The sequence below is a fragment of the Streptomyces sp. NPDC031379 genome, assembly GCF_055569615.1.
Genome location: NZ_JBVIIT010000011.1, coordinates 1 through 57,671, shown reverse-complemented (window position 1 = coordinate 57,671; position 57,671 = coordinate 1). Strand labels below are relative to the sequence as shown.

The following is a 57,671-nucleotide window of genomic DNA, read 5'->3' as shown; positions in this document are numbered from 1 at the left end:
GGCCAGCGCGGCCCGCACCAGCGCGCGGGCCGACCCCGGCGCGAGAGGACTTCCGGGCAGCGTCGCCCGGCCCCGCACCTCACGGTCCGGGGCCTGGGTCTCCCGCTGCGTCGGTATGGCCGCCATGTCCATGCGGCCAGCGTGACAGAAAGGGGGCGCGCATAAGCGTGCAGTCACCGAACCGGCCAGTGATGGACGAGAACTGTGCTACGGGAGTGCTCCCAGTCGGACACTTTCGGGCGGGGCCGGGCCGAAGCCGGCCAAAGGGGTGCGGGGAACCGCGCGGGCGGCCATCGACGCCCCGCGGTCCCCGGCGCCCCGCGTCAGGGAGCTAGGCCTCCCGCGTACCGGAGTACATCTCCTCGATGAGGTCCTTGTACTCGCGCTCCACCACCGGCCGCTTCAGCTTCAGGCTCGGCGTGATCTCTCCGTGCTCCACGTCGAGGTCACGCGGCAGCAGCCGGAACTTCTTGATCGTCTGCCAGCGCTGGAGCCCGGCGTTGAGCTGCCGGACGTACCCGTCGACCAGCTCCACCGTCTGCGGCGCCGCGACGATCTCGGCGTACGACTTGCCGGCCAGGCCGTTCTCCTTCGCCCAGTCCTGGATCGCGAGTTCGTCCAGGGCGATGAGGGCGGTGCAGTAGTTCCGGTCGGCGCCGTGCACGAGGATGTTGGAGACGTACGGGCACACCGCCTTGAACTGTCCCTCGACCTCGGCGGGGGCGACGTACTTGCCGCCGGAGGTCTTGATGAGGTCCTTCTTGCGGTCGGTGATGCGCAGATACCCGTCGGGCGACAGCTCCCCGATGTCGCCGGTGTGGAACCAGCCGTCGGACTCCAGCACCTCGGCGGTCTTCTCGGGCAGCCGGTGGTAGCCCTCCATGATGCCGGGGCCGCGCAGCAGGATCTCGCCGTCGTCGGCGATGCGGACCTCGGTGCCGGGCAGCGGCTTGCCGACCGTGCCGGTGCGGTAGGCCTCGCCGGGGTTGACGAAGGAGGCCGCGGAGGATTCGGTGAGGCCGTAGCCCTCCAGGACGTGGATGCCGGCGCCCGCGAAGAAGTAGCCGATCTCCGGGGAGAGCGCGGAGGCGCCCGAGACGCAGGCACGCAGCCGGCCGCCGAAGGCCTCGCGGAGCTTGGCGTAGACGAGGGTGTCGGCGACCTTGTGCTTGGCGGCCAGTCCGAAGGGCGCCGAGGCGGTGCCGGTGCGCCGGAAGTTGTCCTGGGTGACCTTGGCGTACTCGCGGGCGACCTCGGCGGCCCACTGGAAGATCTTGTACTTCGCGGCGCCGCCCTCACGGGCCTTGGCCGCGACGCCGTTGTAGACCTTCTCGAAGATCCGCGGCACGGCCGCCATGTACGTCGGCTGCACCACCGGAAGGTTCTCGATGATCTTGTCGACGCGTCCGTCGACGGCGGTGACGTGCCCGACCTCGATCTGGCCGGAGGTGAGCACCTTGCCGAAGACGTGGGCGAGCGGCAGCCACAGGTACTGCACGTCCTCGACGGTGACCAGGCCGGTCGCCGCGATCGCCCTCGCCATGTACGCCCAGTTGTCGTGCGGCAGGCGCACGCCCTTGGGCCGGCCGGTGGTGCCGGAGGTGTAGATGAGGGTGGCGAGCTGGTCCCTGGTGATCGCGCCGACCCGCTCCTTGATCAGCTGCGGGTGCTTCTCCAGGTAGGCGGCGCCGCGCTGCTCCAGCTCGGCGAGGGTGGTCACCCACTCGTCCGTCTCGACGCCGGCCGGGTCGATGACGACGACCTTGGTCAGGTCGGGCAGCTCGGCGCGCTTCTCCAGGGCCTTGGCGACCTGGGCCGCGTCCTCGGCGATCAGCACCCGGCTCTCGGAGTCGGAGAGGATGAAGGCCGACTCGTCGGCGTTGGTCTGCGGGTAGATGGTGGTCGTGGCGCCGCCGGCACACATGATGCCGAGGTCGGCAAGGATCCACTCGACGCGGGTCGAGGCGGCGAGCGCCACCCGCTGCTCCGGCTGGACGCCCAGCTCGATGAGCCCGGCCGCGATCGCGTACACCCGGTCGGCCGCCTGCGCCCAGCTGAGCGACTTCCATTCGTCGGGGGCCTGGCCCCCCGTGGGGGTACCGCCCGCGCCTTCGGCGGCGGGGGAGGGCGGCACCGGGTAGCGGTAGGCCTCGGCGTCCGGTGTCGCCGCCACGCGCTCCAGGAAGAGGGCCGCCACGGACGGCGGACGGTTCTCGATCAAGGTCTGTGTGTCGCTCACGACATCCTCCGGGGCCCGCGACAGTGCGGCTGACTCGGTGCGGCTGGGTTAACTCACGGTGGGGATTCAGCTGTTGTTTAACTCGCGAGTAACTATCGAGCAGGGTTCAGAGTAAGGGGCGACCGGCCGCTGCGTAAGGGGCTGCGGCCTGTCACTTTCCACGCAGAGCGACGCTACGCACGCGTAGGGCCCGCCGCACTTTCGCACGACGGGCCCCGGTCTGCCCGATTTGCGGGCGTCACCCTTTGTTACCAGCGGTTACTTCTTGCCCTTGCCCGATCCCGCGCTGTCATCGCTGGACAGGACGGCGATGAAGGCCTCCTGCGGAACCTCCACGGAACCCACCATCTTCATCCGCTTCTTGCCTTCCTTCTGCTTCTCCAGCAGCTTGCGCTTACGCGAGATGTCACCGCCGTAGCACTTGGCGAGGACGTCCTTGCGAATGGCGCGGATGGTCTCACGGGCGATGACCCGCGAACCGATGGCGGCCTGGATGGGCACCTCGAAGGCCTGCCGCGGGATGAGTTCGCGCAGCTTGGCGACGAGCCGCACGCCGTAGGCGTAGGCCGCGTCCTTGTGGGTGATCGCCGAGAAGGCGTCCACCTTGTCGCCGTGCAGCAGGATGTCGACCTTGACCAGGCTCGACGTCTGCTCGCCGGTGGGCTCGTAGTCGAGGGAGGCGTAGCCGCGGGTCTTGGACTTCAGCTGGTCGAAGAAGTCGAAGACGATCTCCGCGAGCGGGAGGGTGTAGCGGATCTCGACCCGGTCCTCGGAGAGGTAGTCCATGCCGAGCAGGGTGCCGCGCCTGGTCTGGCACAGCTCCATGATCGAGCCGATGAACTCGGTCGGCGCCAGGATGGTGGCGCGCACGACCGGCTCGTACACCTCGTTGATCTTGCCCTCGGGGAACTCGCTGGGGTTGGTGACCGTGTGCTCGGTCCCGTCCTCCATGACCACGCGGTAGACCACGTTCGGCGCCGTGGCGATCAGGTCGAGGCCGAACTCGCGCTCCAGCCGCTCCCGGATCACGTCCAGGTGCAGCAGACCGAGGAAGCCTACGCGGAAACCGAAGCCGAGGGCGGCGGAGGTCTCCGGCTCGTAGACCAGGGCGGCGTCGTTGAGCTGGAGCTTGTCGAGGGCCTCGCGCAGCTCCGGGTAGTCGGAGCCGTCCAGCGGATACAGACCCGAGAAGACCATCGGCTTCGGGTCCTTGTAGCCGCCGAGCGCCTCGGTCGCGCCCTTGCTCTGACTGGTGACGGTGTCACCGACCTTGGACTGGCGGACGTCCTTCACACCGGTGATCAGGTAGCCCACCTCGCCGACGCCGAGGCCGTCGGCCGCGAGCATCTCGGGCGAGTTGACGCCGATCTCCAGCAGCTCGTGGGTGGCGCCGGTCGACATCATCTTGATGCGCTCGCGCTTGTTGAGCTGGCCGTCGATGACACGGACGTACGTCACCACACCGCGGTAGGAGTCGTAGACCGAGTCGAAGATCATCGCGCGGGCGGGCGCGTCGGCGACCCCGACCGGCGCCGGGATCTCCTTGACGACCTTGTTCAGCAGCGCGTCCACGCCGAGACCGGTCTTGGCGGAGACCTTGAGCACGTCCTCCGGGTCGCAGCCGACCAGGTTCGCCAGCTCCTCGGCGAACTTCTCCGGCTGCGCGGCCGGCAGGTCGATCTTGTTCAGCACCGGGATGATCGTGAGGTCGTTCTCCATCGCCAGGTACAGGTTGGCGAGGGTCTGCGCCTCGATGCCCTGAGCGGCGTCGACGAGGAGGATGGTCCCCTCGCAGGCGGCCAGCGACCGCGAGACCTCGTAGGTGAAGTCGACGTGCCCCGGGGTGTCGATCATGTTGAGGATGTGGGTCGTGCCCTGGTCGGGGCCCTCGGACGGGGCCCAGGGCAGACGCACCGCCTGGGACTTGATCGTGATGCCGCGCTCGCGCTCGATGTCCATCCGGTCGAGGTACTGAGCACGCATCTGCCGCTGCTCGACCACACCGGTCAGCTGGAGCATCCGGTCGGCGAGCGTGGACTTGCCGTGGTCGATGTGCGCGATGATGCAGAAGTTGCGGATCAGCGCCGGGTCGGTACGGCTCGGCTCGGGCACATGGTTAGGGGTCGCGGGCACGCAGGGTCCTGTCTCTTGAGGCGCCTTATGCCTCGGGTCGGATCGATACGTAGTCTCCATGGTCCCACGGCCGGGGACCGGAAGCCGTTTTGGGCCGTCCGGAGGGCCACTGGTACTGTAGATGGCTGTGCCTCATGCCCTCTCAGCACGAGGCGCGACAGAAAATTTTTGGATCACCGGTACGGGACCCGAGCGGCCCCGCGCCTGAACCTGAAAAGGCTCCTTCGTGGCGAACATCAAGTCCCAGATCAAGCGGATCAAGACCAACGAGAAGGCTCGGCTGCGCAACAAGGCCGTCAAGTCCTCCCTGAAGACCGCGATCCGCAAGGCCCGTGAGGCCGCTGCCGCGGGTGACGTCGAGAAGGCCACCGAGCTGCAGCGCGCTGCCGCGCGTGCGCTCGACAAGGCCGTCTCGAAGGGCGTCATCCACAAGAACCAGGCCGCCAACAAGAAGTCGGCGCTTGCTTCCAAGGTCACGTCCCTCAAGGGCTGAGAATCCCTTTTGATCTGACCGCCGGAAGGACCCAGAGCGGGCCCTCTCTCATCCGCTCCCGACCGGCACCCCGTGATCCGCGCGCGGCCTGCGTTCGCCACGCGGGCGCGGATCCAACAGCTTGATCCGAAGGCCCCGGTGCCCTCCCTTCCCCAGGGCGGGTGACGGGGCCTTCGGCATGCACCGGACCACATGCACCGGACCAAGGCCCCGGAAGTCGTCCCCCTCGTCGAGGTCCGCGACGGCCTCGGGTCCGCGACGGCCTCGTCGAGGTCCGCGACGGCCGCCGGGCGACCGGATCAGCCGCGGCCTCTGGACCGCGCGGCCCGGGCGATCGTCACGACCGCCTTCTCCAGGGCGTACCCGGGGTCGTCACCGCCGCCCTTCACGCCCGCGTCGGCCTCGGCGACCGCGCGCATCGCCATCGCCACGCCGTCGGGCGTCCAGCCCCGCATCTGCTGCCGCACCCGGTCGATCTTCCACGGCGGCATGCCCAGCTCCCGCGCCAGATCGGCCGGGCGCCCCCCGCGCGCGGAGGACAGCTTCCCGATCGCCCGCACACCCTGCGCGAGCGCACTGGTGATCATCACCGGTGCCACCCCCGTCGCCAGCGACCACCTGAGCGCCTCCAGGGCCTCCGCCGTACGCCCCTCCACCGCCCGGTCGGCGACCGTGAAGCTGGAGGCCTCGGCCCGGCCGGTGTAGTACCGCCCGACGACCGCCTCGTCGACCGTCCCCTCCACGTCGGCGACCAGCTGCGAGGCCGCCGAGGCCAGCTCCCGCAGGTCACTGCCGATCGCGTCGCAGAGCGCCTGGCACGCCTCGGGCGTGGCCGACCGCCCGAGCGAGCGGAACTCCCCCCGCACGAAGGCCAGCCGGTCCGCCGGCTTGGTCATCTTCGGGCAGGCCACCTCCCGCGCCCCCGCCTTGCGCGCGGCGTCCAGCAGCCCCTTGCCCTTGGCGCCGCCGGCATGCAGCAGCACGAGCGTGATCTCCTCGGCGGGCGCTCCGAGGTACGCCTTCACGTCCTTGACCGTGTCGGCGGACAGGTCCTGCGCGTTGCGTACGACCACCACCTTGCGCTCGGCGAAGAGCGAGGGACTGGTCAGCTCGGCGAGCGTGCCGGGCTGCAACTGGTCCGCGGTGAGGTCCCGTACGTCCGTGTCGGCGTCGGCGGCCTTGGCGGCGGCCACCACCTCCCGCACGGCACGGTCGAGCAGGAGGTCCTCCTGGCCCACGGCAAGGGTCACCGGGGCGAGAGGGTCGTCATTCGCAGTCTTCCTGGCCATCGCGTACAGCATCCCACGCGGTACCGACAACGAAGCGGCCCGCGCACCCCGGCCGGTCCCCGACCGTGCCCGGAGTGCATCTCAGGGTCAGGGCTCCTCGCGCCAGCCGTCCCACTCCCCCGCGAACGCGTCCAGCTGCGCCGGGTCCAGCCGCTCCTTCTCGTCGCGCAGGACCACCAGCCACTGGGCGTCCTCGGCGTCGTCCTCACCGGCCAGCGCGTCCCGCACGAGCCGGGGCTCCTCGTCGGTCCCGAAGCGCTCCCCGAGCACCTCGGCCGCCTCCTCGGCGGCCTCGCGGTCGGGCAGCACCAGCACATGTCTCACATCGCTCACGAGCCCATTCTCCGGCACCGGCCGGAGGCCGGGCGGCGAGGTCGGCCGGCGGGGTCGGCCGGCGGGGGACCCGACGCCGAGCCCTCGGCCGACACCGCGAACCGGTACTCCCCCGCCGGCACCGTCGTCAGGAACGACCCGTGGGGGTCCGTACCGTGCGCCGGAACTGAGCGAATCAGTAAGTATCGTTCCGATTTCGCACAGTCGGCACCTGGTCCAGCTCGATCCCGAACCGCTCCCCGTACACCGCCAGCACCTCCTCGTCCGTCTCCAACTCCCGCTTCTCGCGCGCGCCGTCGGGGGCCGTCGTCGTCAGCGTGCGCCCGCCGAGCGTGATCCTCCCTCCGTCCTCGGTGATCCGCGAGCAGACCAGCGAGCGGGTGAAGTGCGACGACGGAGAGGTGCTGTGCCACCAGGCCCCGGAGGCGAAGTCCCCGAGCGCCCGGGGCCGCGTCTCCAGCCGGTACTGCGGTCTGCCGTCCCGCAGGACGTCCAGGTCCCCGGCGCCCGCCCCGTCGCCCCCGCCCCTCACTCCCGCCGCGTCGGGCCCGGCCTCCACCAGGCGGAACCTGCCACCCGGGTCGTCCTGCTCCCCGCGCTCCGCGAACACCAGCGGATAGTGGCTGTGCGCCCCGAACCCGACATCGGCGAGCCAGGTGTCCCCCTCCGCCGTCCGCACCCGCAGCGCGAGATGGTCGTAGGGGATCCCGGGCCGCCCCCCGTCGTCGTACACGCGAGCCGCGAGCAGTTCCACCTCGTAGCCGAGAGCGGCGAGCAACGCGGCGAACGCGCCGTTGAGTTCGTAGCAGAAGCCGCCCCTCCGGCTCCCCGTCACCTTGTCCAGCAGCCGCTTCTCCTCCAGCACGATCTCCTCGCCGAGGTGGACGGAGAGGTTCTCGAAGGGAACGGTCCGCAGATGGCGCAGGTGCAGCTCGCGCAGGGCCTCGCTGGTGGGCCGGTGCGGGCGCGCCGCCCCGAGCCGGGAGAGATAGGCATCGACCAGTGCTGTATTCATGGCTCCAGTCTGAGCGAGCGACCGCCCGGGACGCCGCGAGGGGGCTCGCCCTGCACGGCGGCGGCTCGCGCACCCTCGCTCACTCTCTCGTCACCCGCACCTCCCCGCCCGCCCCTCCGGTGCCCCCGACCGCGAGCGCTCCGTCCCGGTCGGTGCGCAGCACCACCGCGCCACCGGCCCGCAGCGCGGCCACGGTCGACGGTGCCGGGTGACCGTACGGGTTGCCGGCGCCGGCGCTGACGAGGGCCACCCGGGGAGCGGTGAGCCGTATCAGCTCCGGGTCCTGGTAGGCCGAGCCGTGGTGGGCCACTTTCAGGACGTCCACACCGGCCAGCCCGGACGCCGCCGGAGATCTCAGCAACGCCTGCTGAGCCGGTGGTTCGAGGTCGCCGAGCAGCAGCATCCGCAATCCGCCCGTGCGGACCAGCAGCGCGACACTGGCGTCGTTCGGCCCGTCCGGCTCCGGCAGGGCGCCCGGCCATGGCGGGGGTGCCTGGGCGCCCGGGAGCGGCCGCCCGCTCGGCGGGGGCCACAGGACCCGCCAGGCCAGCGGTCCGGTGCGCCGCTCCTCCCCCGCGACGGCCCGCCTGAGCGGGATGTGCCGTTCGGCCGCCTCCTTTCTGACGAACGCGGCCTGTTCGGCGGGTTCCTCGAAGCCCGTCGTCTCGATCTCGGCCACCGAGCGGCCCCGCAGAACACCGGGCAGGCCCGCCACATGGTCGGCGTGGAAGTGGGTGAGGACGAGGAGGGGGATACGCGTGACACCCAGCCGCCGCAGGCAGTGGTCGACCGGCGCCGGATCGGGCCCGGCGTCCACGACCACCGCGGCTCCCTCCCCGGCCGCCAGCACGGTCGCGTCGCCCTGCCCGACGTCGCACATCGCGAACCGCCAGCCCGGTGGCGGCCATCCCGTGATCACCCGGGTCAGGGGCGCCGGCCGGACGACCACCAGCAGGAGCAGCGCCCCGAGCAGTCCGCACCACCACCGGTGCCGCAGCAGCCTCCGTCCGGCCAGGACGACGGCCACCGTGAGCACCGCGAGCGACAGCGCTCCCGCCCAGTTCCCCGGCCAGTCCACCCCCGCGCCGGGCAGCGCCGCCCCGGTCCGGGCGACCCCGGCGATCCACCCCGCCGGCCAACTCGCGCACCAGGCCAGCGCCTCGGCCACCGGCATCGCCAGCGGGGCCGTCGCGAGCGCCGCGAACCCCAGTACCGTGGCCGGCGCCACCGCCGCCTCGGCCAGCAGGTTGCACGGCACCGCCACCAGGCTCACCCGGGCCGACAGCACCGCCACCACCGGCGCGCACACGGCCTGCGCCGCGGCGGCCGCTCCCAGTGCCTCGGCGAGCCGCGGGGGCACCCGGCGCCGCCGCAGCGCCTCGCTCCAGCCGGGTGCGAGGACGAGGAGGGCGCCGGTGGCCAGCACGGACAGCAGGAAGCCGTAACCGCGGGCCAGCCACGGGTCGTACAGCACCAGCAGCAGTACGGCCGTGGCCAGGGCGGGGACCAGGGATCTGCGGCGCCCGGTGGCCAGGGCGAGCAGGGCGACCGCACCGCAGGCGGCGGCCCGCAGCACGCTGGGGTCGGGTCGGCACACCACCACGAATCCCAGCGTCAGCGCGGCCGCGGACAGCGCGGTCGCCCGCAGCGAGAGCCCGAGGCGTGGGGCGAGGCCGCGACGCTCGGCCCGCTGGGCCAGGCCGGGTGGCCCGATGAGCAGGGCGAGCAGGACGGTGAGGTTGCTGCCGGAGACGGCGAGCGTGTGCGCCAGGTCCGTCTCCTTGAATGCCTCGTCAAGCTCGGGCGTGATCCGGGAGGTGTCCCCGACGACCAGTCCCGGAAGCAGCGCCCGCGCGTCCCCCCGCAGAGCGTCCGTCGCCTCTCGCAGCCCTGCTCTGAGCCGCCCCGCCAGCCGTTGAGCGCCGCTCGGCCCCGACACGATCCGCGGCCCCGGCCGGCCGCGCACCCGCAGCACCGCCACGGTACGGTCACCGCCGGTCAGAGCCGGCGCCAGCCGCCCGCCCACCAGCATCCGCGTTGACGGCAGCAGCCCGAGCCAGGCACCGCGCCCGCCCGGCGCCCCACGGGCGGCACCCGCCGGGACTTCCTCCAAGTCCCCGCTCGGCGTCCCATGCCCGCCCGGCGCTCCACGGACGCCCGTGACCGGCGGCTCCACGGCACTCCCGTTCCGCACGGCACTCCCCTTCGGCGCCGGCACGTCCGCGTCGACGACCAGCAACACGGGGGTGCGCGTCCGCACACTCGTACCGTCGCTCTTCTCGACCCGCCGTACCTCCGCTCTGGCCAGCACCGCCACGGGCGCCGTGTGATCCCCGCGCACCCGTGGCCGGCTCAGCCAGGGGTCGCCGCTCAGCTCGACCTCGGCGGTCACGGTCGCGAACCGCCGGGCCAGTTCGGGCACCGGACCGCGCCGCACGTCCGCGCCGTGCAGCCCGGCGGAGGCGGCGGCCGCGGCGACGCAGAGCAGTACCGCGGCGACCGACGCGCGAGCCCATGCGAACCGGCCGTGGCCGATCTCCGGCCCCGCGGTCCGCGAGCGGCGTCCGCCCCCTCGCGGAACCGGCCCCACCCGCTCGGCCTGCCTCGCCCGTCCGCCCCGCGCCGCCCGTACAGCCCCTCCCGACCGCCCCGCCGCCAGCAGGAAGACCCCACTGATCGAGCAGACGACCGCGATCCCGGCGGTCCAGCGCGCCGGGGCGTCCAGCGTCAGGGCCGCCGTAGCCCAGGCCGCGAGGGCGGGCGGCACCAGGCGCAGGTCCATGGGGCCGGGCCGGTCGGCCTGCCCGACCCCGCGCTCACGCGGCCCCGAGTCGGGGGCGACATCGTCGAGCACACGGCTCATGGCCGTACCAGGTCACGAAGATCGGTGAAACGGCGGTCGCCGATGCCGTTCACCTCGCGCAGCTCGTCCACCGAGCGGAACCCGCCCTGCCGGGTGCGGTAGTCGATGATGTGCTGGGCCAGTACCGGGCCGACTCCGGGCAGGGTGTCGAGCTGTTCAGCGGTGGCCGTGTTGAGGGAGACCGGGGCCGTGGGGCCCGGGCCGGCCGGTCCGGAGACCGCACCGCCCACCGGGCCGGGCGCAGCCGGCGCCCCCGCGGACGCGCCGACGACGACCTGTTCGCCGTCGACCAGGAAGCGGGCCCGGTTGAGGCCCTCGGTGCGCACGCCCGGACGGACGCCGCCCGCCGCCCGCAGCGCGTCCGCCACCCGGGAACCGGCCGGCAGCCGCAGGATGCCCGGTTTCCGGACCTTGCCGCCGATGTCCACGACGATCTCCCCGCTCGGAGCCGCCGAGCCGCCCACGGCTGCGACGCGCGTCGCGTCTTCGTGCCGCTGGGTGGAGGACGCCTCGGCACGCACCACTCGAGGGGCGCTCACGGACTGGGTGCGGCCCGTCCAGAAGTGCTGTACGGCGAACACGGCGGCGGCCACGAGCACCACGGCGAGCGCCACGACTCCCCGCCGCTGCAGCCCGCACCGCGCCTGCAACCACACCGGCAGCCGCTCGCGCAGTGCCAGCCCGGCCCGCTCCCGCCAGTCCGGCGCAACGGGCGCATTCGGTTCCGGCCAGGCCGCGTGCCCGGCCGGTTCGGGCTCCGGCGTCAGCACCGGTCCTGCCGCAGCCGGAGCTGTGGTCGCGACCGCGGTCCGCGCCGGACTCGGACCGGGCGCCGTACCCGCAACCGTCGCCGCCGCTGCCGTGCGCGCGGGCGTGTCCCCGCCCGGCGCCCCGTCCCCGTCCCCGTCCGGCGGTCCGTTCCCCGACTCCCGTCGGCGTACGGCGCGTTCACCGAAGAGAAGTTCCGCCCGGCGGCGCAGTTCCTCTGCCGGTGCGGGCGGGCGATGACGGGCGCGGCGGTGCTCGGTGTCCCGGCGGTGGTCCGTGCGGCCGTGGTCCGTGCCGTGTCGTTGGTCCGTGCCGTGTCGTTGGTCCGTGCCGTGTCGTTGGTCCGTGCCCCGGCGGTGGTCCGGGCCGCGGCGGTGGTCCGGGCCGCGGCGGTGGTCCGGGCCGCGGCGATTGCGGATGCGGCCGTCGGAGGCGGGACCGCGGCCGGGGCCGCTGGTCGCAGTGGCTGTGCGTGAACGTGATCGAAGTGCCATGCGACGAGGATGGAGCATCCCGCCGAATCACGATGATCTTGGTCAATTCCCGGGGAAAACAGCCCGGTTGTGGAAAACTCCGCCACTCGCACGAGTGAAACCGGACGAAAGAATCCGGGCGAAGGAATCCGGCTGTCGTCAGCGGGGCGAGACGACCGCTCCCAGCAGCCCGGGCCCCGTGTGCGCCCCGATCACCGCTCCGACCTCGCTGACATGAAGGTCGGCCAGGCCCGGCACCCGTACCCGCAGCCGGTCGGCGAGGGCGGCGGCTCGGTCGGGCGCGGCGAGGTGGTGGACGGCGATGTCGACCTCCGCGCCGCCCGCCCGCTCGGCGGCGATCTCCTCCAGCCGGGCGATCGCCCTGGACGCCGTACGGACCTTCTCGAGCAGTTCGATGCGGCCGCCGTCCAGCTGGAGCAGGGGCTTGACGGCGAGTGCGGAGCCGAGGAGAGCCTGCGCGGCCCCGATGCGGCCGCCGCGGCGCAGATAGTCGAGGGTGTCGACGTAGAAATAGGCGGATGTGCCCGCCGCGCGCTTCTCGGCGGCCGTGACGGCCTCGTCCGCCGTACCGCCGGCCTCCGCCGCCTCGGCCGCGGCGAGCGCGCAGAAGCCGAGGGCCATCGCGACCATCCCGGTGTCCACCACCCGCACGGGCACCGGTGCCTCGCGCGCCGCGAGGACCGCCGCGTCGTAGGTGCCGGACAGCTCGGCGGACAGGTGCAGGGAGACGATGCCGGTCGCGCCGGACTCGGCGACCCTGCGGTAGGTCTTCGCGAAGTCCTCGGGGCTGGGGCGGGAGGTGGTGACGGACCGCCGCTTCTGGAGCGCCTGGGCCAGGGAACGCGTCGAGATCTCGGTGCCCTCTTCGAGCGCCTGGTCGCCGAGGACCACGGTCAGGGGCACCGCTGTGATGCCGTGACGCTCCATCGTCCGCGGCGGCAGGTAGGCCGTTGAATCGGTGACGATCGCGACATGGCGGGACATGAGCTGGAGGTTACCTGCCGTAGTGCTCGCGTGGCAGCCCGGCCCCTGTCGTGCGGTGCCGGAGGGGCCCTGCGTCAGGTGGTGCTCTCGGGGCGGGGCTTCTTCTGCCAGGGATACGCGGGGCGCGGCGGCGGTGAGGGGATCGCCTGGGGAGCCGGTTCCTCGGCGGCGCGGGAACCGGGTTTCTGCTGCCGCGTCTTGCGCACTGTGGGGTCGTCGGCGGCGGGAGGAGCGTCGGCGGCCGGCCACTGCGGGGGCGTCTGGGTGCGCTCGGTCCGGGTCCAGTGGCGCAGGGCGTCCGCCTCGATGTCGATCTGGGCACTGAGCGAACCCAGGTCGTCGTCGGCGAAGCGGCGCGCCCGGTCGCGGGCGGCCCAGCGCAGCGAGTCGGCCGAGTCGGTGATGCGCTCGGTGCGGCTGCGCAGCTCGGGCAGGCGCGCGGTGAGCGCGGCCCGGTCCGGCTCGGACTCCAGACGCTTGAGGTCCGCGTCCAGCTCGTGGCCGTGTGCGCTGAGCCGCTCGAAGAGGGCGAGGGACTCCTTGAGGGACTCGTCCTCGGCCACGCCCGCGTGCAGCGCGTCCTGCGTGGCGCGCATGGAGGTACGCAGCGTGAGCCGCAGTTGGGCGATCTCGCCGGCCGGGCCGATCTGGGCGAAGGACTTCGCGCGCAGGGTGTGGTCCTCGACCGTGCGGCGGGCCTGGGCGATCGTCCGGTCCACCCCGCGCTTGGCGGCGCCGACCGCCTTGACCGTGGCGTAGGCGCCCAGGCCGATGAAGAACAGGAAGAGCAGGGCGAACACGGCGATCACTGCTTCCACGACGCTCCTCCTCCGATCGGCACGGCACGAGCCGCTGTGCTCTCCACGGTAAACGCAACGGGCAGGCCCGAAGTTCCGGACGAACCCCGAACCTGCCCGTAGGGGACTACCCCGACGCCGGTTGCACCCGGCGGGCGATGGTCACGCCGGGACGATGTTCACCAGCTTCGGCGCCCGCACGATCACCTTGCGGATGCCCGCGCCGTCCAGCGCCGCGACGACCTTCTCGTCGGTCAGCGCCACCTTCTCCAGCTCCTCCTCGGAGATGGTCGGCGGCACCTCCAGGCGGGCCTTGACCTTGCCCTTGATCTGCACGACGCAGGTCACGGTCTCGTCCACCACGTACCGCGGGTCGGCGACCGGGAGGTCCTGGTGGACGACCGAGTCGGTGTGGCCCAGCTTGCGCCACAGCTCCTCGGCGATGTGCGGGGCCAGCGGCGCGATCATCAGCACCAGGGGCTCGGCGACGGACCGCGGCACCGCGCCGCCGGCCTTGGTCAGGTGGTTGTTCAGCTCGGTGACCTTGGCGATGGCGGTGTTGAAGCGCAGGCCCTCCAGGTCCTGGCGGACCCCGTCGATGGCCTTGTGCAGGGCGCGCAGGGTCTCCTCGTCGGACGCGGCGTCGGTGACGGTGACCTCGCCGGTGTTCTCGTCGACGATGTTGCGCCACAGCCGCTGCAGCAGCCGGAACTGGCCGACCACCGCGCGCGTGTCCCACGGCCGGGAGACGTCCAGCGGGCCCATGGCCATCTCGTACAGGCGCAGCGTGTCGGCACCGTACTCGGCTGCGATCTCGTCCGGGGTGACCGCGTTCTTCAGGGACTTGCCCATCTTGCCCAGCAGGCGGCTGACCTTCTCGCCCTGGTGGTAGTAGGCGCCGTCGCGCTCCTCCACCTCGGCGGCCGGCACCGCGATACCGCGGCTGTCGCGGTAGACGTAGGCCTGGATCATGCCCTGGTTGAACAGCTTGTGGAACGGCTCCGGGGAGGAGACGTGACCCAGGTCGTACAGGACCTTGGACCAGAAGCGCGCGTACAGCAGGTGCAGGACGGCGTGCTCGGCGCCGCCGACGTACAGGTCGACACCGCCGTGCGGCTGGCCCTCGCGCGGACCCATCCAGTACTGCTCGATCTCGGGGTCGACCAGCTTCCGCTCGTTGTGCGGGTCCAGGTAGCGGAACTCGTACCAGCAGGAACCGGCCCAGTTGGGCATGGTGTTGGTCTCGCGGCGGTACTTCTTCGGCCCGTCGCCCAGGTCCAGGGTGACGTTGACCCACTCCTCGTTGCGCGACAGCGGCGTCTCGGGCTGGGTGTCGGCGTCGTCCGGGTCGAAGGTGCGCGGGCTGTAGTCCTCGACCTCCGGCAGCTCCAGCGGCAGCATCGACTCGGGCAGCGCGTGGGCGACACCGTCCTCGTCGTAGACGATCGGGAAGGGCTCGCCCCAGTAGCGCTGGCGGCTGAACAGCCAGTCACGCAGGCGGAAGTTGACGGTGCCCTCGCCGATGCCCTTGGCCTGCAGCCACTCGGTGATGCGGGTCTTGGCGTCGGTGACGCCCAGGCCGTCCAGCGAGATCTCGTCGTTCGAGGAGTTGATGATCTTCGCGTCGTACGACCCGAAGGCGTTCTCCCACGTCGAGGTGTCGGTGCCACGGCCGTCGGTCGGCTCGACGACGCAGTGGATCGGCAGCTCGAAGGCGCGGGCGAACTCGAAGTCGCGCTGGTCGCCCGCGGGGACGGCCATGATCGCGCCGGTGCCGTAGCCCATCAGGACGTAGTCGGCGATGAAGACCGGGACCTGCTCGCCGTTGACCGGGTTGGTCGCGTACGCGCCGATGAAGACGCCGGTCTTGTCCTTGGCCTCGGCCTGCCGCTCGACGTCGGACTTGGAGGCGGCCTGCGCGCGGTAGGCGGAGACGGCCTCGGCCGGGGTCGCGTGGCCGCCGGTCCACACCTCGTGCGTGCCCTCGGGCCACGCCCCGGGGGTGAACTTCTCGACCAGCGGGTGCTCGGGGGCCAGCACCATGTAGGTCGCGCCGAACAGGGTGTCGGGGCGGGTGGTGAAGACCGTGATGCGCTCGCCGTCGATCGGGAAGTCGACGCGGGCGCCCTCGCTGCGGCCGATCCAGTTGCGCTGCTGCAGCTTGATGGCCTCGGGCCAGTCCAGCTCCTCCAGGTCCTCCAGCAGCCGGTCGGCGTAGGCGGTGATGCGCATGTTCCACTGGCGCAGCTTGGCCTTGAAGACGGGGTAGTTGCCGCGCTCGGAGCGACCGTCGGCGGTGACCTCCTCGTTGGCCAGGACGGTACCCAGGCCGGGGCACCAGTTGACCGGCGCGTCGGAGGCGTAGGCCAGGCGGTACTCGCCCAGGACCTCGGCGCGCTCGGTAGCGCTCAGCTCGCCCCACGCGCGCGTGGTGCCCGGGACCGCACGCTCAGCGGACTCGAACTGCGCGATCAGCTCGGCGATCGGGCGGGCTCTCCCCGCCTCCTCGTCGTACCAGGAGTTGAAGATCTGCAGGAAGATCCACTGGGTCCACTTGTAGTAGTCCGGGTCGATCGTGGCGAAGGACCGGCGCTTGTCGTGGCCCAGGCCCAGCCGGCGCAGCTGGGCCTTCATGTTCTCGATGTTGGCCTCGGTGGACACGCGCGGGTGCGTGCCGGTCTGCACGGCGTACTGCTCGGCGGGCAGGCCGAAGGCGTCGAAGCCCAGGGTGTGCAGGACGTTGTGGCCGGTCATGCGCTGGAACCGGGCGTAGACGTCGGTGGCGATGTAGCCCAGCGGGTGGCCGACGTGCAGGCCCGCACCCGAGGGGTACGGGAACATGTCCATGATGAACTTCTTGGGCTTCGCGACCAGCTCGGGGTCGCCGGCCAGGTCGCCCTTGGGGTTCGGCGCCGCGTAGGTGCCGTCGGCGTCCCAGAAGTCCTGCCAGCGTGCCTCGATCTCGGCTGCCATGGCGGCCGTGTAGCGGTGCGGCGCTGCCTCCGCCGACGTTGCGGCGGCGGCAGCGGGGTTCGTCTCGCTCATGATCCTCAAAGCTCCATCGATCGTCTCTGCCTGCGGAAACGAAAAATCCCCTCACACAGGAGGGGACGCCGCGCCGATGCCGACCTCGCGGCTGTGCCGGGAGTCGGTACTGATCAGCGCGGCCCGCTAAGCAGAAGGCGTACGGCACGCATGGCGCTAGGGTACCGCAGGCCTTGAGCAAGCCGCGACGCGCTTCCGTATGAGTGGTGGACATGCCAGGAGGCCCACCCGAACTGAACCAAGGTCAAGAATTACTTCGCGAACCACCCCCTAAGGGGCACCCCGGCAATCAGATTGTGCGTTGATAACAACGCAATAACGCAAACCCTCGTACTGATCGGTATGACGCCACTTAGAGTTCGGCAGCGGGACCGCTTTCCCGGAACTGCTCGGAGTGCCCCCATGAACCCTCGTCGTAGTACCAGCTCGCTCCCCAAACCGGGCCGTTCGGCCTATGGGGTGGCGTCCGCTGTCGTCCTGCTGCTCATACCCGTGGCCGTGCTGGTCGGAGGCAGCCAGTTCCAAGACTTCCTGAACTTCGGCGCGGGCGTGCTGTCCCTGGTCTCGCTCAGCTGCTCGGTGATCTGGGGTCTGTTCGCCCAGGACCGGATCTTCCTGAACACGCGGCAGCGCATCATCGGCCAGGCGGTGCACCGGACGACCGCGGTCGCCTCCATCGCGTTCCTGCTGCTGCACATCACCACGAAGATCGCGCTCGGCCACACACAGCTGATCGCGGCGATCATTCCGTTCTCGCTCGGCCTCACCGGAATCGCCGGCCTGATCGGCCTGGGCTCGCTGGCGGGCCTGCTGATGATCTTCGTGGGCATCACCGGCGCCCTGCGCAGCAATTTCGCCACCCCGGCTCCGGTCGCCGCCCGCTGGCGGGCCATGCACATGCTGGCCTATCCGGCCTGGTGCGCCGCACTGCTCCACGGACTCTACGCGGGTCGCACGGCCAAGCCGATCTTCGTGATCCTCTACAGCCTGTCCCTGCTCGGCGTGATGGGCGCCCTCGCGCTGCGCGCAGCCCCGCGCCCGGTCAAGCGCAAGGTCGCCGACCGTCTGGTGGCACTGTTCGGCAGCTCGGAGCGGCCGGGACTCGATGAGCTGGACGCGAGCCGGTCCCGGGTGGCCGACTCCGGCCTGCCGGGCTACGAGGGCCGCCGGGAGCCGAAACCGTCGCCCGCCGGCCCTCCGGCCTCCTCCGCGCCCCTGTACCAGTCCCCCGCGGCCCCCGCCGGGGAGCCCGCGTCGGGCTTCGCCGCCGCCTACCGCGCGGTGTCCACCCCGGGCCGCTCCCAGCAGCCGTTCGCCGCCGGCCAGACCGCGCGCATGGACCTGCCGCTGGACCTCCGGCCCACGGAGGCCGTCCCCCGCGTGGACGGCCCCTCCAGCACCTCGGGCAGCTGGCCGATCCCGTCCCCGCCGCCGGTCGGCGAGGCCCCGCCGTCCGCGTACGACCCGCTCCAGGACACCGGATACAACATCCCGGCCTACGGCAACCCGGGCACGACCGGATACGGCGGCAGTGACGTGTACGACACCGGTGAGACAAACGGCCTCTACGGCACGTACAACCCGAGTGACACGTTCAACAGCGGTCCCGCCACTGAACCAACCCCTGGCACCTCGTACGACGCGCCCGGTTCGGGCGAACCTTGGAACATGCCTTCCGGAGGCTATAGGTGAACGAGGCCCTGCCCGACGTCCCCGAAGTCCGCGTGGTCGGCCTTCCGCAGCTCACGTCGGGCTTCGACCTTGTGGAACGGCTCGACCTGCCCATGCACCTGAAGGTGCACGGGCCGCTCGACCCGCTGGGCGGCGAACAGCTCGCGCAGCTCGCCGAAGGCATCAACCTCAAGGGCCGGGGCGGCGCGGGCTTCCCGTTCCACAAGAAGCTGCGCTCGGTCGCCGAGTCGGCGATCAAGCGCGGGGTGCGGCCGGTCGTCGTGGTCAACGGCAGCGAGGACGAACCCGCCTGCCGCAAGGACACGGTGCTCATCAACCGTGCCCCGCACCTCATCCTGGACGGCGCGCTGCTGTGTGCCGAGGCGCTCGGCGCGCGCACGCTCGTGATCGGCGTCACCCGGGAGTCCACGCAGCGCTCCATGGAGGCCGCACTCGCCGAACGCGGTCTGAGCAACAGCCGTAGATCGGCGCTACGCGCGTGGGTGCAGCGCAATCCGGTGCGCATGGTCACCGGCGCCGCCGCCTCGCTGATCCGCTCGATCGACGGCGGTCCGGCGATCCCGCCCGGACGCAAGATCAGCGCGTCGCAGACCGGCGTGGGCGGCGCGCCCACGCTGCTGTCGAACGCGGAGACGTTCGCGCAGCTGGCCATCGCCGCCCGCATCGGCCCCGAGCGCTACGGCAACACCGGCCTCTACGACGAGCCGGGCACCGTCATGCTCACGGTCTCCGGCGCGGTCGCCCGCCCGATGGTGCTCGAGGTCCCGACGGGCGTGCCGCTGCGCTACGTGCTGCAGCTGGCCGGTGCCCCGCCGGTGCCGCAGGGCGTGCTGACCGGCGGCTACCACGGCAAGTGGATCGACGCGGCGACCGTCAACGAGGCGATCGTCTCCCGCAACTCGCTGGACGCGGTGGGCGGTTCGCTGGGCGCGGGCGCGATCCTGCCGATCAGTCAGGAGACCTGCCCGCTGGGTGAGTCGCTGCGGGTGGCGCAGTGGCTGGCCGAGGAGAGCGCCGGCCAGTGCGGCCCCTGCTACCTCGGACTGCCCGCGGCCGCGCGCGGCATGGAGGACATCCTCAACGGCGGCGGCCCGGCCGCGCTGGAGGCACTGAAGCAGGTCGCGAAGAACGTCAAACGGCGCGGGGCGTGTTCGCACCCGGACGGCTCGGCGATGTTCCTGGAGTCGACCATCAAGGCGTTCACCGACGACCTGGCCGCCCATGTCCTCGGAAACGGCTGCGGACGGCCCGTGGAGGGTGTTCTGCCGCTCTTCGAGGGGGGCAGGGCCCCCACCGGCATCCCGGGCGGCGCAGAGCCCGAGGAGACCGGCTCCAGCCGGCAGAAGATCTACGTCGACTGGACGCTGTGCCGTGGCCACGGCCTGTGCGCCGACATCCTCCCGGAGGTCTTCGAACTGGGCGCGGACGGCTTCCCGACGGTGGCGCAGGCGCAGGTGCCGCGCTACGCGGAGGCGAAGGCGCTGCGCGCGGTGCGCCGCTGCCCGGCACTCGCCCTGCGCATCGAGGAGGACACGCGCGGGCAGGCGCCCTCGCGCAATCTGCCGGTCCTCTCCCAGGGACGCGGCCGGCGCGCGCTCGGCCGCTGAGCACACGGAAACGGCGGGGACCCGTCCCGGGTTCCCCGCCGTTGTCACTCGGACGGGTCGTTCGGTGCCGGAACACGCCGAAGGCGGACCATCCGTGGGATGATCCGCCTTCGACTTCTGTGGAGCTAAGGAGAATTGAACTCCTGACCTCCTGCATGCCATGCAGGCGCTCTACCAACTGAGCTATAGCCCCTTGTTCTGTTGTTTCGCCCGGTTCCCCTGGCGACGACGTAAACATTACAGGCCCGTGGACCTGGCGCCAAATCGATTTCAGGTTCGCGCCGATACGGCCGCTAATGTCTGCTTTCGTGGCCGTGATCGCGTCGTCAGCAGCCCGCCGCCGGACATCGGTCGCCGTGGGCGTGTGCCTGGTGTCGTTCACGGCCTTCTGGGTCGCGCAGCGGGCCGCGCAGGTGTCGATGATCGACCTGTCGGTCTACCGGGCCGAGGGCGCCACCGTGCGCGCCGGCGGCGACCTCTACGCGCTGCGGGCGACTGCCGCGCACCTGCCCACCACCTATCCGCCGTTCGCGGCCCTGCTGTTCACACCGCTGTCGCTGCTGGACATCGCCCCCCTGCGCGCGCTGGCGACGGCCGGCAACCTCGCGCTGCTGGTGGTGTTCGTGCGGCTGTCGCTGAAACTCGTCGGCCACGCGCGCGCGGAGACCGCCTGGTGGGTCGCGGCGCCGGCCGTGTGGTGCGAACCGGTGTGGACGACCCTGCGCTACGGCCAGGTCAACCTGCTGCTGGCCGTCCTGGTGCTGTGGGACCTGTGCCGCCGCCCCGACCGCTGGGCCGGGGTGGGGCTGGGGCTGGCCGCCGCGATGAAGCTGACGCCCGCGCTGTTCCCGGCGTTCCTGCTCGTCACGGGCGTCGCGGCCCGGCTCGGCGGCAGGGACGCAGGCCCCTGGCTGCGGCACGCGCGGGGGGCGGCCGGCGCGTTCGCCGGGGCGACGCTGCTGGCGGCGGCCGTCCTGCCGTACGACTCATGGCGGTTCTGGACGGACATGGTCTTCCGGACGAGCCGGGTCGGGCACGCCGAGGAGACCGCCAATCAGGCCCTGCGCGGCGTTCTGGCCCGTCTCCTGCACACGCCGGACCCGGGAGCGCTCTGGGCCGCTCTGGGGGCCGTGGTGGCCGCCCTGGGCCTGGCGGCGGCCGTGGCGGCGGAGTTGCGCGGACGGCGGGCCTGGGCGGTGTGCGCCTGCGCGGTCACCGCACTGCTGATCAGCCCGGTGTCCTGGACGCACCACTGGGTGTGGTGCGTGCCACTGGTCCTGCTGCTGTGGGCGCACGGACACAGGGCGGCGGCCCTGGGTTCGCTGCTGGTGTTCTGCTCGTACGTGCCGTGGTGGGTGCCCCACGGCGCCGGACGACCGGAACTGCGCCAGGGAGGCGTGGAGTTGACGTTGTCGGCCCTCTACGGAGGAGCCGGTGCGCTCTTCCTCGTGCTGGCATGGACATCGTTGCCGCGGCCCGGTCCCGAGGTGGTCCCGCGTCAAGCCGTGACGAAGGAATAGAACCTCTTGAGCGTGCAGTGCTCCTCGAGGAGACGGCCGTAGATCGGCTCGCCCTCCAATTCCCGATACGTCTCGATCGGGTCGCCTTTTATGATCAGCGCCCGCGCGCATTCCTCGCACCAGTACTGGTAGTCGGGATTGATCGGCTCCATGTCACGGACGATCGGCGTACCGCTGCCGCACCAGTCGCACTTTCGCCTGTGTGCACCCATCGATCAGCTCCAGCTGTGGCCGCAGGCCGTGCACACGTAGGAGATTCCGCCGTTGTCGCCGAGCACTTGGGCCACGCGCGCGGAACCACAGGAAGGGCAGCTGAGCCGGGTGGTCGTATCCCGCATCAACGCCGCACCGAGGAGGTGGCCGACCTCCTCAAGGATGCTCGCAGGCATCGCTACTCCCTCCCGTCGGGCCGCGCCCCCTTCCGGCCGTTTGATTCTGCCACGGCCGGACCAATACGGTCAGCGACGCCTCAGTACCAGTCCGGCCAAGGCTCCGACCACGGCCGTTGTGGCCAGCGCCCAGGCACACACCGAGAACGCCTGCGCAGAGCTATACGACGACGGGGCCCCGAGTGACTCAAGCCGGTTCAGGAACAGTGTGCCGAAAGACGCCACGCCGAGCAGCTGACCGAGCTGGGTGACGGTCGCCAGCAGACCGCTGGCGTCCGCCGCGTCCTGAGGCCGTACGGTGGCCAGCGCGCCGGTCAGCGTCGGGCTGAAGGCGAGCGCGAGCCCGGCGCCCAGCCCCGCGTAGCCGGCGTACAGGGCCGCTCCCCCGTCGCCGCCGCCGTGGAGGGCGAGCCCCACCACCGCGACGGACACCGCGGTCAGCGCGAACCCGGCCGAAGTGAGCGCCCGCTGCCAGGCCGCGGGCCACTTCCGCCAGGTCAGGCTGACGGTGCCGAAGACGGCCGCGGTCGGCGCGAAGCTCAGTCCGGCCCGCAGCGCGCTGTAGCCCAGGCCGCCCTGGACGTGCAGCGTCAGCGCGAAGAGGAAACCGGCGTTGACCGCCATCACGGCGAGGATGCGCAGGACGGCCAGGCCGATGCCGGGATGGTGCAGCACCCGGGGCGCGATCAGCGGGGCACCGCCGCGCCGGGCCAGCCGGGACTCGTACCCGCAGAACAACGCGAACAGCACCACGGCTCCGGCCAGCGACAGCCAGGCCCACGCCGGCCAGTCCTCCTCCTGCCCGAGCACCAGCGGCACCGTCAGCAGCGACACGGCCGCGCCGAGCAGCAGGAGTCCCGGCAGGTCGAGCGGCCGGGCTCGTTCCTTCCCGGCCGCCCCGCCCAGGGGCAGGACCCGCCTGCCCAGCACCAGCAGAACGGCGCCCACCGGCACGTTGACCAGGAACACCGGCCGCCAGCCGGTGCCGAGGAGATCGGCGCTGACCAGCAGCCCGCCGACGACCTGCCCGGCCGCGGCGCCGACGGCGAGGACCGCCGAGTAGGCGCCGAGCGCCCGGGTCCGTGCCTCGCCGGTGAAGGTGCGCTGGATCAGGCTGAGCACCTGCGGGATCATCAGCGCCGAGCCCGCGCCCTGCACCAGCCGGAACACGATCAGCTCGGTCGACCCCTGCGCCAGACCGCAGGCGAGCGAGGCCGCGGTGAACAGGGCGAGCCCGGCGAGGTGGACCCGGCCGTGGCCGAGCCGGTCACCGAGCCGGGCGCCGGTGATCAGCAGCACGGAGTAGGTGATGGCGTAGCCGGCGATCACCAGCTGCAGGTCGGCGCCGGAGGAGTGCAGCTCGGAACCGATGGTGGGGGCCGCGACGTTCACGATGAAGACGTCCAGGGCCGCCATGAACTGGGCGGCGAGCAGGACCGCGAGCAGCGGCCGGCGCCGGTTGTCAGTGGCGGGTGCTTCACTGTCCGTGATGGCCGGCGCCTCGCCGGATGCCGGCGGGGCGCTGCCGGTGACGGGTGGTCCAGGGCTCCCGGCGGCCGGGGCGTCACTGTCAGTGGCGGATGCTTCACTGGTCGCAGGGTCGGGGAAGGGCTCGGTGCCCGGCCCGGTGCGGGATGTCGTCGTCATGGCGTCGAGCCTGACGACGACTCGGTACCGGTGCCGAGTGCCCGCCGATGCTGGTACTGCCAGCACCTGGCAGGCGCGGGTCCGGGTGCCGACGATGGACACGGGGACGACGGGGGACCGACGATGGTGACGAGGACGACGGGCACACAGCGGCGCAGGCCGGAGCTGGCCGCCTTTCTGCGCAGCCGGCGTGCGCGGGTGACACCGGCCGAGGTGGGGATGCCGCCCGGGCTGCGACGGCGCACTCCCGGGCTGCGCCGGGAGGAGGTCGCCCAGCTCTCGGGCGTGGGCGTGACCTGGTACACATGGCTGGAGCAGGGCCGGCCGATCAACGCCTCGCCGCAGGTGCTGGACGCGGTCGCGCGCACCCTGCGGCTCGACCCCGCGGAGCGGGAGCACCTGTACCGGCTGGCCGAGGTGCCGTTCGAGCCGGACGCGGAGGGCTTGACCCGGCAGGTCGGACCGGAGGTGCAGACGATCGTCGACGCGCTGGACCCCCTGCTGGCGGTGGTCTACAACTCGCGGTACGACGTCCTGGCCACGAACCGGGGCTACCGGGATCTGTTCGTGGTGCCCGAGACCCGCGCGACCGGAGTGCCCAACGTGCTGTGGACCCTGTTCACCCTGCCGGAGGACACCTGCCCGCTGGTGCACCGGGAGCACGAGCTGCCGGTGATGGTGGCGACGCTGCGGTCCTCGTACGGCAGACACGTGGGGGAACCGGCCTGGGAGGAGTACATACGCGCGCTGTGCGCGGCCAGCGCGTACTTCGCCGAACTGTGGGCGAGCGGCGAGGTGACGCCTCCGGGGCCCCGGGTGAAGACCTTCCGGCATGAGGCGGTGGGCGAGATGCGGATGACCTCGCAGTCGCTGTCCGTCGACGGGATGCCCGAGTGCCGGATCGTGGTCTACACACCGGCGGACGACGAGGCACGCCGGAAGATCGCGATGCTGAGGGAGCGCCGACAGCCGTTGTGGCCGCCGAGGGACCGGGAGGCCGACGAGATGATCAGCGCCTGAACGCAGAAGATCCCGCCCCCCTGAAGGAGACGGGATCTTCATCACCGATCTTTGACAACCCAACAGAGTGTCGATCAGTGGAGCTAAGGAGAATTGAACTCCTGACCTCCTGCATGCCATGCAGGCGCTCTACCAACTGAGCTATAGCCCCTGGTGTTCTTCCCGCTCGGCGGGGCGAACAAGAAGAACTTTAGCCTGTGACCTGCCGGAAAGTGAAATCCGGGGTCCCGGGGCCTCGGGACGCTCAGTCGTCGTCGCCGAGGACGGGCTCCGGGAGGGTGCCCGCGTTGTGCTCGAGCAGGCGCCAGCCGCGGGCGCCCTCGCCGAGCACGGACCAGCAGCAGTTGGAGAGGCCGCCGAGACTCTCCCAGTGCCGGGGCTCCAGGCCGAGGAGTCGGCCGATGGTGGTGCGGATGGTGCCGCCGTGGCTGACGACGACGAGAGTGCCGTCCTCCGGCAGCTTCTCGGCGTGCCGCAGCACGACGGGAGCGGCGCGGTCGGCGACCTCGGTCTCCAGCTCGCCGCCGCCGCGGCGGACCGGCTCACCGCGCTTCCAGGCGGCGTACTCCTCGCCGTGGCGGGCGATGATCTCCTCGTGCGTCAGCCCCTGCCACACACCCGCGTAGGTCTCGCGCAGACCCTCCTCGCGGGTGACGTCGAGACGGGTGAGGGCGGACAGCTCGGCGGCCGTGTTCGCGGCACGCTGCAGATCCGAGGAGACGATCGCGTCGGGCCCCAGGGAGGCGAGCAGCCGGGCGGCGCGGCGGGCCTGGCCGACGCCGGTCTCGGTCAGCTCGACGTCCGTGCTGCCCTGGAAGCGGCGCTCCACGTTCCACGAGGTCTGGCCGTGCCGCCACAGGATGATGCGGCGGCCCCGCACCTTGCGGTCGGTCACCTCGCCGGTGGCGCTCATCACCACTCCCCGTCCGACCCCTGGTCGCCCTCGGCGGCCTGCAGCTTGGCGTGCTCCTCGGCCTTGCCGCGGGTGGCCTTGGCGTCGGCGGGCAGCTCCAGCTCGGGGCAGTCCTTCCACAGCCGCTCCAGGGCGTAGAAGACGCGCTCCTCGCTGTGCTGGACGTGGACGACGATGTCGACGTAGTCGAGCAGGATCCAGCGGGACTCGCGGTCGCCCTCGCGGCGTACCGGCTTGGCGCCGCGTTCCTTCAGCAGGCGCTCCTCGATCTCGTCGACGATGGCCCTGACCTGGCGGTCGTTCGGGGCGGACGCCAGCAGGAAGGCGTCGGTGATCGACAGCACGTCGCTGACGTCGTAGGCGATGACGTCGTGGGCGAGCTTGTCGGCCGCCGCCTGGGCGGCGGTGTTGATGAGCTCAAGGGAACGGTCGGTGGCGGTCACTACATGGCTTTCCGTCGGCGGTCAGGTGGACCTCAAGGGTCTCACGGACCGCCGTGGGCACCCCACGTGATTACGGCATCGCGTGAGGTGCCCCGGGCGTCGTCGGCCCCGTCGTCAGGAGGCGGCGGGCTCGTAGTCGGCGCCGAGGACGACCGAGACGTCGGCGCCGGAGGAGACGGTGCCCTTCGTCACGGAGCCGGCGGGCAGGCCGAGGGTCTTGGCGACCTCGGCGGCGTCGGCCTTGTGGGAGGCGTCCGAGTAGATCACCTTGGAGGCGGCCTGGGTGCCGGAGGCGGTGCCTCCCTCCCGGAAGGTGAAGCCGCCGTTGAGGAGCACCACGCGGGCCTTCTCCGAGTCGTCCTTCACGCCCGTGGCGTTCTGGACGGAGACCCGGACCGCGGAGCCGGCGTCGGGGCTCTTGGCGGTGCCGCCCAGGATGTCCTTCACCACGCTGTCGCTGGTCGTGGCGCTCAGCGTGCCGTCGGCCTGCACGGGCAGCATGGCGGTCTTGTAGTCGCCGCTCTTGGCGAGGTCGGCGAGCTTGGCGAGGAAGGTGCCGAGGTCCTTGTCGGTGAGCGACGGGTCGAGGATCTGCGCGAGGGTCTGGACGGTGGTGGTGGCCGAGGACGGTTCGGAGGACATCTTGCGCAGGACGCCCTGCATGACCTGGCCGAAGCGCTCCAGCTGGGCGGTCTGGGACTCGCCGGCGGCACGGTAGGTGGCGTAGGCGACGGCCGTCTTGCCGCTGAGGGTCTGGTCGCTGCCCCGGTGGACGAGGGGCGCGGTGCCCTTCTTCTTGGCGTCCGGATCCGGCACGTCGGTGTTGGTGTCGATGTCGATGTTGCCGACCAGATCGACGAGGTTCTGCAGGTAGGGGGTGTCGAGGCGCCAGGTGCCCTGGATGTCGGTGCCGAGGACGGTGTCCAGCTGGTCGCGGGTGCCGGAGGAGCCGTCGCCGTCGACCGACTTGGCGAGGGTGGTGGTGGAGCCGTCGTCCCCGGACAGCGCGAGGGAGTTGGGCAGCAGCACGGTGGTGCCCCGCTTGGTGGTGGTGTTGTCGACCAGCAGGACCGTCGAGGTGCCGCCCTTGCCGGTGTTGTGCAGGTGGACGACGATCACGTCGCGTTTCTGGGCGGTGACGGGCGTGGCGGTGCCGGTCCCGGCGGCGGAGGAGGAGAGACCGGGCAGCTTTCCGGCGTACCAGAGATAGCCGACGCCGCCGACGGCGACGAGGGCGAGGACGACGAGGAGGGCGATGATCCGGCTGCGGGCCCGGCGGCGGGCCTCCTCGCGGCGCTCGGTGCGGTTCTCGGTGAACTTCAGCCAGTCGATGACGTCCTCGGAGTCGCCGTCCGGCTCCTCGACGAACGCGAACTGCTCGGTGCGGTAGTCCGGTTCGTCCGGTGCGCTGTGCCGCTCGGGCTGCTCCGGGGCGTGCGTGTCCTCCGCCGGGCCGGCCTGCTGCGGGATGTAGGCGGTCTGCTCGGCGACCCGGGGCTGCTGCCCGCTGCTCGCCGCCTGCCCGTAGGGGTCGTAGGAGGCGGTGTCGTGGGCGCCGGTGCCGTAGGGGTCGTACGGGGCCCGGGAGCCGTAGGGGTCGTAGGCGGGCGGCTGTTGGGCGGAGCCGTAGGAGGACGCCGGTGGCTGCTGGCCGGTGGCGTACGGGTCGTAGCCGTAGCCGCCCTGCTGCTGGGCGTAGGGGTCGTAGGACGTGTGCGGGGCCTGCTGGGCCGGGACCTGCTGGTACACGGGCCGGCCGTACTCGTCGTAGCCCACGACTTCGTACGGGCCGGCGCCGTAGCTGCCGTCCCCCGCGTCGTATCGGTCGTTCACCGGTGCCCCTCTCGGCTCACTCGCCGCGGTACAGCTCGCGCTTGTCGATGTAGCGCACGACTCCGTCCGGCACCATGTACCAGATGGGGTCCCCCTTGGCGACTCTCGCACGGCAGTCTGTGGAGGAGATGGCGAGCGCCGGCACCTCGACGAGCGAGACGCCGCCCTCCGGCAGGCCCGGGTCGGTCAGGTGGTGCCCGGGGCGGGTGACGCCGATGAAGTGCGCGAGGGAGAACAGCTCCTTCGAGTCGCGCCAGGTCAGCAGCTGGGCGAGGGCGTCGGCGCCGGTGATGAAGAACAGGTCGGTGTCGGGGTTGAGGGCGCGCAGGTCGCGCAGGGTGTCCACGGTGTAGGTGGGGCCGCCGCGGTCGATGTCGATGCGGCTGACGGAGAACTGGGGGTTCTCGGCGGTCGCGATGACCGTCATCAGGTAGCGGTCCTCGGCCGGGGAGACCTTGCGGTGGGACTTCTGCCACGGCTGGCCGGTGGGCACGAACACCACCTCGTCCAGCTGGAACTGCGCGGCGACCTCGCTGGCCGCCACGAGGTGCCCGTGGTGGATCGGGTCGAACGTTCCGCCCATGACGCCGAGGCGCCGCTTGCCCGTGTGGGCGGGTCCGTTGCCCGGCCCGTACTGCGGGTGTTCCACCATGTCGTCGGCGCTCTCGTGCACCGGACCGGTAGGCATGTCCTGCTCTCCCATGCGTGCAGACCCTACCGGCCCGGCCTCGGACGTCCGGCCGGGGACGGGCTCCCGGCTCAGCGGTCGCGGTTGAAGCGCGTGGTGATCCACAGCAGCAGGAGCAGGATGATCAGGGCACCGCCGCCGGTGACGGCCGGGTTGAGGCTGTTGTGGTTTCCGCCGTGCTCCTCGCCCTCGGCGGCAAGGGTGACCAACTGGGCTGCGGCGCTGTGGAAGCTCATCTTCGGCAGGACCTATCGCGTGTGGGCGGGATAAAGATGTCGGCTCATCGTAAGCGGGCGGCCGCGCGGCGATCACGCCGACTCCGCCGTTGGTGACGGGCGGCCGCCCCGGGGCGCCCGCGGCGGGAACGTCCACCGCCTGCCGGCGGGGAACCTTCGACGCCTGTCAGTCGTCCTTCCGCTTGTAGCCGCGCAGCAGGAACCAGGCGGTCAGCACACAGCCCAGGACCATCACGATGAGGACGATGCGGAGCAGATTCCCCGCCCCGTGCTGCTGGACGGCGCTCGCGGCGGCCTCGGTCAGCCAGGTGGCTGGGGGGTGGTGCTCCATGACGTGGACTCCTTCGGCTGTACTGCCCGTCCACGGTATCTCCGCCTAGGCTGGGCCCCGCCTCGGGGGCACAGGGCACTCACACGCACATGGGGGAAGACATGTCCGACGACGGCGACCAGCGGACCGGGCGCGAGCGCGTGCCCAGCAGGCAGCGCACACGCTTCCCGGGGATCTCCTCGCGGGCGTACGAACACCCGGCCGACCGGTCGGCACTGGTCGCGCTGCGCAAGCTGAGCGGGTTCGACACCGTCTTCAAGGCGCTCAGCGGGCTGCTGCCGGAGCGGAGCCTGAGGCTGCTGTTCCTGTCCGACTCGGTGCGGGTCTCCGAGCGGCAGTTCTCGCATCTGCACGACATGCTGCTGGACGCCTGTTACATCCTGGACCTGGAGAAGGTCCCGCCGATGTACGTCACGCAGGACCCGCAGCCGAACGCGATGTGCATCGGCCTGGACGAGCCGATCATCGTGGTCACGACCGGGCTCGTCGAGCTGCTGGACGAGGAGGAGATGCGGGCGGTCGTCGGGCACGAGGTGGGGCACGCGCTGTCCGGGCACTCCGTGTACCGCACGATCCTGCTGTTCCTGACGAGCCTCGTCCTGAAGGTCGCCTGGATCCCGCTGGGCAACCTGGCGATCATGGCGATCGTCACGGCGCTCAGGGAGTGGTTCCGCAAGTCGGAGCTGTCCGCCGACCGGGCGGGTCTGCTGGTGGGCCAGGACGTCCGGGCCTCGATGCGGGGCCTGATGAAGATCGCGGGCGGCAACCACCTGCACGAGATGAACGTGGACGCGTTCCTGGAGCAGGCCGAGGAGTACGACTCCGGGGGCGACCTGCGCGACTCGGTGCTGAAGATCCTGAACGTGCTGCCCCGCTCGCACCCGTTCACCACCGTGCGGGCCGCGGAGCTGAAGAAGTGGGCCGAGTCCCGGGACTACCAGCGGATCATGGACGGCCACTACCCGCGACGCAGCGAGGACAAGGACACCTCCGTCAGCGACTCCTTCCGGGAGTCCGCGGCCAGCTACGCCAGCGATGTGAAGGGTTCCAAGGACCCGCTGATGAAGCTGGTCACGGACCTCGCGGGCGGTGCGGGCGACCTGGGCGGCCGGGTCCGGCGCGGCTTCGACGGCTTCAGGAGCCCGCCGCCGGCCGGCGAGGGTTCCGCGGACGCTCCGCGCGGGGACCAGGAGTAGCCACCGCGCGCCCGTGCCGTCCGGTACCGCTCACGTCTCCCCCTGGCACCGCGCGGGGCTCGGCACCGCTCACGTCTCAGCTTGACTTCCTCGCCCCCTGAGATGTCTTGGCACCGCTCGTGGCTTGGCACCGCGCTCTCGCCCTGGCGCCGCTCACACCTCCGGCTCGGCTGCGGTGGACAGCGTGCCGCACAGGGCGGGGGTGTTGTCCGTCTCGTAGGGGTTGGTGCCGGCGGGGCCGCCCGCCTTGGCCGTCTGGCCGGCCAGGAGGGGGCGGAGGTAGGCGCTGGAGTCCTCGGCGCAGGACAAAGGGCCCGCCTGGACGTAGGACGTGACGAGCTGGACCTGGTGGGTGCGCAGGTCGTCGCGGTGGAAGCGGAAGGTCACCTGGCGGCGGACCGTGAAGAGGGACACGGGTGCGCCGACGGCGCCGGTGGGACGCAGGGCGTAGACGAAGGTGTGGTCGGCGGTGATCTCCAGGGTGGCCGAGTCGCTCTCGGCGGCCTGCAGGCTGCCCTGTGCGCGGATCCTGTGGTCGGCCAGCTGGGCCCGGGAGGGGTCGAGGCGGACCAGCCAGCCGGTGGTGGCGTGCCGGCCGTCCGCGGCCGGACGGTCGAAGCTCTGGTCGAACTGGTCGAGCTGGTCGGGGTCGAGCAAGGTCCGGGCGGGGCCGGCCTGGCGGCCGGTCAGTACCTCGGGGTCGAGCGAGGAGCGGACGATGTAGTCCTTGACGGTGGTGAGCGCGGCCACCACCTGGCTGCCGGAGAAGTGGGCGGTGCTGTGGGAGGCCGGCAGCGGTACGCCCTCGGCGCCGATCTCGAACTGGGCGGCGCGGCTGTGCGCGTACAGGGTCTCGGCGTCGGCGGCACCGGGCACCTTGCCCTGCGGGGCGAGCGGGATGACCGTCATCCGCAGTGGCTCGGCGGGCCGCCGGCCCTGCGGGGAGCCGGAGGGGTGGCGGACACCCATGTAGATCGCGGTGGCGAAGGCGATGGCGATCAGCACGGTGAGGATCAGCAGTTGCCGGGTGAGTCCGCGGTGCCGGGGCGGGCGACGGCGTACGGCGTGGGCGTGATCGGCCATCCGCTCCTCGGCCGAGTACTCCTGGAGGCGGGCAGCACGGACGAACGACTCGTCGAACACGACGGATCGGTACTCGTCCTCTGCACCGCCGGGGCCGCCCTCGGGTGTCCCCTCCGGTGGGTCTCCAGGCCCGCCCATACTTTCAGAGTAGGTCTCGCGAGCCTCGGGTAAACGCCCTGCTGTACGACAAGTTCTGACAGGTTCTCACGCGGTGCGGGCACCCGCGTTCAGGGGGTGCGCGGGCTGGCCGAGGCGGCCGGCTGGGAGTAGTCGGCGGAGACGGAGGGAGCGGCCGCGCTGCCCTGTTCCAGGCCGGTCGAGGCGGGTGCGGGCACCCGGTCGCGGGTGCCCGAGGAGGCTCCCCGGTAGACCGCGGCGAAGGCCAGGGCGACCATGCCGATGCCCATCACGACGGCGAGCACCCAGGCTACGGGGCGGTGCCAGCGGGCCTGCTTGCCGTAGGCGCCGAAGGGGCCGTGGTGGTCGCCGAGGAGGTAGGCGTCGTCGAGTTCGTCGTCGTCCCGATCTTGACCGAATCCGGTCCCCTCGGGGCTGTAGGCGTCGTCGTAGCGGTCGCCTCGGGCGTGGGCGCGGCGGGCCTCGGCCTCGGAGGCCTCGGCTCTGGCCTGCGCGGCGGCCAGGAGGCGTTCGACGGCGGTCGGCTCATGGACCGTGGCCGCCTGAACGAAGGCCTCGTCGAAGACCACGGAGGCGAACTCTTCGTCCGACACCCCGTGGTCGTGGTCGTCGTCGGGCTCCCAGCCGTCCGGGAACGGCGTGCCCCCCACGTCCTCCGGCACGGAATCCAGAGTAGACCTGGGGGGTCAATTTGGGCAGACGGTATGGAAATTCATCCGCTTGATGCGACGCCTTTCGGCCGCCGCCGTGACGCACCCGGGGGCGACCCGGTGCGCGGCCGAAAGGGTGAACCTCGGCGGCGGGGTGGACGTCAGCGGCGGATGTGGCCGTCGCCGGTGACGATGTACTTCGTGCTGGTCAGCTCCGGCAGGCCCATCGGGCCGCGGGCGTGCAGCTTCTGGGTGGAGATGCCGATCTCCGCGCCGAAGCCGAACTGGCCGCCGTCGGTGAAGCGGGTGGAGGCGTTGACGGCGACGGTGGTGGAGTCGACCAGCTGGGTGAAGCGGCGGGCGGCCTGCTGGGAGGTGGTGACGATCGCCTCGGTGTGCCCGGACGTCCACAGCCGGATGTGCTCGACGGCCCGGTCCAGGGAGTCGACGACGGCGGCGGCGATGTCGTGGGAGAGGTATTCGGTCTCCCAGTCCTCGGGGGTCGCCTCGACCACGGTGGCCTCGGAGTCCTTGGCGTAGGCCATGACCCGCTCGTCGGCGTGGACGGTGACGCCGGCCTCGGCGAGGGCGTCCAGGGCGCGCGGCAGGAACTCGGGAGCGATGTCCTGGTGGACCAGGAGGGTCTCGGCGGCGTTGCAGACGCTGACCCGCTGGGCCTTGGAGTTGATCAGGATCTGGATCGCCATGTCGATGTCGGCCTGGGCGTCGACGTAGACGTGGCAGTTGCCGGTGCCGGTCTCGATGACGGGGACGGTCGACTCGTTCACCACGGTCCGGATGAGGGAGGCGCCGCCGCGCGGGATGAGGACGTCGACGAGGCCGCGGGCGCGCATCAGCTCGCGCACGGACTCGCGGCTCTCGCCGGGCACCAGCTGGACGGCGTCGGCGGGCAGCCCGGCGCCGCCGACGGCGTCGCGGATCACCCGGACGAGGGCGGTGTTGGACTCGTAGGCGGAGGCGGACCCGCGCAGCAGGACGGCGTTGCCGGACTTCAGGCAGAGGGCGGCGGCGTCGACGGTGACGTTGGGGCGGGCCTCGTAGATGATGCCGACGACGCCGAGCGGGACGCGGACCTGGCGCAGGTCGATGCCGTTGGGGAGGGTGGAGCCGCGGACGACCTCGCCGACCGGGTCGGGCAGCTTCGCGACGTCGCGGACGTCGGAGGCGATGGCGCGGACCCGCTCGGGGGTGAGGGTGAGCCGGTCGACGATGGCCTCGCTGGTGCCGTTCTCCCGGGCCTTGGCCACGTCCTTGGCGTTGGCCTCGACGATCTCGGCGGTCCGGACCTCCAGGGCGTCGGCGATGGCGAGCAGCGCGTCGTCCTTGACGGCACGCGGCAGCGGCGCGAGGTCGGCGGCGGCGGCCTTGGACCGGTAGGCGGCCTGGGTGACCGGGGACATCGAGTCGTAGGGCGAGAGCGAGGTCATACCCGCAGGGTAGTGCGCCCGGAGACGGTGCGCGGCAACCGTCCCGGAAGCCGAGACGGCGCGCCCCCGGGAGCACAGGCCCGGGGGCGTGACCGGCGGCCCCGGCCTCACCCGGCGGCCGGACCGGGGCCTTCGGCTCTCACCCGGCGGCCGGGCCAGGGCCTTCCGGCCTCACCTGGTGGTCAGACCAGGGTCTTCTTGTAGAAGAGGTTGGAGCGTCGGTCGCCCCCGGTGCCGGAGGCGAAGCCGAGGAAGAGGCGGGCCTGGCCCGAGTCCGTGCGGTAGACGGCCAGGCCTTCCGGCTCGCGGAAGGAGAGGCTCTCGCCCGCCTTGGTGAGGACGGGTCCCTGCTTGACGGCGCCCGTGTTCAGGTCGACGCAGGTGAGGCGGGCGTTACCGGGCCGGGGGTTGTCGGCGGAGTAGGAGTTGCCCGTCAGGTAGTACATGTAGCGGCCGTAGGAGGTGTACCCCTGCGGGGTGCCCGGGATCGAGGGCTGCTTGACGGACGTCAGCGGATTGCTGAAGTCGCCGGCGGTCGCCTGGCTCATCCGGTAGGCGGCGAGGTGCTTGGCGCCGTTCTTGTGGTGGCGGACGAGCATGATGCCGTGCACGTGGTCGAGGGAGCAGGTGAACTCCGTGGCGCTCGCGACCGGGCGGTACTTCTTGATCGCGGAGGAGGTGTGGGAGAGCGAGCCGCCCCGCACGAACTTGAAGCGGCCGAGCCGGGTGCCGTAACCGTTCTCGTTCGCGTCCACCTCCGTCCACAGCCAGCTGTCACGGCCGCGCGGCTCGACGCCGAAGGACACGCCGTGGCCGAAGCCCTTCAGGTGCATGGCGGAGACGTAGTTGCCCTTGAGGTCCAGCTCGGTGATGCAGAGGTCGCCGGACTTCTCGCCGCTGCCGTTGCGTCGCTGCGCGACGAACAGGCGCTTGTTGACGCTGTCGAAGGCGAAGCCCTGCTGGACGGTGTCGTCGTGCAGGCGCCGGCCGCGGAACAGGTCGTAGGACGGCGCGGTGAGGTCGAAGCGCGGCGAGGCGGCGATGGCGGCGGACGCGGTGCCCGACGCGGCCCCGACGCCGAGCGCGGCGATCCCCAGACCGCCCGCGGCCCGCAGGATTCCCCGGCGTCCGATGGTGTGCTGCTGCTCCATGGTCCCCCTTGTGTGGCGGTGGGTTCGGCTGGACGCATGATCCACATGCGTCCGGCCGAACCTATCGGGGTCAGAAGGGGTGGACGCCGACGGGGGTGGCGGGGGCCGGACCGTACCCCGCGGCTATGCGCTGGTGGTAGGTCTCCCGGTCGATGACCTCCAGGCCGACGATCTCCCAGGCGGGCAGTCCGGAGGTCTGCCGGTGCTCGCCCCACAGGCGCAGCGCCACGGCTGCGGCGTCGTGCAGGTCGCGGGCCTCTTCCCAGTAGCGGATCTCCGCGTGGTCGGTCGCGTATCTGCTGGTCAGCAGGAAGGGGTGGTCGTGGGCGAGCTGCTCCAGGGCTCTGCGCAGTTCCGGGAGCGGGACGTCCTCGCCGGAGACGCTGAGGGTGACATGCCACAGCCGGGGCAGGTCCTTGGGCTCCTCGTAGGTGTCCCCGGCCGCGACGCTCGTCAGAGCACCGCGGGACGCCGCCCCAGGGCGCACTCGTCTCACGACGGCCTCCTTAACGCTCGCACGGCCTCTTGACGGAACGTGTCCCTTCAACATGTCCCCGAGACAAAGTTGAGCAGGCCGCAGGGCTCCGCGTGGTGGTTTTACGGAACGTCCCCCACCGGGGGCGGTCCTTACGCCCCGCTTTACGAGCGGTTCTACGAACGTCACGCGTGCAGGAGCACCAGGTCGTCCCTGTGTACGACCTCGCGTTCGTACGCCGGGCCCAGGTCGCGAGCCAGCTCGCGGGTCGAACGCCCGATCAGCAGGGGGATCTCCTTGGCGTCGAAGTTGACGAGTCCCCGGGCCACCGCGTGGCCCGTCGCGTCCCGTAGCTCGACCGGGTCGCCGGCGCTGAACTCGCCCTCCACGGCGGCGATTCCGGCGGGCAGCAGCGACTTGCGGCCCTTGACGACCGCGTCCACCGCCCCGTCGTCCAGGATCAGCGCGCCCTGCGGGGTGGAGGCGTGCTGGAGCCACAGGAGCCGGTCGGCGGAGCGCTTGCCGGTGGGGTGGAAGTAGGTGCCGGTGTCGCCGCCGGCGAGCGCCTCGGCGGCGTGGACGGCACTGGTCAGCACCACCGGGATACCGGCGGCGGCCGCGATGCGGGCGGCCTCGACCTTGGTGACCATGCCACCGGTGCCGACGCCGGCCTTGCCCGCGCTGCCGATCTCGACACCGGCGAGGTCGCCGGGGCCCTTCACCTCCGCTATCCGGGAGGTGCCGGGCTTGCTGGGGTCGCCGTCGTAGACGCCGTCGATGTCGGAGAGCAGGACCAGCAGGTCGGCGTGGACGAGGTGGGCGACGAGGGCGGCGAGGCGGTCGTTGTCGCCGAAGCGGATCTCGTCGGTGGCGACGGTGTCGTTCTCGTTGACGATCGGGAAGGCGCCCATCGCGAGCAGCTTGTCGAGGGTGCGGGAGGCGTTGCGGTGGTGGGCGCGGCGGCTCATATCGTCGCTGGTCAGCAGCACCTGGCCGACGCGGACGCCGTAGCGGGCGAAGGAGGCGGTGTAGCGGGCGACGAGCAGTCCCTGGCCGACGCTGGCGGCGGCCTGCTGCCGGGCGAGGTCCTTGGGGCGGCGGCGCAGGCCCAGCGGGGCGAGACCGGCGGCGATGGCGCCGGAGGAGACCAGGACGATCTCCCGCTCTCCTCCGCTGCGGATCTTGGCGAGGACGTCGACGAGCGCGTCGACGCGGTCGGCGTCGAGGCCGCCCGCGGCGGTGGTCAGGGAGGAGGACCCCACCTTGACGACGATCCTGCGGGCCTCACTCACGGCCTGCCTTGCCCTTGCCACCTGCGGTCCCTTCACGAACGTCTGCCACGGTGGGCTGTCCGGAACGCAATGTACGCGACGGGGAGCCGTCCGTGCTCGCCGGTCCGGTGCGCGGACGGAGGTGTACCGGCCGGGCGGGGACGCCGGGCGGCCTCACCGGGGCGACGGTCCGGGAAGATGTGCTCACGCTGTCAGGAGTACCGCGAAGGTCACGACGATCGCGAGAACCAGAACGCCTTCGGCGACGCCCCAGGCCGCCTTGGACGAGGTGCCGGAGGTGCCCGGGTCCGGGCCGCGCCGGCGGCCCGCCTCGATGGTCTCGATCACCCGCTGCTTGCGGCCGCCCGCCGGCCATCCCGCGTAGGCGTCCAGTCTGACCCTGCTGCCGTCGCGCAGCACGAGCCGGGGCCCCTCACCCCACTCCCAGGTGAGGCGCTCGATGTCCGGCCAGCCGATGTGCCACGTGCGGAACCTGTTACGGACGAGCAGGCCCTCCTCCACCACGCGCACCGTGGGGGCCAGAGCCAGGCGCCACACCGGCACCAGTCCCATGACCGCCAGCATCAGGAAGGGGTAGATCCGCCAGTGCTCCCGCCCGGCCACCTCCCGGGCCAGCTCCCCGCACAGAGCGGCCCAGACGAGCGCCGCGGAAGCCCAGAACAAGGTCTTCGCACGCCACCTGCCCAGGGGTGCCACGGTGCGTGCCACGCCTTCTCACCATCCTTGTTCGGTGTTTCGTCGTATGCGGGCGGAGACGGGCGGGGGGGGGGGGGGGGGGGGGGGGGGGGGGGGGGGGGGGGGGGGGCCCCCCCCCCCCCCCTGACCCTAGAACCAGCTCGACACGGTGTCCCAGGCCCCTCGGACCTTGGTCGCCACCGTTCGGCCCACGGTGGGCAGCTCCTTGGCCGCCAGTCCGCCGACGCCGGTGAACACTATGCCGTCGAGCGCCAGCCCGCCCAGCTGGTTGAGACAGGCGTGCGTCCCCTCGTTGCCGCAGGCGTCCGCCACCAGCCCGACACGAGCGACGACTCCGACCAGGGCGGCGGCCCCGGCACCCACGGCCAGGCCGGCGCACACGGGTGTGGCGACGCCGGCGCTGCCCGCTTCACAGCCGACGGCCGCGGCCATGAGGATCTCCGACACCTCCATCGCGCCGGTGTTGATGCTGTCGAGTGTGTCGGCGTGGTCGTGTGCCCATCCGGCGATGCCGCCGCTCGAGGCGGTGACCGTATCCCGGCATTCGGAGGCCTCCGCCCCCTTGTCCACGCAGCCCTTGAACTCCCGGGCCAGCTGCAGCTTGTCGGGGTCGATCTTCACGGCCAGGAAGTGGTCCCAGCTGCCGTACGACGGCTTGTAGCCCAGCCCGTTCTTGGAGTCGGTCAGCCACTGGTACGTCTTGTTGTCGACCGTTCCGAGGCCCTTGACCTTCTTGCTGCCCTTCGAAGCGTGGTGCTTGGTCTTGGTCGTCTTGATGGTGCCGTCGTGGTTGTGCTTCGGGCAGGCCGGGTCGTTGCCACCGCAGGCGAGGCCCAGGCCCGAGGGGTCGCTGTACAGGACGGGGTTGTTGTCGGCGTAGCTGTAGGCGGACAGGTTCTGTGGATCGGTCTGGTCGTTCAGTTCGTCCGGGCTGATGAACCGGCCCAGTGACGGGTCGTACATCCGGGCGCCGAGGATGGTCAAGGACGTGCTGTCGTCCTCCGGCTTGCCGAGGAATCCGCGGTCGAGGCCGGCCGGCAGGTCTCCGCTGCCCGGGTTGCGCTCCTTGCCGAACGGTGTGTAGCGGCGCCGGGTGACCGCACCGCCCATGCCGATCAGCAGGGCCGTGGACGCCTGCGCGTCGTTCATCAGCCAGGTCAGCTTGCCGTTCGCCGAGCCGTCGCCCTGGCGCATGGCGACGGTGGTGCCGGCGGCGCTGTACAGACGCGTCGCCTTGACCCCCTCACCGGTGCCGTTGGTCTTGTGCAGTTCCTGGCCGTCGAGGTACAGGACGTTCTCCGCCGGCGAGGTGCGCAGCAGGACGTTGCCGTCGGTGTCGTAGACGTAGGTCGAGACCTCGTCGCCGCCCTGCTTGTGCTGGGTGATGCTGCCGACCCGGTTCTGGGCGTTCCAGGCGATCGACGACGGGACGCCGTTCACCGTGCGGGTGTCCATCTGGCCCGACGCGTTGTAGGTGAAGCTGTCGGACCCTGCCTGGGTCACCGCGTGCGGATGGGCCTTGCCGGCGGTGTACGTGGAGCCGTCGGCGCTGTAACCGGGGTAGGTGTACTTCTTCGTCGTCGAACCGGTGGCCGTCGTGTCCTTGACGGACATCAGGTTGCCGAGGTCGTCGTAGGTGTACGCCTGGTCGTAGGGGTCGAGGCTGCTGCTCAGGTCCGGTGTGGCCGCGCCCGAGCAGCCGTCGGTGGCCTCGGTGGTCCACCCGTGGGTGAGCCGGTTCAGCTCGTCGTACGTGTAGCACTCGCTCTGCTTGGCCACGGCGTCCGTGATACCGGTGATCTGGCCGCCGAGATCGCGCGTGTAGGTGTCGTCCTGCGCGGTCTTGGTGGTGCTGCCGGTCGTCACGGTGGTCTTGACGTTGAACAGCGCGCCGCTGCCGTTGGTGTCGTCGTAGGCGTAGGCGCGGTTCGCCGTGGCGTCCGTGCCGCCGCTCGTGCCGTAGGCGCGGCCGTTGAGTCGGCCCAGGCGGTCGAAGCCGATGTTCGACTGGTAGGTGGCGAGCGTCGAGGAGACCTTGGACGGCAGTCCCTGGTCGGTGTAGGTGGTGGTGACGGTCTCCGCGGGCAGCTGTCCGACCGCCAGGTCGCCCACCTTGGGGTAGGTGACCGACGTCAGGTGGTCGGCGAGGTCGTAGCCGTAGTCGAACTTGTAGGTACCGGCGAGACCGGACCCGTCGTCGGGGACGGTGTAGGTCTTGCTCTCGGCACGACCGCGCGCGTCGTAGCTGCTGACGGCCTGGGTGTAGGCCTTGCCGTTCACATACGTCGTCGACCTGGCCGGCAGGCCCACACCGCCGGTGGCGGAGTCGTAGTCCCACTGCGACAGGAGGGTGCTGCCCTGGGCGGTCGTCTGCGAGAGGCTCTTCTGCCGCTGGAGGTGGTCGTACCCGTACGTCAGCGTCGTGCCGTTGCTGGTGCTGGTGCTCACCTTGCCGTTCTCGTCGTACGTGGTCGACGACGATCCGGCGTCGGGATCGGTGACCGAGGTCCGGTCACCGGCCCAGTTGTAGCCGTAGGTGCTGACGTTCCCCTTGGTGTCCGTGATCGTCTTCAGCTTGCCGCTGCGCGTGTACACGTACGACGTGGTGACCGCCCCGATCGGGCCGTGCTGGACGGTCTTCGTGGTCTGTCCGAAGACGTCCGTGTAGGTGTCGGTGCGCTCACCGGTGGCGGGGACCGTGGTGGTGTAGTCGCCGAAGTAGTACGTGTGGGTGTGGCCCGACGCCTGCGCGACTCCGTTGACCAGGGTCTGGGTCTCCGTGGTGCGGCCGGCCCAGTCGATGACCGGGTCGGTGTAGGAGGGCAGGTCGGCCACGGTGGGCAGGACCATGCCGTCGACGCCGGCCTTACCGGAGTTGTAGAACGTCGCGGAGGTGCCCGTGACGTTGCCCGACGTGTCGTAACGGGTGGAGACCACGTCACGGCCGGTGCCGTCCGGCGCCGTCGTCTGGGTCTCGCGGGTGCGGCCCAGGCCGTCGAGGTACAGGTAGGAATTGACGTACGTGGTGCCGGACTGCAGCACGCCGGTGGTCACCCTGGCCGGGCCGGTCACCGTGTCGGGCACGCCGTCGGTGTTGGTTCCGGTCGGGATGTCGTAGGCGAACTGCATCGACGGGTTGCCGCTGGGGTAGTTGCCGATCTCCGTCGCCTTGAAGACCTGGCTGGTGCGGCCCACGGAGTCGAGGACGATCCGCGTGGTGTGGCCGTTGGCGTCGAGGATGCGGTACGGCGTTCCCCACAGGCGCGAGGACCAGGTGGTGGTGGACTGCGGCGTGGCCGGGCCGTTGGCGGCCGGACTGTTGTCGTCCGGGTCGGGTGTGGTCACCGTGACGCCGTCGGTCGGCCAGGTCGTGTTCGGCGAGTAGGTCGTGGTGGTCTTCTGGTTCTTGCCGTCGTAGGTGGCGACGACGCGGCCCGCGCCGTCGTAGTCCGTGCGGGTCTTCCGGGCGTTCGCCGCGGTGGCGTCCGTGTAGACGTCCTGCTCGGTGGCGTTGGCGTCGGTCAGCTTGGTGTCGTTGTCCGCGACCGAGGTCGCCCCGTCGTACAGCGTCACCTTGTAGGAGTCCTGGTTGGCCGAGGTGCGGTCGGCGCAGTCGGCGGCGTAGTGGCGCTCCTCGTCCTGGAAGACCATCCAGCGCTTGACGTCGGAGTCCGGGAAGGTCGAGGTGTTGTACGCGCGGCCGTACGTGGTGCACCGGTTGTCGTCGGTGCTGACCTGGCCCCAGTCGTTGGTGCGCATGGGCAGGCCGTAGACGGTGCTGGCGGCCTCGGTGTCGTCGTACTCGTCCTTGACCACGTGCTGGCGCCAGCCGGTGGAGACCAGGTCGTCGGTCGTGGTCTTGCTCTCGCGGACGAAGCGGGCGTCGGGCAGGCCTTCGTACTGGGCGGTGTCGTGGACCCAGTACTCCTTGCGGACGCGCTGGTGCGAGTTGCCGTCGCCGTCGCGTTCGGAACTCTCCAGGGTCCGCCCGGCCAGCCAGGCCGAGTCCGTCCAGGCGTCGCCGTAGCCGTCGGTGACCTGGACGCTGCGGGTGGCGGAGCTGTCCGTCTTGGAGGTGCGGTCGCCGTCCAGGCCCCGGTAGAGCCAGTAGTAGGTGGAGGCGGCGTTGCTCTTGGTCCCGGTGAAGACCTCGACCTGCGGGTAGCCGCGCCAGTCGGACCAGGTCTCGTCGGCGTCCGGGCTCAGCGGGTCGTTGGTGAACCGCCAGCCGGCGCCACCGTGGTACTCGTACCGGGTCGTCATGACCGGGTCACCGTCGCTGTTGGCGCCCTTTCCGACGCCGGGGTCCTCCGAGACCTCGGTGACCAGGTACTTCTTGAACCAGCCGGTCGTCGGGCCCGAGTCGCCCTCGGGCGTCCACTTCTGCCAGAAGCAGTCCTTGGTGTTGGACGCCTCGCTGGGCAGGCTGTTGATGTCGCAGGCGTCCGGCTGGCCGTAGGTGACGCTGGTGACCGAGCCCAGGTCGCCGTAGACCTTGGTGACGCGGCGGAAGTTGAGGGTGGACTTGCCGACCTGGTTGTCGAGCCACTCACCGTTGAAGTTGATGGTGGGCAGGCGCAGGTCGGGGCCGTCGCCGTAGCCCTTGCGCTGGACGTAGTCGAGCCAGAGGGTCTTGCCCACGGAACCGGAGGGATCGGGCAGGCCGTACTTCATCTGGTACTGCATCGCGGGGTCCCACGTCGTACCGCCGTCGTTGCTGACGTACGTCTTGATGTCCCACAGCATGTCGGTGGTGAAGAACGTGGGGTAGTACGTCTTGCCCGCGCAGTCCTCGCCGTTCGCGGGTCCGCGGCAGATCAGGTCGGTGGGGACGTCCGGGTAGGAGGCGGGCTTCTCCGACAGGGCCGGGCAGGCCGGGGGCTCCGTGCCCAGCGGGTCGTCGTAGCTCATCCGCTCCACGCACCGGCCCACGTGCGACAGCTCGACCTTGGCGGGCAGCTTCGCCCCGGGGATCTGGGCGGCCCAGCCGTACTCGATCCTCGCCAGGTAGCCGGCCCGGTCGTACACGCGCGCCTTGTCGGTGTTGATGACCGAGCGGTAGTAGTTCGTGTCCTTGTCGTAGAAGTAGGCGTTCTCGACCTCGTTGGGGTCGACGACGCGGTCCAGGTTCCAGCGCCAGGCCTGGGTGCAGGGCTCGGGGAACGTGGCGTGGCAGGGCTCGCCCTCGTCGTCGCCGGCCACCGGGACGGTCAGCACGGAGTGGGTGGCGGAGTCGTCGCGCTCGCTGCGGCCCCAGCCGAAGTAGTAGCGCATGCCGTCCTGGGAGGAGATCACCCAGTACTCGTCGTCGGAGCCGTGGCCGCCGGTGAGGTGCTGCACGCGCCAGCCCGGGTCGTCCTGCACGTGGTAGGAGCCGGTGCCGTTGCCGTCCTGGATGAGGGCCGAGTCGACGCCGTTGAGGCTGATGGTGTACTCGGCGCCGTCCGGCTCCAGGCTGTGGTTGGGCGACTGCCAGCACATGTCGCCGACCGTGTTGTTGACGTCCTGCGAGCAGTTCCGGTACTTCCGCTCGATGTAGCCGACGTTCAGGTCCCAGCCGATGCCCGCCCAAGAGGCCTGGTTGTTGGTCGCGGAGGTGCGGCCGTCGACCGACTGGGAGTTGTAGGAGAGCGACAGGTCCGGGGTCGCGCCGAACGGCGCCTTCGGCACGGTGATCGGCAGGTCGTAGGTGAACGCCCCGGAACCGGTCGAGACGTCCCACTTGCCGCTCGGGCTGAGCGTGGAGGCCCGGTAGTCACCGGTCTCCGACGAGGAGCCGGTCGTCACCGCGGTCACCGTCGAGGTGGTGGCCGCCGCCATCATGGCGGTGCCGAGCTTCGGGGTGGCGGACGCGGTCGTCGTCGCGGGGTCGGCGTCGGCGTACACCGTCGACGTCAGCGTGCCGGTCTTCACGTCGTTGTGGACCGGGAGGTAGCGGCGGGTGTCCGGCGAGCAGCCGCGCTTCTTCGGCGTGGTGAGCGCGCACGCGGGCATCTGGACCAGGCGCAGCCGGGAGGCGAAGTCGCCGCCGTAGGCGTTCTTGAAGGCGGAGTAGTCGAGGGTGACACCGACCGGCCCGGGAGCGGGCTTTCCGTCCTTGCGGGTCAGGCGCAGCGCCATGCCGACGCCGCCGATCGCCTTGATCTTCGCGCGGTCGAGGACCTGCACGTCCACGTCGGCGGGAGCGGCGGCGGACGGGGAGACGGCGAGTCCCCCGCCCTGGGCGAGGGCGTCCTTGGCGGCCTTCTGCCCGCGCGCGAACGCGGACTGCGGAGGCTGTCCCGCGGCACGGACCTGGGCGGCCGTCGGGGTCTGCACCGACACCACGGCGGACTTCGCCGCCGCGCTGCCGGCCCTGGCGTCGAGGACGGCGCCGGCCGGGGTCACGGCCTTGGCGGCGCCCGGCTTGGCCTGCGAGAGGTCGACCCGGGCCGTCACCCCCTTCGGCCAGGAAACCTTCGGCGCCTTGGTCATGGTCGGCTCCGCCTGCTGACCGGGCGCGTCAGCGCCCTTGTGCGCAGGCACGCTGACGGTCTCGTCCTTCGGCTTGGCCACGGCGACGGCCGCGGCGAACGCCGGAGCGGACATGAGTCCTGACAGCAACACACCGGAGACCGCTACGACGAAGCCGCGTCTGTACGACGCACGCATCACGAACCCCCACCCTCCCGGCCGAAAATCGACCACACACGGTCAAAAAGGAGCGGGCTCGCGTTGCGGAGGCAGCACAAAGCCAACACATGGCGAACACACGCAGGCCGGAGATTTACCAGAACCTGCATCGCAACATTTCCGACGAAGAGGGCCGCCGACGCCCAAACATCCCTGCCGCCTTGGGTGAAGTTTTAATCGGCCATGGGCAACGGAATATCTAGTTCCGTCGTCCCTTTCGCGATCGATTCCGGGGTGCTTAAATGACCCGCCAGCAATCCAGCCAGCTCCCCCTTGGCACGGCTTGTCCCATTTGCATGCCTAAGGCGCGGACAACGGCGCTTTCTCTTTGATCCAGGGGGGCTTCCATCACCATGCTCGATCGCAGACGCTTTCTGCGCACGGCCGGCGCCGTCGTCGGAGCGGCGGCCGTTCCCGCTGTCGCCGTCGGGGTGGCCCAGGGCGTCGCGCACTCCCGCACCGCGTCGCAGCAGGACACCACGCCGGGCTCCGTGCCCGCCGGCAAGCGGTTCGACCTGACCAAACCCTCCACCGCGCTGCTGCGTGAGGTGCAGTTGGGCAGCACCCGCGTGCTGCAGTCCTTCGCCTTCGACAACACCCGCGGGCACCTGTTCACCGTGCAGCTGGTCGATGCCGGGCTCCAGCTGCCGGGTGAGACGCAGACCTACTCGGGGCCCGATCGCGAGGCCAACGGCGACCTGTGCCTGACCCGTCTCGACACATCCGGGCGGATTCTCGGCACCATGTATCTCCGCGGATTCGGGCACGGCGTTCAGATCGGGGTCGAATCCACCACTTCCGGCACTTATCTGTGGACGGAAACACATAATGTCCGCACCGCGAATTCCGACGGCACCTTCACCGGGTGGGGCGACCGGCTCGGCCGGTTCGAATTCGCCAACGGAACCGTGCTCACCGCGGGCTCCCCCGCACTCACCCAGTACACCCTGGAAAGCGGCGTCGACCGCACCACCTGTGCCATCGACCCGGTGAACAACCGGCTCGCGGTCCGCTGCCGCGTCGGCGGCGCCTTCCGGTTCCGCCTGTACGACCTCGCCGCCTTCAAGGCCGGCGGCCGCACCACCCTCGCCGACGTCGCCCAGCCCGCCGACCTCCAGCCCGGCTACAGCGACACCTTCCAGGGCTTCACGAGCTTCGCCGGCTACCTCTACCTCCTGGCCGGCTCGCAGTACGGCAAGGACGGCTCCGTCTCCCCGGACGGCAACACCTTCATCACGTCCGTGGACTGGAACACCGGCACCGTCGCCGAGCAGAAGCTCACCAAGGCCGGATACACCCTCTCCTACCGCGAACCCGAGGGCATGGCCATCCAGGTCCCCGACCCGGGCAACCCGCAGGCGGTGCGGCTGTGCAGCGGCTTCTCCTCCTACACGTCCGACACGGACCAGCGCAAGAAGGCCAGCATCTACTACAAGGACGTGCTGGTCTGAGAACGGACGCGCCGGTCCGACACCGGACGCGCCGTTCTGATCCTGCGACACGGCGGTACCGGTCTGTTGCGAACGGTCTGCGACCATGGAACCCATGCGGAGCAGAGGTTCGATACGGGCCGCCGTCGCGGCGGCCTGCGGTGCGTTGTCGGTGATGTCCCTTACGGCGTGCGGCGGTTCGGGCCACGACACCGCCGCACGCGACCGGGCGGACGACGCACAGCCGCGGAAGACCGTCCTGAAGCGCGTACCCGGCATCGGGGACCGGTTGTGGGAACGCGTCCCGGCGGACTCACGCCAGGTGGTCGCCGTGTACGGGGCGGGCAGGAACTCCCCCGACTCCACCGTCGCCCTCTTCACCAGGCACGGCTCCGTCTGGAAGCAGGAGCGCTCCTGGACCGCGCACAACGGGCGCAAGGGCTGGACGACGGACCATCACGAGGGGGACCTGCGCAGCCCGGTGGGGGTGTTCACGCTGAGCGACGCGGGCGGTGTGCTCGCCGCGCCGGGCGTCAGGCTCCCGTACACCCGGTCCGCGGCGTTCCAGGCCCCGCGCTACTGGAAGAAGCCGTACTGGCACGACTTCGACTACGTCATCGCCATCGACTACAACCGCGTCAAGGGCACCTCGCCCAACGACCCGACCCGGCCGCAGGGCCAGTCGAAGGGCGGCAGCATCTGGCTGCACATGGACCACGGCAGCGGCACATCGGCGTGTGTCAGCCAGTCCAAGCCGGACATGGAGTACCTGCTGCGCACCCTCGACCCCGGACTCCACCCTGTCGTGGTGATGGGAGACAGGGCGGAGCTGAAGGCCTGACGGCGTGGGCGCGGGATCAGGCGTGCCGGTGGCGCCACCCCGACCAGGCGGACTCGATCATGTCGTCCAGGCCGAGACGGGCGGTCCAGTCCAGCTCCGCGTGGATGCGGTCCGCCGACGCGACCACCCTCGCCGGGTCTCCGGGGCGGCGGTCGGTCACCTCGGGCGGCAGCTGCTCGTTGCCGGTCACCTTCAGGATGCGGTCCACCATCTGCCGGACCGAGCTGCCCTCGCCCCGGCCGATGTTGAGGACGAGGGAGGTCCCCTCCGGGGCCTCTCGCAGTCGTGCCGCGGCGGCCTGGTGGGCGGAGGCGATGTCCTGGACGTGAATGTAGTCACGTACGCAGGTGCCGTCGGGGGTGGCGTAGTCGTCGCCGAAGATCCGGGGCGCCTCGCCGGCCTCGAGCCGCTCGAACACCATGGGGATGAGATTGAAGACACCCGCGTCGGACAGCTCCGGGGCGGCGGCACCGGCCACGTTGAAGTAGCGCAGCGACACGGCCCGGATCCCGTGGGCCTTGGCGGCGGCGTCGATCAGCCACTCGCCGATCAGCTTCGTCTCGCCGTAGGGGCTCATGGGGGCGCAGGGGGTGTCCTCGGTCACGAGGTCGACGTCCGGCATGCCGTAGACGGCCGCGGACGAGGAGAAGACGATCCGGCCGACACCGGTGGCCGCCATCGCCTCCAGCAGGGTCTGCAGACCGGTGACGTTCTCCCGGTAGTAGTGGAGGGGCCGCTCCACCGACTCCCCCACCTGCTTCTTGGCTGCGATGTGCACCACACCCGTCACGGCATGGTCACGAATCGTCCGCTCCAGGAGAGCCTGGTCCAGCACACTGCCCACGACCAACGGGACATCGCTGGGCACCCGGTCGGTGCTGCCGGTCGACAGGTCGTCGTACACGACCACGCGCTCGCCGCTCTCCGTCATGGCGCGCACCACATGCGCACCGATGTACCCGGCGCCGCCCGTGACCAGCCAGCTCATTCCCGTGCCTCCTCGGTCTCCGTCAGTGGACAGCAGACTCGTCCATGGGCTGCGGAAAATCGAGTCGGGCCATTTCGGACAACAACGGCAAAAAGCCGCAGGGGTGACGGAGGGGAGGTAACCGCTCCGCCGATCCGGATGGAAGAATGTCCCGGGACAGTGGAGGTAAGGTCTCAGCGACTGTTCCGTGACCCGACCGCCCCGGCTACCTTGCTCACGGAAACTTCAAGTGAATCCTTTACGCTGATGCGACGGCGCGCTGCAGGCCCGTCGGCGGGCGGAGCGTGCTCTGGCCTCGGCCCACGCTCACGTGATCAGTCTCGGAACAGGTTGTAAGGATGCCCAGACTCTCTCTCGTCATCCCTGTCTACAAGGTGCAGGGCTACCTCACCGAGTGCCTGGACTCGGTGCTCGGGCAGGACTACACGGACTTCGAGGTCATCGCGGTCGACGACTGCTCGCCGGACGGTTCGGGCGCCATTCTCGATGAGTACGCGGAGCGGGACACGCGCATTCACGTGATTCACCTCACGGAGAACGTGGGGCTGGGGCGCGCGCGCAACGCGGGCATGGAGAAGGTTCAGGGCGACTACGTACTGTTCCTGGACAGCGACGACACTCTGACCGACGGCGCGCTGCGGGCGATAGCCGAGCGGCTGGAAGCCGCCGGAGACCCCGAGATACTCGTCTACGACTACGCGCGCAGCTACTGGGACGGCCGGGTCCGCCCCAACCAGCGCGCCGAACTCCTCCAGCCCGACGGCCCGGAGGCGTTCCCGCTCTCCGAGCGGCCGCAGCTGCTGAACCTGCTGCAGATCGTCTGGAACAAGGCCTACCGCCGGGACTTCGTCACCGCCAACGGCCTCACCTTCCCGCCCGGCTACTACGAGGACGCCCCCTGGACGTTCTGCTCCATGATCAGCGCCGAGCGCATCGCGGTGCTGAACCGGGTCTGCGTGATGTACCGCCAGCGCCGCGAGGGCGGCAACATCCTGAAGACGGTCAGCCGTAAGCACTTCGACGTCTTCGACCAGTACCGCCGGGTCTTCGACTACCTCGACGCCCACCCCGGGCTCGACGAGTGGCGCGGGCCGCTGTTCCGCAAGATGGTCGACCACTTCCTGACCATCCTGGAGCGGCCCGACCGCCTGCCTGCGGACGCGCGGGCGGAGTTCTTCCACCTCGCCTCCGCGGACTACCGCGCCCGGCTCCCCGAGGGCTTCCAGCGGCCGGGCGGAGGCCGCGGCCACAAGTACGCGATGCTGGAGAAGGACGCGTACACCGCCATGGCCGGCGCCACCGTCGCCGTGAAGCTCCGCAAGGCGGTCAAGACCCGCACCCGCACCGCCATCAACCGGTCCAAGCGCAGCGCGATGGGCGTCTTCTACCAGTCGCAGCTCCGGCTGCCGCTGGACGAGAACCTGGCGCTCTTCTCCGCCTACTGGAGCCGCAGCGTCTCCTGCAACCCGGCGGCCATCGACGCCGAACTCGCCCGGCTCGCCCCGCACATCCGCCGTGTCTGGGCCGTCCGGCCGGAGGCGGTGGACCGGGTGCCCGAGGGCGTGAGCTACGTCCGGGTCGGCTCCAAGGAGTACTGGGCGGCGCTCGCGCGCGCCAAGTACCTGGTCAACAACGTGAACTTCGCCGACAGCGTGGTCAAGCGCGAGGGCCAGGTCCATCTGCAGACCCACCACGGCACTCCGCTGAAGACCATGGGTCTGGACCAGCGCAAGTACCCCGCCTCGACGGACATGGACTTCGACAAGCTCCTGGAGCGCTGCGACCGCTGGGACTACAGCATCAGTTCCAACCGCTTCTCCACCGCCGTCTGGGAGCGGGTGTACCCGTGCTCCTACGTCTCGCTGGAGACCGGTTACCCGCGCAACGACGTCCTCGTCAACGGCACGTCCGAGGACGTGCGCCGGGCCCGCGCGGCACTGGGTCTCGCCGACGGCACCAAGGCGTTCCTGTACATGCCCACGCACCGCGAGTACCAGCCCGGCTTCGTGCCGAGCCTCGACCTCGCCCGCCTCGCCGACGAGCTGGGGCCCGACGTGACCCTGCTGGTGCGCGGCCACTACTTCTACGGCAGCTCGCCCCACGTGGCCGAGCTGCGCCGCAGCGGGCGGATCGTCGACGTGTCGGGACACGCCCAGGTGGAGGAGCTGTACCTCGCCGCGGACGCGCTGATCACGGACTACTCCTCCGCGATGTTCGACTACGCCGTCCTCGACCGGCCGATCATCGTCTACGCGCCCGACTGGGACATCTACTCCGCCGTGCGCGGCACCTACTTCAACCTGCTCCAGGAGTCGCCGGGCGCGGTGGCCACCTCGCAGGCCGAGCTGATCCACCTGCTCGGATCGGACGAGTATCGCGGGAAGGACGCGGACGAGCGCCGCGCCGCCTTCCGTCGTCGGTTCTGCGAGTTCGACGACGGGCGCGCAGCCGAACGCGTGGTACGACGCGTCTTCCTCGGTGAGACGCAGCCGTTGCCCTTCGTGCCGTTCGCAGAGCGTTCCCACGCACCCGCCCCCGCCCAGGCGCTCGCAGCCGTCGAGCGGGCCTGACCCCCGACAAGGAGATCGACAAGCATGGCCCCTCGGCTCAGTGTCATCGTCCCCATGTACGACGTCGAGCACTATCTGCCGGCCTGTCTCGACTCGCTGGCGGCGCAGACGTTCGAGGACTTCGAGGTCCTGATGGTGGACGACGGTTCACCCGACGGCTCCGCGGCGATAGCCGAGTCCTACGCGGCGCGCGACCCGCGGTTCCGGCTGATCCGCAAGGAGAACGGAGGCCTTGGGGCCGCCCGCAACACCGGTATCGCCCAGATGTCCCCCGAGGCGGAGTTCCTGACGTTCGTCGACAGCGACGACCTCATCCCGCCGGACGCCTACCGTCTGATGGTGGGCAGCCTCGACGAGACCGGCTCCGACTTCGCCACCGGTAACGTCTTCCACCTCAAGGGCGAGAAGACCTGGCAGGTCCCGCTGATGCGGATGCTCGCGGGCGAGGCACGCCAGCGCACCCACATCGCCGAGTACGCCAAGCTCGTCGCCGACCGAATAGCCTGCAACAAGGTGTTCCGCCGGACGTTCTGGGAGAAGCACGGCTTCGCCTTCCCCGAGGGCCGCCTGTACGAGGACACGCCCGTCACCATGCGGGCGCACTACCTCGCCGACGCCGTCGACGTGATCTCCGAGCCCTGCTACTACTGGCGGCTGCGCGAGGGGGAGTCCGCCCCCTCCATCACGCAGCGCCGTACCGACCCGGCCGGTGTGCGCGACCGCGTCACCTCCGTGCTGGAGATCAGCGACTTCCTGGGCAAGCAGTCCGGCGAGACCTTCGCCCGTCTCAAGCAGGAGTACGACACCCGGGTCCTCGTGGACGACCTGCGGCTGTTCCTCAACGTGGTGCCCGACGGCGACGAGGAGTACCGCGCCGAGTTCGTGCGGTCGGCCAACCGCTTCATGGACCACATCGACCCCAAGGTCGTGATGGCCCTGCCGACCCACCTGCGGGTGCAGTGGCTGCTGGTCCGCAAGCACCAGCTCGACGAGCTGATCACCCTGCTCGCCTCGCAGCGGCGCAAGGAGGCCATCGAGGTCAGCGGCCTGGTCCGCAAGTACGCCTCCTTCCCGGCCCTGGCCGGCGCCGACCTGGACGTCCCGCGCAAGGCACTGCGCATCGACCAGGACCTGCGCATGCGGGCTCCGCTGCAGGACGTCAGCTGGTCCGAGGGCAAGCTGGTTCTGTCCGGGCACGCCTGGATCGACAAGATCGACCTGCCCTCGAAGCGTTCGTCGGTCAAGGTCCTGCAGCTGCGCAAGGACAAGTCCCGCCGCCGCTCCGTGCTGCCCGCACGGAACGTGGAGTCCCCGGAGCGCACCACCGACTCCGGCCAGGACCGGTACAACTACGACTGGGCCGGCTGGGAGGTCACGCTCGACCCGGCGAAGCTGCGCAAGGGCGGTGAGTGGCAGGAGGGCCTGTGGCACGTGGGCCTCGGCCTGTACGCGTCCGGCCTGGTGCGCCGGGCCGCCGTGCAGTCCTCCGGCGGTGCCGCCTGCAACTTCCCGCCGTACCGCTGGCTGAGCCCCGACTTCCGGATGCTGCCGTCGGTCGAGCGCGGCGCGCTCAAGCTGCGCATCGAGAAGGTCCGCGCGCTGATCACCGGCTGGACGCTGGAGGGCGACCGGCTGCGGGTGACCGGCGACATCCGGGTTCCCCTGGCGGCGGGCGAGCGCGTGACGCTGCGGGTGAAGAACCAGAAGGGCGCCGAGGTCCACGACTACCCGGTCGACGTGACCGAGGACGGCGGCACCCGCCGGTTCTCGGTCCAGGTCCCGGTGGCCGACGTGGCGCTGCTCTTCCACGAGGGCGTGGACGCCCTGGCCCAGCCCGAGAAGCGCGTCTGGTCCACGGTGCTGGTCGCCACGGACCCGAAGGGCACCGAGCGCACGTTCAGCACGGTGATGCAGGAGGGCGTGGCCGACGGGCGGTTCAACCTGCCCGCTTCGCTGGGCACGCATGCCGAGCTGTGTGAACTGGCCGTGATCGGCGGCCACAACGGCTATCTCAAGCTGGCCGGCCGCACCCGGCGGGCCGTGATCGACCGGGTGGACCTGAAGGACGGCCGGATCACCATCGCCGCCCGCACCGACGCCCGGCTCACCGGCGCCCGGCTGCTGATCAAGCCCCGAGCGCGGTTCGAGGAACGCTTCGTGGAGCCGCGCTGGTCCGAGGACGGCCGCTTCGAGGTCGCCTTCGACCCCTCCACGCTCGGCGGCAACGGCAACGTGCCGCTGCGCGCGGGCCGTTGGAACCTCTTCCTGCGCCCGGCCGACGGCAGCGCCGACGTGCCCTTCGTCACCGACCGCCTCGCGGCGGCGCAGTTCCCGCTCCGTGCCGACCTCGGTGGCCGCCGCTACTGGCTGGAGAACCGCTGGGCCGACTTCCCGCAGCTGAACTGCCGTTCCGAACTCGACGACCTCGAGCGCGGCCCGTTCCGGCAGCGGCAGCTGCGCCAGGAGGTGTACGCGCCCCTGCAGCAGCAGCCGCTGAAGGACCAGGTCTTCTACCTCAGCTACAACGGCAAGCAGTTCTCCGACAGCCCGCGGGCGATGTACGAGGAGCTGAAGAGCCGCAACAGCAGTCTCAAGCACCTGTGGGCCGTGCGTGACGGCCAGGTCATCCTGCCCGAGGGCGTGGAGCGGGTGCGGATGTGGGGCCGCGAGTGGTACGAGGCGCTGGCCTCCAGCCGCTACATCGTCACCAACGGCCACCTGCCGGACTGGATCGAGCGGCGCCCCGGCCAGGTCATCGTCCAGACCTGGCACGGCACGATGCTGAAGAAGATCGGCCACGACATCGACACGCTGCACTTCGACCGCCGCTACCAGGAGAAGCTGGCGCTGGAGGCGAAGCAGTGGAGCATGGTGGTGTCCTCCAACCGCTTCAGCACGCCGATCCTGAAGCGCGCCTTCTCCTATGACGGGGAGATCCTGGAGGCGGGTTACCCCCGCAACGACTACCTGTACTCCCCGGACAAGGACGCCATCGCCGACCGGGTGAAGAAGCAGCTCGGCCTGCCGGAGGGCAAGAAGGTCGTGCTGTACGCCCCGACGTGGCGGGACGACCAGGCGCACAGCCAGGGCCAGTACCTGTTCGACCTGCGGATCGACATCGAGGACGCGCAGCGGCGTCTGGGCGACGACCACGTCCTGCTCATCCGCCGCCACTCCAACGTCGTGGACGCGGTGCCCGGGGCCGGGAACGGCTTCGTGTGGGACGTGTCGGAGTACCCGGACATCGCCGAGCTGTACCTGGCGGCCGACATCATGATCACGGACTACTCGTCGGTCATGTTCGACTACGCCCACCTGAAGCGCCCGATGCTCTTCTTCACCTACGACCTGGAGCACTACCGGGACACCCTGCGCGGCTTCTACTTCGACTTCGAGCAGGACTCGCCCGGTCCGCTGGTCTTCACCTCGAAGGAGCTGATCGACGCGATCCGGGACATCGACCAGGTGTCCGTCGAGTACCAGGACCGCTTCGACCGCTTCCACCACCTGTTCTGCGACCTGGACGACGGCCAGGCCTCGGAGCGGGTCGTGAACCGGATGCTGGAGCAGGCCAAGGAGCTGTGAGCGAGCGTCGAAAGGGCGGGGCCCGGAGGAGTTCTCCTCCGGGCCCCGCCCTTTTGCCCCATGGGCCTTTCCTGTGCCGTCCGGGCCCCGCCTTCGCCGTCCGGGAGAGTCCGGGAGCCCGTCAACGCCCGCGGCGCAGACGGCGTTTGACGCCCTTGAGCACACGGGCGGGCGTATACCGGCCGAGCCCCTCGCGCGGCCGGGACGGCGCGGCGGCGGGCGCGGGCTGCGGCTCCGGCTTCGGCTCGGGCCTGGGGACCAGGGTCGTGAGGGCGGTGAGTTCCTCGACGAGCCCCTGGGAGATCAGCAGACAGCGCAGCCGGGACAGCGGCGGCAGCTGCTCCACGAGCGCCTGCGGCATGTAGTCGCGCAGCAGGCCCGCGGCCAGCTTCACGTGCAGGCCGCGCGTCTCCTCGGGCAGGTCGGCGAAGCGGCCGTCGAAGCGGCCGAGGATCTCCAGGGTGAGCCAGCGGTACAGCAGCTTGTTGCGCCGGCCGCCGGCCGGGACCTGCGCCACGACGACGTTCAGTACGTCACGCACGTTCGCGTAGAACGGGGCCGCGTCCGGGACCTCCTGGGTGAGGTGCGGGAAGTCGTCGCGGCGGACCAGGTAGTAGCAGTCGTAGTCGGACACGACGGAGATCGACCGGGCGTGCAGGTAGGCGGGCACGACGAAGACCTGTTCCTCGGCCAGCCGGATGCCCTCCGCGAAGCGCAGTCCGTGCTCCTCGACCAGCGAGCGGCGGAAGAGCTTGTGCGCGGTCAGGGACCACACGCCCTTGGAGGTGAAGATGTCACCCCCGTCCACGTTCGCCCGGAACGGGGTGACCGGGGCCTTGCGCCCCACCCCCTTGATCTTCCCGAGCACCACGTCGGAGTCGTTGCGCTCGGCGGCGGCGACCATGCGTTCCAGCGCCTCGGTGCCCAGATGGTCGTCGGGGTCGGCGAAGAACAGGAACTCGCCCTCGGCCATCTTGATGGCCCGGTTGCGCGGACCGCCCGGCGCGCCGGAGTTCTCCTGGTGCACCACCCGGACCCGGCCGGGGTGGCGCTCCGCCCACGAGTCGAGCAGATCGCCGCTGCCGTCGGTGGAACCGTCGTCCACCGCGACGATCTCGAGCCGCTCGAACCCGATCGACTGGCCGGCGATGGACCGCAAGCACTCCGGCAGGTGGTCGACCGCGTTGTAGACCGGAATGATCACGGACACTACAGGTCGGTTGTCGGGCGCGGAGCCCATATGCACTTCCCCCATGGAACACGACGTGCAGCGGATGAGGAGCGCCGGTCGGAGGCTCCTCACCCGCATCGGTCATGTCACCGTATCGCCACCCGGCCGTCGACTCGGTTTCATTCGTACGGCGGTTGACGCAAAGTGCTGTAAAGGTGCTGTAACAGCCGAAGTACCGTCCGGGGGCGGCTAGAAGGGCTCGAAGCCGTCGAACTCCCGCTCCGACTCGTCGCGTTCGGCCTGCCGGTCCCTACGGCGCTGCGCCGCGGGCCGAGGCTCCTCGAGACGGTGGTCCTCGCCACGGCGGCCCAGCATCTCCGCACCGGCCATGACCGTCGGCTCCCAGTCGAAGACGACCGCGTTCTCCTCCGGGCCGATGGCCACGCCGTCACCGGAGCGGGCGCCCGCCTTCATCAACCGCTCTTCCACACCGAGGCGGTTGAGACGGTCGGCGAGGTAGCCGACGGCCTCGTCGTTGTTGAAGTCGGTCTGGCGGACCCAGCGTTCGGGCTTCTCGCCGCGCACCCGGAACAGCGGCTCGCCGTCGACCTCCTCGCGGGTGACGGTGAAGCCCGCGTCGTCCACGGCCTTGGGCCGGATGACGATCCGCGTCGCCTCCTCCTTCGGCTTGGCGGCGCGCGCCTTGGCGACCAGCTCGCCGAGCGCGAAGGACAGCTCCCGCAGCCCGATGTGGGCGACGGCCGACACCTCGAAGACGCGGTAGCCGCGCGCCTCCAGGTCGGGGCGGACCATCTCGGCGAGGTCCTTGCCGTCGGGCACGTCGACCTTGTTCAGGACGACCATCCGGGGCCGGTTGTCGAGGCCGCCGTACTGCCGCAGCTCCTCCTCGATGATGTCGAGGTCGGAGAGGGGGTCGCGGTCGGACTCCAGGGTGGCGGTGTCCAGCACGTGCACCAGCACGCTGCAGCGCTCCACGTGCCGCAGGAACTCCAGGCCGAGGCCCCTGCCCTGGCTGGCGCCGGGGATGAGACCGGGCACGTCGGCGATGGTGTAGACCGTCGAACCGGCGGTGACGACGCCCAGGTTCGGCACCAGCGTCGTGAAGGGGTAGTCGGCGATCTTCGGCTTGGCCGCGCTGAGCACGGAGATCAGCGAGGACTTGCCGGCGCTCGGGTAGCCGACCAGGGCCACGTCGGCGACGGTCTTCAGCTCCAGCACGATGTCCTGGAGGTCCCCGGGCTCGCCGAGCAGCGCGAAGCCGGGCGCCTTGCGGCGGGCGGAGGCCAGCGCCGCGTTGCCGAGGCCGCCCCGGCCGCCCTGTGCGGCGACGTACGACGTCCCCTGGCCGACCAGGTCCGCGAGGACGTTGCCCGCCTTGTCCAGCACGACCGTGCCGTCCGGCACCGGCAGGACCAGGTCCTGGCCGTCCTTGCCGGAGCGGTTGCCGCCCTCGCCGGGCTTGCCGTTGGTGGCCTTGCGGTGCGGGGAGTGGTGGTAGTCGAGAAGCGTGGTCACCGACTGGTCGACGGTCAGGATGACGTCACCGCCCCGCCCGCCGTTGCCGCCGTCCGGGCCGCCGAGCGGCTTGAACTTCTCGCGGTGGACGGAGGCACAGCCGTGACCTCCGTTACCCGCGGCGACGTGCAGCTCGACGCGGTCCACGAAGGTGGTCATGGTTCAGTGCCTCCAGAAAGTGCGGGTGTTTCTCTCTCAACGCGCGAAAGGCGGACCCGCCTTCCCTCCCGGGAAGTGAGGTCCGCCTCGCGAAAGCGTTCGGTGCTGAATCAGGCGATTCAGGCGACCGGAACGATGTTCACGACCTTGCGGCCACGGTGGGTACCGAACTCCACCGAACCGGCCTGCAGGGCGAACAGCGTGTCGTCGCCGCCACGGCCGACACCGGCGCCGGGGTGGAAGTGGGTGCCGCGCTGGCGGACCAGGATCTCACCCGCGTTCACGACCTGACCGCCGAAGCGCTTCACGCCGAGCCGCTGGGCATTGGAGTCGCGACCGTTCCGGGTGGACGATGCGCCCTTCTTGTGTGCCATTTCTCCTCAGTCCCTTACTTCGCAGCCGCGGGGATCGACGTGACCTTGATCGCCGTGTACTGCTGGCGGTGGCCCTGACGACGGCGGTAGCCGGTCTTGTTCTTGTAGCGCAGAATGTCGATCTTCTGGCCCTTGTGGTGGTCCACGATCTCGGCCTGGACCTTGATACCGGCCAGCACCCACGGGTCGCTGGTCACGGAGTCGCCGTCGACAACGAGCAGGGTCGAGAGCTCGACCGTGTCGCCAACCTTGGCAGTGGAAATCTTGTCAACCTCAACGATGTCGCCGACAGCAACCTTGTGCTGGCGACCACCGCTGCGCACGATGGCGTACACGCGGATCTCACTTTCGCTCGAAGAAACGGCACCCCCGCAGGCCAGCCGCCCAGAACGACCAGGGGCGACCTCTCCCGGCCAACCGTGTGCCCGGGAGGAAGAGGTTTACGGGGATGTGGCGTGCTCAGTGGACACGCCGACGGTCAAGGTTACGGGCCCGGACCGTAGGGGTCAAACCGGGCCCCTGCTCAGCCGGCGACCGCGGCCGCGTAGGCCGCGTACGCCCTCCTGATGCCCTCCGGTGGCAGCCCGAGGTGCTCCAGGACCGTGTAGCGGCCGGGCCGGGTCTCCGGCGCGAACTCCACGGCACGGACGAACTCCTCGTCGCTGAACCCGATCTCCTGCGCCACCACCGGCAGCCCGTGCCGGCGGAGCGCCTCGGCCATCAGCAGGGAGCCTTCGGCGTCGCCCCGCAGATGCGTGGCGAAGGCGGCGCCGAGGCCCACCTGCTCACCGTGGCTCGCCGCCCGCCCGGGGTACAGCAGGTCGAGCGCGTGGCTGATCTCGTGGCAGGCGCCGGAGGACGGGCGGGTGTGCCCGGCGATCGACATGGCGATGCCGGACAGCACGAGCCCCTCGGACAGCACGGTGAGGAACCCGTCGTCGCCGCATCCGCCGGGGTGCCGGAGCACGGCCTCGCCGGCCTGGCGCGCCATCGCGGCGGCGAGGCCGTCGATCTGCTCTCCGTTGACCCGGTTCGCCAGCTCCCAGTCCGCGACCGCGGAGATGTTGGACAGGGCGTCGCCGATGCCCGCGCGCACGAAACGCATCGGCGCCTCGCGGATCACGTCCAGGTCGATGACGAGGGCGATGGGCGTCGGCACCCCGTAGGAGCCGCGACCCGCGTCGTTGTCCAGGATGGAGACGGGCGAGCAGATGCCGTCGTGGGAGAGGTTGGTGGCGACGGCGACCATGGGCAGGCCGATGCGTGCCGCCGAGTACTTCGCGCAGTCGATGATCTTGCCGCCGCCGAGGCCCACGACCGCGTCGTAGCGCCCGGACTTCATCCGGTCCGCCAGCCGGACCGCGTCGTCCAGCGTGCCGCCGCCCACCTCGTACCAGGTCGCCCCGGGCAGCGAGGGCGCCAGACGCTCGCGCAGCCGGGCGCC

The 57,671-nt window shown here is 71.0% G+C and carries 44 protein-coding genes and 2 tRNA genes (1 of these 46 running past the window's edge); 10 read left to right on the top strand and 36 right to left on the bottom strand.

Going from position 1 to position 57,671, the window contains the following annotated elements; translation table 11 throughout:
- The 3 genes from ACZ5CW_RS17655 to lepA form a co-directional block, all read right to left on the bottom strand.
- Nucleotides 1-126 carry the beginning of a SpoIIE family protein phosphatase gene (locus tag ACZ5CW_RS17655; protein WP_468602565.1) on the bottom strand. It extends 1,695 nt beyond the left edge of the window, so 126 of the gene's 1,821 nt are visible here — the first part of the coding sequence; the start codon lies at nt 124-126; its stop codon lies beyond the left edge, outside the window.
- A gap of 205 nt (nt 127-331) precedes the next feature.
- Nucleotides 332-2,239, bottom strand: coding sequence for an AMP-dependent synthetase/ligase (locus ACZ5CW_RS17650; protein WP_468602169.1), 1,908 nt, complete (start codon nt 2,237-2,239; stop codon nt 332-334).
- A gap of 258 nt (nt 2,240-2,497) precedes the next feature.
- On the bottom strand, nt 2,498-4,372 hold the full coding sequence (gene lepA / locus ACZ5CW_RS17645; RefSeq protein ID WP_468602167.1) for a translation elongation factor 4: 1,875 nt from the start codon (nt 4,370-4,372) through the stop codon (nt 2,498-2,500).
- Nucleotides 4,373-4,598: 226 nt separating this feature from the next.
- On the opposite strand from lepA, the gene rpsT reads away from it, so the two are divergent.
- Complete coding sequence (gene rpsT, locus ACZ5CW_RS17640; protein WP_067006864.1) at nt 4,599-4,865, top strand: 30S ribosomal protein S20; 267 nt, start codon at nt 4,599-4,601, stop codon at nt 4,863-4,865.
- A gap of 299 nt (nt 4,866-5,164) precedes the next feature.
- Here the strand turns inward: rpsT and holA are convergent, their stop codons facing one another.
- The 8 genes from holA to leuS all read right to left on the bottom strand — a co-directional run bounded on the left by holA (nt 5,165) and on the right by leuS (nt 16,453).
- The gene (holA, locus tag ACZ5CW_RS17635) at nt 5,165-6,154 is read right to left on the bottom strand and encodes a DNA polymerase III subunit delta (protein WP_468602164.1); all 990 of its coding nucleotides are present in this window, start codon (nt 6,152-6,154) and stop codon (nt 5,165-5,167) included.
- 87 nt (nt 6,155-6,241) lie between these two features.
- The gene (locus ACZ5CW_RS17630) at nt 6,242-6,487 is read right to left on the bottom strand and encodes a hypothetical protein (RefSeq protein ID WP_468602162.1); all 246 of its coding nucleotides are present in this window, start codon (nt 6,485-6,487) and stop codon (nt 6,242-6,244) included.
- A gap of 175 nt (nt 6,488-6,662) precedes the next feature.
- The gene (locus ACZ5CW_RS17625) at nt 6,663-7,502 is read right to left on the bottom strand and encodes an arylamine N-acetyltransferase family protein (RefSeq protein WP_468602160.1); all 840 of its coding nucleotides are present in this window, start codon (nt 7,500-7,502) and stop codon (nt 6,663-6,665) included.
- A 79-nt stretch (nt 7,503-7,581) separates the two neighbouring features.
- Nucleotides 7,582-10,365 carry a ComEC/Rec2 family competence protein gene (locus ACZ5CW_RS17620; RefSeq protein ID WP_468602158.1) on the bottom strand — a complete coding sequence of 928 codons (2,784 nt, stop codon included), beginning with the start codon at nt 10,363-10,365 and terminating at the stop codon, nt 7,582-7,584.
- Nucleotides 10,362-11,135 (bottom strand): ComEA family DNA-binding protein, encoded by a 774-nt coding sequence (locus tag ACZ5CW_RS17615; RefSeq protein ID WP_468602156.1) that lies wholly within the window; start codon nt 11,133-11,135, stop codon nt 10,362-10,364. Before ACZ5CW_RS17615 ends, ACZ5CW_RS17620 begins: the two co-directional genes overlap by 4 nt.
- A gap of 630 nt (nt 11,136-11,765) precedes the next feature.
- Nucleotides 11,766-12,611, bottom strand: a complete 846-nt coding sequence (locus ACZ5CW_RS17610) for a DegV family protein (protein ID WP_468602154.1) — start codon at nt 12,609-12,611, stop codon at nt 11,766-11,768.
- A gap of 74 nt (nt 12,612-12,685) precedes the next feature.
- A complete protein-coding gene (locus ACZ5CW_RS17605) occupies nt 12,686-13,429 on the bottom strand; it encodes a hypothetical protein (protein WP_468602152.1) in 744 nt (247 codons plus the stop codon).
- Between the two features lie 141 nt (nt 13,430-13,570).
- Nucleotides 13,571-16,453 carry a leucine--tRNA ligase gene (gene leuS, locus ACZ5CW_RS17600; protein ID WP_468602150.1) on the bottom strand — a complete coding sequence of 961 codons (2,883 nt, stop codon included), beginning with the start codon at nt 16,451-16,453 and terminating at the stop codon, nt 13,571-13,573.
- Between the two features lie 402 nt (nt 16,454-16,855).
- Here leuS and ACZ5CW_RS17595 point away from each other — a divergent pair, with 402 nt between their 5' ends.
- Nucleotides 16,856-18,145: a cytochrome b/b6 domain-containing protein gene (locus tag ACZ5CW_RS17595; protein WP_468602148.1), complete on the top strand. Its 1,290-nt coding sequence runs from the start codon at nt 16,856-16,858 to the stop codon at nt 18,143-18,145.
- Nucleotides 18,142-19,752, top strand: a complete 1,611-nt coding sequence (locus ACZ5CW_RS17590; RefSeq protein ID WP_468602146.1) for an NADH-ubiquinone oxidoreductase-F iron-sulfur binding region domain-containing protein — start codon at nt 18,142-18,144, stop codon at nt 19,750-19,752. The genes ACZ5CW_RS17595 and ACZ5CW_RS17590 overlap by 4 nt, the downstream gene beginning before the upstream one ends.
- Before the next feature lie 120 nt (nt 19,753-19,872).
- Here the strand turns inward: ACZ5CW_RS17590 and ACZ5CW_RS17585 are convergent.
- Nucleotides 19,873-19,945, bottom strand: a tRNA-Ala gene (locus tag ACZ5CW_RS17585).
- Nucleotides 19,946-20,048: 103 nt separating this feature from the next.
- On the opposite strand from ACZ5CW_RS17585, the gene ACZ5CW_RS17580 reads away from it, so the two are divergent.
- Complete coding sequence (locus ACZ5CW_RS17580) at nt 20,049-21,272, top strand: glycosyltransferase 87 family protein (protein WP_468602144.1); 1,224 nt, start codon at nt 20,049-20,051, stop codon at nt 21,270-21,272.
- On the opposite strand, the gene ACZ5CW_RS17575 is transcribed toward ACZ5CW_RS17580, so the two are convergent.
- From ACZ5CW_RS17575 to ACZ5CW_RS17565, 3 genes are all read right to left on the bottom strand, one after another.
- Entirely contained in the window at nt 21,251-21,484 is a 234-nt protein-coding gene (locus ACZ5CW_RS17575; RefSeq protein WP_006136074.1) for a hypothetical protein, read from the bottom strand. The genes ACZ5CW_RS17580 and ACZ5CW_RS17575 overlap by 22 nt on opposite strands.
- A 3-nt stretch (nt 21,485-21,487) precedes the next feature.
- Nucleotides 21,488-21,661: a hypothetical protein gene (locus ACZ5CW_RS17570; protein WP_468602142.1), complete on the bottom strand. Its 174-nt coding sequence runs from the start codon at nt 21,659-21,661 to the stop codon at nt 21,488-21,490.
- Nucleotides 21,662-21,730: 69 nt separating this feature from the next.
- Nucleotides 21,731-23,095 carry an MFS transporter gene (locus tag ACZ5CW_RS17565; protein WP_468602563.1) on the bottom strand — a complete coding sequence of 455 codons (1,365 nt, stop codon included), beginning with the start codon at nt 23,093-23,095 and terminating at the stop codon, nt 21,731-21,733.
- 336 nt (nt 23,096-23,431) lie between these two features.
- On the opposite strand from ACZ5CW_RS17565, the gene ACZ5CW_RS17560 reads away from it, so the two are divergent.
- Nucleotides 23,432-24,328, top strand: a complete 897-nt coding sequence (locus tag ACZ5CW_RS17560; protein ID WP_468602140.1) for a helix-turn-helix transcriptional regulator — start codon at nt 23,432-23,434, stop codon at nt 24,326-24,328.
- Nucleotides 24,329-24,406: 78 nt separating this feature from the next.
- Here the strand turns inward: ACZ5CW_RS17560 and ACZ5CW_RS17555 are convergent.
- The 7 genes from ACZ5CW_RS17555 to ACZ5CW_RS17525 form a co-directional block, all read right to left on the bottom strand.
- Nucleotides 24,407-24,479 (bottom strand) — tRNA-Ala (locus ACZ5CW_RS17555).
- A gap of 93 nt (nt 24,480-24,572) precedes the next feature.
- Nucleotides 24,573-25,241, bottom strand: a complete 669-nt coding sequence (locus tag ACZ5CW_RS17550; protein ID WP_468602138.1) for a histidine phosphatase family protein — start codon at nt 25,239-25,241, stop codon at nt 24,573-24,575.
- The gene (rsfS, locus tag ACZ5CW_RS17545) at nt 25,241-25,684 is read right to left on the bottom strand and encodes a ribosome silencing factor (RefSeq protein WP_468602136.1); all 444 of its coding nucleotides are present in this window, start codon (nt 25,682-25,684) and stop codon (nt 25,241-25,243) included. Before rsfS ends, ACZ5CW_RS17550 begins: the two co-directional genes overlap by 1 nt.
- Before the next feature lie 114 nt (nt 25,685-25,798).
- On the bottom strand, nt 25,799-27,517 hold the full coding sequence (locus ACZ5CW_RS17540; protein ID WP_468602134.1) for an LCP family protein: 1,719 nt from the start codon (nt 27,515-27,517) through the stop codon (nt 25,799-25,801).
- A gap of 16 nt (nt 27,518-27,533) precedes the next feature.
- Nucleotides 27,534-28,220, bottom strand: a complete 687-nt coding sequence (gene nadD, locus ACZ5CW_RS17535; RefSeq protein ID WP_468602132.1) for a nicotinate-nucleotide adenylyltransferase — start codon at nt 28,218-28,220, stop codon at nt 27,534-27,536.
- 56 nt (nt 28,221-28,276) lie between these two features.
- Nucleotides 28,277-28,441 (bottom strand): hypothetical protein, encoded by a 165-nt coding sequence (locus ACZ5CW_RS17530; RefSeq protein WP_190013708.1) that lies wholly within the window; start codon nt 28,439-28,441, stop codon nt 28,277-28,279.
- 166 nt (nt 28,442-28,607) lie between these two features.
- Nucleotides 28,608-28,772, bottom strand: a complete 165-nt coding sequence (locus ACZ5CW_RS17525) for a hypothetical protein (protein ID WP_468602129.1) — start codon at nt 28,770-28,772, stop codon at nt 28,608-28,610.
- A gap of 101 nt (nt 28,773-28,873) precedes the next feature.
- Here ACZ5CW_RS17525 and ACZ5CW_RS17520 point away from each other — a divergent pair, with 101 nt between their 5' ends.
- Nucleotides 28,874-29,968, top strand: coding sequence for a M48 family metallopeptidase (locus tag ACZ5CW_RS17520; RefSeq protein ID WP_468602127.1), 1,095 nt, complete (start codon nt 28,874-28,876; stop codon nt 29,966-29,968).
- A 153-nt stretch (nt 29,969-30,121) separates the two neighbouring features.
- On the opposite strand, the gene ACZ5CW_RS17515 is transcribed toward ACZ5CW_RS17520, so the two are convergent.
- The 8 genes from ACZ5CW_RS17515 to ACZ5CW_RS17480 all read right to left on the bottom strand — a co-directional run bounded on the left by ACZ5CW_RS17515 (nt 30,122) and on the right by ACZ5CW_RS17480 (nt 43,489).
- Nucleotides 30,122-31,189 carry an SCO2583 family membrane protein gene (locus ACZ5CW_RS17515; RefSeq protein WP_468602125.1) on the bottom strand — a complete coding sequence of 356 codons (1,068 nt, stop codon included), beginning with the start codon at nt 31,187-31,189 and terminating at the stop codon, nt 30,122-30,124.
- A gap of 89 nt (nt 31,190-31,278) precedes the next feature.
- The gene (locus ACZ5CW_RS17510; protein ID WP_468602123.1) at nt 31,279-31,851 is read right to left on the bottom strand and encodes an SCO2584 family spore wall biosynthesis protein; all 573 of its coding nucleotides are present in this window, start codon (nt 31,849-31,851) and stop codon (nt 31,279-31,281) included.
- A gap of 149 nt (nt 31,852-32,000) precedes the next feature.
- On the bottom strand, nt 32,001-33,287 hold the full coding sequence (locus ACZ5CW_RS17505) for a glutamate-5-semialdehyde dehydrogenase (protein WP_468602121.1): 1,287 nt from the start codon (nt 33,285-33,287) through the stop codon (nt 32,001-32,003).
- A gap of 182 nt (nt 33,288-33,469) precedes the next feature.
- Nucleotides 33,470-34,438: a phage baseplate protein gene (locus ACZ5CW_RS17500; protein WP_468602119.1), complete on the bottom strand. Its 969-nt coding sequence runs from the start codon at nt 34,436-34,438 to the stop codon at nt 33,470-33,472.
- 70 nt (nt 34,439-34,508) lie between these two features.
- Entirely contained in the window at nt 34,509-34,934 is a 426-nt protein-coding gene (locus ACZ5CW_RS17495; RefSeq protein WP_468602117.1) for a hypothetical protein, read from the bottom strand.
- Nucleotides 34,935-35,098: 164 nt separating this feature from the next.
- Nucleotides 35,099-36,205, bottom strand: coding sequence for a glutamate 5-kinase (proB, locus tag ACZ5CW_RS17490; RefSeq protein WP_468602115.1), 1,107 nt, complete (start codon nt 36,203-36,205; stop codon nt 35,099-35,101).
- 183 nt (nt 36,206-36,388) lie between these two features.
- Complete coding sequence (locus ACZ5CW_RS17485) at nt 36,389-36,913, bottom strand: hypothetical protein (RefSeq protein ID WP_468602113.1); 525 nt, start codon at nt 36,911-36,913, stop codon at nt 36,389-36,391.
- 117 nt (nt 36,914-37,030) lie between these two features.
- Nucleotides 37,031-43,489 (bottom strand): RHS repeat domain-containing protein, encoded by a 6,459-nt coding sequence (locus tag ACZ5CW_RS17480; RefSeq protein WP_468602111.1) that lies wholly within the window; start codon nt 43,487-43,489, stop codon nt 37,031-37,033.
- A gap of 437 nt (nt 43,490-43,926) precedes the next feature.
- On the opposite strand from ACZ5CW_RS17480, the gene ACZ5CW_RS17475 reads away from it, so the two are divergent.
- Together ACZ5CW_RS17475 and ACZ5CW_RS17470 are read left to right on the top strand one after the other, a co-directional pair.
- Complete coding sequence (locus ACZ5CW_RS17475) at nt 43,927-45,024, top strand: phage baseplate protein (RefSeq protein WP_468602109.1); 1,098 nt, start codon at nt 43,927-43,929, stop codon at nt 45,022-45,024.
- A gap of 94 nt (nt 45,025-45,118) precedes the next feature.
- Nucleotides 45,119-45,844 (top strand): L,D-transpeptidase family protein, encoded by a 726-nt coding sequence (locus ACZ5CW_RS17470; protein WP_468602107.1) that lies wholly within the window; start codon nt 45,119-45,121, stop codon nt 45,842-45,844.
- A gap of 16 nt (nt 45,845-45,860) precedes the next feature.
- Here the strand turns inward: ACZ5CW_RS17470 and galE are convergent, their stop codons facing one another.
- Nucleotides 45,861-46,832, bottom strand: a complete 972-nt coding sequence (gene galE / locus ACZ5CW_RS17465; protein ID WP_468602105.1) for a UDP-glucose 4-epimerase GalE — start codon at nt 46,830-46,832, stop codon at nt 45,861-45,863.
- Nucleotides 46,833-47,170: 338 nt separating this feature from the next.
- Between galE and ACZ5CW_RS17460 the strand changes: the two genes are divergently transcribed.
- Together ACZ5CW_RS17460 and ACZ5CW_RS17455 are read left to right on the top strand one after the other, a co-directional pair.
- Nucleotides 47,171-49,402 (top strand): bifunctional glycosyltransferase/CDP-glycerol:glycerophosphate glycerophosphotransferase, encoded by a 2,232-nt coding sequence (locus tag ACZ5CW_RS17460; protein WP_468602103.1) that lies wholly within the window; start codon nt 47,171-47,173, stop codon nt 49,400-49,402.
- Nucleotides 49,403-49,426: 24 nt separating this feature from the next.
- Nucleotides 49,427-52,987, top strand: a complete 3,561-nt coding sequence (locus ACZ5CW_RS17455) for a bifunctional glycosyltransferase/CDP-glycerol:glycerophosphate glycerophosphotransferase (RefSeq protein WP_468602101.1) — start codon at nt 49,427-49,429, stop codon at nt 52,985-52,987.
- A 121-nt stretch (nt 52,988-53,108) separates the two neighbouring features.
- On the opposite strand, the gene ACZ5CW_RS17450 is transcribed toward ACZ5CW_RS17455, so the two are convergent.
- The 5 genes from ACZ5CW_RS17450 to ACZ5CW_RS17430 all read right to left on the bottom strand — a co-directional run.
- Nucleotides 53,109-54,197, bottom strand: a complete 1,089-nt coding sequence (locus ACZ5CW_RS17450; RefSeq protein WP_468602099.1) for a glycosyltransferase family 2 protein — start codon at nt 54,195-54,197, stop codon at nt 53,109-53,111.
- A 210-nt stretch (nt 54,198-54,407) separates the two neighbouring features.
- Nucleotides 54,408-55,853, bottom strand: coding sequence for a GTPase ObgE (gene obgE, locus ACZ5CW_RS17445; RefSeq protein WP_468602097.1), 1,446 nt, complete (start codon nt 55,851-55,853; stop codon nt 54,408-54,410).
- Between the two features lie 119 nt (nt 55,854-55,972).
- The gene (rpmA, locus tag ACZ5CW_RS17440) at nt 55,973-56,227 is read right to left on the bottom strand and encodes a 50S ribosomal protein L27 (protein WP_356180782.1); all 255 of its coding nucleotides are present in this window, start codon (nt 56,225-56,227) and stop codon (nt 55,973-55,975) included.
- Nucleotides 56,228-56,241: 14 nt separating this feature from the next.
- Nucleotides 56,242-56,562 (bottom strand): 50S ribosomal protein L21, encoded by a 321-nt coding sequence (gene rplU, locus ACZ5CW_RS17435; protein ID WP_468602095.1) that lies wholly within the window; start codon nt 56,560-56,562, stop codon nt 56,242-56,244.
- Between the two features lie 188 nt (nt 56,563-56,750).
- The coding region (locus tag ACZ5CW_RS17430) for an iron-containing alcohol dehydrogenase family protein (protein ID WP_468602093.1) at nt 56,751-57,671 on the bottom strand (921 nt) is incomplete at its 5' end.

Bases quoted from the DNA above. Each gene is read 5' to 3' on its own strand.
- holA (WP_468602164.1), bottom strand. From the start codon at position 6,154: ATGGCCAGGAAGACTGCGAATGACGACCCTCTCGCCCCGGTGACCCTT.
- ACZ5CW_RS17625 (WP_468602160.1), bottom strand. From the start codon at position 7,502: ATGAATACAGCACTGGTCGATGCCTATCTCTCCCGGCTCGGGGCGGCG.
- ACZ5CW_RS17620 (WP_468602158.1), bottom strand. From the start codon at position 10,365: ATGAGCCGTGTGCTCGACGATGTCGCCCCCGACTCGGGGCCGCGTGAG.
- ACZ5CW_RS17610 (WP_468602154.1), bottom strand. From the start codon at position 12,611: ATGTCCCGCCATGTCGCGATCGTCACCGATTCAACGGCCTACCTGCCG.
- leuS (WP_468602150.1), bottom strand. From the start codon at position 16,453: ATGAGCGAGACGAACCCCGCTGCCGCCGCCGCAACGTCGGCGGAGGCA.
- ACZ5CW_RS17595 (WP_468602148.1), top strand. From the start codon at position 16,856: ATGAACCCTCGTCGTAGTACCAGCTCGCTCCCCAAACCGGGCCGTTCG.
- ACZ5CW_RS17580 (WP_468602144.1), top strand. From the start codon at position 20,049: ATGTCTGCTTTCGTGGCCGTGATCGCGTCGTCAGCAGCCCGCCGCCGG.
- ACZ5CW_RS17575 (WP_006136074.1), bottom strand. From the start codon at position 21,484: ATGGGTGCACACAGGCGAAAGTGCGACTGGTGCGGCAGCGGTACGCCG.
- ACZ5CW_RS17570 (WP_468602142.1), bottom strand. From the start codon at position 21,661: ATGCCTGCGAGCATCCTTGAGGAGGTCGGCCACCTCCTCGGTGCGGCG.
- ACZ5CW_RS17560 (WP_468602140.1), top strand. From the start codon at position 23,432: ATGGTGACGAGGACGACGGGCACACAGCGGCGCAGGCCGGAGCTGGCC.
- ACZ5CW_RS17550 (WP_468602138.1), bottom strand. From the start codon at position 25,241: ATGAGCGCCACCGGCGAGGTGACCGACCGCAAGGTGCGGGGCCGCCGC.
- nadD (WP_468602132.1), bottom strand. From the start codon at position 28,220: ATGGGAGAGCAGGACATGCCTACCGGTCCGGTGCACGAGAGCGCCGAC.
- ACZ5CW_RS17530 (WP_190013708.1), bottom strand. From the start codon at position 28,441: ATGAGCTTCCACAGCGCCGCAGCCCAGTTGGTCACCCTTGCCGCCGAG.
- ACZ5CW_RS17525 (WP_468602129.1), bottom strand. From the start codon at position 28,772: ATGGAGCACCACCCCCCAGCCACCTGGCTGACCGAGGCCGCCGCGAGC.
- ACZ5CW_RS17520 (WP_468602127.1), top strand. From the start codon at position 28,874: ATGTCCGACGACGGCGACCAGCGGACCGGGCGCGAGCGCGTGCCCAGC.
- ACZ5CW_RS17515 (WP_468602125.1), bottom strand. From the start codon at position 31,189: ATGGGCGGGCCTGGAGACCCACCGGAGGGGACACCCGAGGGCGGCCCC.
- ACZ5CW_RS17505 (WP_468602121.1), bottom strand. From the start codon at position 33,287: ATGACCTCGCTCTCGCCCTACGACTCGATGTCCCCGGTCACCCAGGCC.
- ACZ5CW_RS17500 (WP_468602119.1), bottom strand. From the start codon at position 34,438: ATGGAGCAGCAGCACACCATCGGACGCCGGGGAATCCTGCGGGCCGCG.
- ACZ5CW_RS17480 (WP_468602111.1), bottom strand. From the start codon at position 43,489: ATGTCCGCTCCGGCGTTCGCCGCGGCCGTCGCCGTGGCCAAGCCGAAG.
- ACZ5CW_RS17475 (WP_468602109.1), top strand. From the start codon at position 43,927: ATGCTCGATCGCAGACGCTTTCTGCGCACGGCCGGCGCCGTCGTCGGA.
- ACZ5CW_RS17470 (WP_468602107.1), top strand. From the start codon at position 45,119: ATGCGGAGCAGAGGTTCGATACGGGCCGCCGTCGCGGCGGCCTGCGGT.
- galE (WP_468602105.1), bottom strand. From the start codon at position 46,832: ATGAGCTGGCTGGTCACGGGCGGCGCCGGGTACATCGGTGCGCATGTG.
- ACZ5CW_RS17460 (WP_468602103.1), top strand. From the start codon at position 47,171: ATGCCCAGACTCTCTCTCGTCATCCCTGTCTACAAGGTGCAGGGCTAC.
- ACZ5CW_RS17455 (WP_468602101.1), top strand. From the start codon at position 49,427: ATGGCCCCTCGGCTCAGTGTCATCGTCCCCATGTACGACGTCGAGCAC.
- obgE (WP_468602097.1), bottom strand. From the start codon at position 55,853: ATGACCACCTTCGTGGACCGCGTCGAGCTGCACGTCGCCGCGGGTAAC.
- rpmA (WP_356180782.1), bottom strand. From the start codon at position 56,227: ATGGCACACAAGAAGGGCGCATCGTCCACCCGGAACGGTCGCGACTCC.